Annotated in this window: 52 protein-coding genes (1 of these 52 cut by a window edge); 21 read left to right on the top strand and 31 right to left on the bottom strand. The window is 64.6% G+C overall.

Annotated elements, in window-relative coordinates:
- The 3 genes from AB7531_RS20975 to AB7531_RS20965 all read right to left on the bottom strand — a co-directional run.
- Positions 1 to 283: the 5' portion of a hypothetical protein gene (locus tag AB7531_RS20975; protein WP_175618423.1), read on the bottom strand. The gene continues 20 nt to the left of window position 1, outside the view; only the first 283 of its 303 coding nucleotides appear in the window; it begins with the start codon at positions 281 to 283; the stop codon falls past the left edge of the window.
- Positions 284 to 351: 68 nt separating this feature from the next.
- On the bottom strand, positions 352 to 540 hold the full coding sequence (locus tag AB7531_RS20970) for a hypothetical protein (protein ID WP_084795121.1): 189 nt from the start codon (positions 538 to 540) through the stop codon (positions 352 to 354).
- A complete protein-coding gene (locus AB7531_RS20965) occupies positions 537 to 935 on the bottom strand; it encodes a hypothetical protein (RefSeq protein WP_014495024.1) in 399 nt (132 codons plus the stop codon). The genes AB7531_RS20970 and AB7531_RS20965 overlap by 4 nt, the downstream gene beginning before the upstream one ends.
- 701 nt (positions 936 to 1,636) lie before the next feature.
- On the opposite strand from AB7531_RS20965, the gene AB7531_RS20960 reads away from it, so the two are divergent.
- The 3 genes from AB7531_RS20960 (at position 1,637) to AB7531_RS20950 (ending at position 5,211) form a co-directional block, all read left to right on the top strand.
- Positions 1,637 to 4,063: a PAS domain S-box protein gene (locus AB7531_RS20960; RefSeq protein WP_063983089.1), complete on the top strand. Its 2,427-nt coding sequence runs from the start codon at positions 1,637 to 1,639 to the stop codon at positions 4,061 to 4,063.
- Complete coding sequence (locus AB7531_RS20955; protein WP_063983088.1) at positions 4,060 to 4,737, top strand: response regulator transcription factor; 678 nt, start codon at positions 4,060 to 4,062, stop codon at positions 4,735 to 4,737. Before AB7531_RS20960 ends, AB7531_RS20955 begins: the two co-directional genes overlap by 4 nt.
- An 87-nt stretch (positions 4,738 to 4,824) precedes the next feature.
- Positions 4,825 to 5,211, top strand: a complete 387-nt coding sequence (locus tag AB7531_RS20950) for a response regulator transcription factor (RefSeq protein WP_063983087.1) — start codon at positions 4,825 to 4,827, stop codon at positions 5,209 to 5,211.
- 79 nt (positions 5,212 to 5,290) lie between these two features.
- Here AB7531_RS20950 and AB7531_RS20945 read toward each other — a convergent pair whose 3' ends face one another.
- The 17 genes from AB7531_RS20945 to eno form a co-directional block, all read right to left on the bottom strand.
- On the bottom strand, positions 5,291 to 6,262 hold the full coding sequence (locus AB7531_RS20945; protein WP_063983086.1) for a tripartite tricarboxylate transporter substrate binding protein BugD: 972 nt from the start codon (positions 6,260 to 6,262) through the stop codon (positions 5,291 to 5,293).
- Positions 6,263 to 6,389: 127 nt separating this feature from the next.
- On the bottom strand, positions 6,390 to 7,631 hold the full coding sequence (locus AB7531_RS20940; RefSeq protein ID WP_063983085.1) for a threonine synthase: 1,242 nt from the start codon (positions 7,629 to 7,631) through the stop codon (positions 6,390 to 6,392).
- 142 nt (positions 7,632 to 7,773) lie between these two features.
- A complete protein-coding gene (gene lpdA, locus AB7531_RS20935; protein WP_063983084.1) occupies positions 7,774 to 9,195 on the bottom strand; it encodes a dihydrolipoyl dehydrogenase in 1,422 nt (473 codons plus the stop codon).
- Between the two features lie 17 nt (positions 9,196 to 9,212).
- Positions 9,213 to 9,446 (bottom strand): hypothetical protein, encoded by a 234-nt coding sequence (locus AB7531_RS20930; RefSeq protein ID WP_063983083.1) that lies wholly within the window; start codon positions 9,444 to 9,446, stop codon positions 9,213 to 9,215.
- Between the two features lie 8 nt (positions 9,447 to 9,454).
- Positions 9,455 to 10,798, bottom strand: a complete 1,344-nt coding sequence (locus AB7531_RS20925; RefSeq protein ID WP_063983082.1) for a pyruvate dehydrogenase complex dihydrolipoamide acetyltransferase — start codon at positions 10,796 to 10,798, stop codon at positions 9,455 to 9,457.
- 57 nt (positions 10,799 to 10,855) lie between these two features.
- Positions 10,856 to 11,308, bottom strand: a complete 453-nt coding sequence (locus AB7531_RS20920) for a nucleoside deaminase (RefSeq protein ID WP_014495015.1) — start codon at positions 11,306 to 11,308, stop codon at positions 10,856 to 10,858.
- Positions 11,309 to 11,310: 2 nt separating this feature from the next.
- A complete protein-coding gene (locus AB7531_RS20915; protein WP_028149595.1) occupies positions 11,311 to 11,613 on the bottom strand; it encodes a DUF5076 domain-containing protein in 303 nt (100 codons plus the stop codon).
- Positions 11,614 to 11,616: 3 nt separating this feature from the next.
- Positions 11,617 to 13,017, bottom strand: a complete 1,401-nt coding sequence (locus tag AB7531_RS20910) for a pyruvate dehydrogenase complex E1 component subunit beta (protein ID WP_063983081.1) — start codon at positions 13,015 to 13,017, stop codon at positions 11,617 to 11,619.
- A 29-nt stretch (positions 13,018 to 13,046) separates the two neighbouring features.
- Positions 13,047 to 14,069, bottom strand: a complete 1,023-nt coding sequence (gene pdhA / locus AB7531_RS20905; protein ID WP_063983080.1) for a pyruvate dehydrogenase (acetyl-transferring) E1 component subunit alpha — start codon at positions 14,067 to 14,069, stop codon at positions 13,047 to 13,049.
- A 254-nt stretch (positions 14,070 to 14,323) separates the two neighbouring features.
- Positions 14,324 to 15,676, bottom strand: coding sequence for a glycerophosphodiester phosphodiesterase family protein (locus tag AB7531_RS20900; RefSeq protein ID WP_063983079.1), 1,353 nt, complete (start codon positions 15,674 to 15,676; stop codon positions 14,324 to 14,326).
- Positions 15,677 to 15,882: 206 nt separating this feature from the next.
- Positions 15,883 to 17,400 (bottom strand): aldehyde dehydrogenase, encoded by a 1,518-nt coding sequence (gene adh / locus AB7531_RS20895; RefSeq protein ID WP_441280049.1) that lies wholly within the window; start codon positions 17,398 to 17,400, stop codon positions 15,883 to 15,885.
- Between the two features lie 309 nt (positions 17,401 to 17,709).
- Positions 17,710 to 18,669, bottom strand: a complete 960-nt coding sequence (locus tag AB7531_RS20890) for a GAF domain-containing protein (RefSeq protein ID WP_441280048.1) — start codon at positions 18,667 to 18,669, stop codon at positions 17,710 to 17,712.
- Positions 18,670 to 18,885: 216 nt separating this feature from the next.
- Positions 18,886 to 19,203, bottom strand: coding sequence for an FtsB family cell division protein (locus tag AB7531_RS20885; protein ID WP_028149600.1), 318 nt, complete (start codon positions 19,201 to 19,203; stop codon positions 18,886 to 18,888).
- Between the two features lie 172 nt (positions 19,204 to 19,375).
- A complete protein-coding gene (locus tag AB7531_RS20880) occupies positions 19,376 to 19,927 on the bottom strand; it encodes an NADPH-dependent FMN reductase (RefSeq protein WP_063983076.1) in 552 nt (183 codons plus the stop codon).
- Positions 19,928 to 20,117: 190 nt separating this feature from the next.
- Entirely contained in the window at positions 20,118 to 21,113 is a 996-nt protein-coding gene (locus AB7531_RS20875; RefSeq protein WP_063983075.1) for an MBL fold metallo-hydrolase, read from the bottom strand.
- A gap of 110 nt (positions 21,114 to 21,223) precedes the next feature.
- Positions 21,224 to 22,363, bottom strand: coding sequence for a zinc-binding dehydrogenase (locus tag AB7531_RS20870; RefSeq protein WP_063983074.1), 1,140 nt, complete (start codon positions 22,361 to 22,363; stop codon positions 21,224 to 21,226).
- 34 nt (positions 22,364 to 22,397) lie between these two features.
- Positions 22,398 to 23,681 (bottom strand): phosphopyruvate hydratase, encoded by a 1,284-nt coding sequence (gene eno, locus AB7531_RS20865; protein WP_028149603.1) that lies wholly within the window; start codon positions 23,679 to 23,681, stop codon positions 22,398 to 22,400.
- 174 nt (positions 23,682 to 23,855) lie between these two features.
- Here eno and AB7531_RS20860 point away from each other — a divergent pair, with 174 nt between their 5' ends.
- The 3 genes from AB7531_RS20860 (at position 23,856) to AB7531_RS20850 (ending at position 26,236) form a co-directional block, all read left to right on the top strand.
- Positions 23,856 to 24,833, top strand: coding sequence for a Vgb family protein (locus tag AB7531_RS20860; protein WP_063983073.1), 978 nt, complete (start codon positions 23,856 to 23,858; stop codon positions 24,831 to 24,833).
- A gap of 112 nt (positions 24,834 to 24,945) precedes the next feature.
- Positions 24,946 to 25,422 (top strand): preQ(1) synthase, encoded by a 477-nt coding sequence (queF, locus tag AB7531_RS20855; RefSeq protein WP_041960296.1) that lies wholly within the window; start codon positions 24,946 to 24,948, stop codon positions 25,420 to 25,422.
- A 16-nt stretch (positions 25,423 to 25,438) separates the two neighbouring features.
- Positions 25,439 to 26,236 carry a substrate-binding domain-containing protein gene (locus AB7531_RS20850; protein ID WP_231142077.1) on the top strand — a complete coding sequence of 266 codons (798 nt, stop codon included), beginning with the start codon at positions 25,439 to 25,441 and terminating at the stop codon, positions 26,234 to 26,236.
- Between the two features lie 63 nt (positions 26,237 to 26,299).
- Here the strand turns inward: AB7531_RS20850 and AB7531_RS20845 are convergent, their stop codons facing one another.
- Positions 26,300 to 26,974: a GntR family transcriptional regulator gene (locus AB7531_RS20845; protein ID WP_063983072.1), complete on the bottom strand. Its 675-nt coding sequence runs from the start codon at positions 26,972 to 26,974 to the stop codon at positions 26,300 to 26,302.
- Between the two features lie 102 nt (positions 26,975 to 27,076).
- Between AB7531_RS20845 and AB7531_RS20840 the strand changes: the two genes are divergently transcribed.
- Genes AB7531_RS20840 through AB7531_RS20820 form a run of 5 tightly spaced genes read left to right on the top strand, consistent with a single transcriptional unit; the run spans position 27,077 to position 33,168 of the window.
- Complete coding sequence (locus tag AB7531_RS20840) at positions 27,077 to 28,195, top strand: ABC transporter substrate-binding protein (protein ID WP_224517275.1); 1,119 nt, start codon at positions 27,077 to 27,079, stop codon at positions 28,193 to 28,195.
- Positions 28,185 to 29,924 carry an ABC transporter permease gene (locus tag AB7531_RS20835; RefSeq protein ID WP_063983070.1) on the top strand — a complete coding sequence of 580 codons (1,740 nt, stop codon included), beginning with the start codon at positions 28,185 to 28,187 and terminating at the stop codon, positions 29,922 to 29,924. The genes AB7531_RS20840 and AB7531_RS20835 overlap by 11 nt, the downstream gene beginning before the upstream one ends.
- The gene (locus AB7531_RS20830; RefSeq protein ID WP_063983069.1) at positions 29,917 to 31,020 is read left to right on the top strand and encodes an ABC transporter ATP-binding protein; all 1,104 of its coding nucleotides are present in this window, start codon (positions 29,917 to 29,919) and stop codon (positions 31,018 to 31,020) included. The genes AB7531_RS20835 and AB7531_RS20830 overlap by 8 nt, the downstream gene beginning before the upstream one ends.
- A complete protein-coding gene (locus tag AB7531_RS20825) occupies positions 31,004 to 32,266 on the top strand; it encodes a CaiB/BaiF CoA transferase family protein (RefSeq protein WP_028156065.1) in 1,263 nt (420 codons plus the stop codon). The genes AB7531_RS20830 and AB7531_RS20825 overlap by 17 nt, the downstream gene beginning before the upstream one ends.
- The gene (locus tag AB7531_RS20820) at positions 32,263 to 33,168 is read left to right on the top strand and encodes an HpcH/HpaI aldolase/citrate lyase family protein (RefSeq protein WP_063983068.1); all 906 of its coding nucleotides are present in this window, start codon (positions 32,263 to 32,265) and stop codon (positions 33,166 to 33,168) included. The genes AB7531_RS20825 and AB7531_RS20820 overlap by 4 nt, the downstream gene beginning before the upstream one ends.
- Before the next feature lie 77 nt (positions 33,169 to 33,245).
- Here the strand turns inward: AB7531_RS20820 and AB7531_RS20815 are convergent, their stop codons facing one another.
- The 4 genes from AB7531_RS20815 to AB7531_RS20800 all read right to left on the bottom strand — a co-directional run bounded on the left by AB7531_RS20815 (position 33,246) and on the right by AB7531_RS20800 (position 37,995).
- On the bottom strand, positions 33,246 to 35,339 hold the full coding sequence (locus AB7531_RS20815; protein WP_063986345.1) for a methyl-accepting chemotaxis protein: 2,094 nt from the start codon (positions 35,337 to 35,339) through the stop codon (positions 33,246 to 33,248).
- 138 nt (positions 35,340 to 35,477) lie between these two features.
- Positions 35,478 to 36,689, bottom strand: coding sequence for an MFS transporter (locus tag AB7531_RS20810; protein ID WP_063983067.1), 1,212 nt, complete (start codon positions 36,687 to 36,689; stop codon positions 35,478 to 35,480).
- Positions 36,689 to 37,540 carry a 3-deoxy-8-phosphooctulonate synthase gene (gene kdsA / locus AB7531_RS20805; protein ID WP_063983066.1) on the bottom strand — a complete coding sequence of 284 codons (852 nt, stop codon included), beginning with the start codon at positions 37,538 to 37,540 and terminating at the stop codon, positions 36,689 to 36,691. Before kdsA ends, AB7531_RS20810 begins: the two co-directional genes overlap by 1 nt.
- A gap of 128 nt (positions 37,541 to 37,668) precedes the next feature.
- Entirely contained in the window at positions 37,669 to 37,995 is a 327-nt protein-coding gene (locus AB7531_RS20800; protein WP_063983065.1) for an NIPSNAP family protein, read from the bottom strand.
- A 184-nt stretch (positions 37,996 to 38,179) separates the two neighbouring features.
- Between AB7531_RS20800 and AB7531_RS20795 the strand changes: the two genes are divergently transcribed.
- The 3 genes from AB7531_RS20795 to AB7531_RS20785 all read left to right on the top strand — a co-directional run bounded on the left by AB7531_RS20795 (position 38,180) and on the right by AB7531_RS20785 (position 40,999).
- Positions 38,180 to 38,854, top strand: coding sequence for a response regulator transcription factor (locus tag AB7531_RS20795; RefSeq protein WP_063983064.1), 675 nt, complete (start codon positions 38,180 to 38,182; stop codon positions 38,852 to 38,854).
- On the top strand, positions 38,851 to 40,227 hold the full coding sequence (locus AB7531_RS20790; protein ID WP_063983063.1) for a sensor histidine kinase: 1,377 nt from the start codon (positions 38,851 to 38,853) through the stop codon (positions 40,225 to 40,227). The genes AB7531_RS20795 and AB7531_RS20790 overlap by 4 nt, the downstream gene beginning before the upstream one ends.
- 109 nt (positions 40,228 to 40,336) lie before the next feature.
- The gene (locus AB7531_RS20785; protein WP_063983062.1) at positions 40,337 to 40,999 is read left to right on the top strand and encodes a class I SAM-dependent methyltransferase; all 663 of its coding nucleotides are present in this window, start codon (positions 40,337 to 40,339) and stop codon (positions 40,997 to 40,999) included.
- Positions 41,000 to 41,003: 4 nt separating this feature from the next.
- Here AB7531_RS20785 and AB7531_RS20780 read toward each other — a convergent pair whose 3' ends face one another.
- The 3 genes from AB7531_RS20780 to tpiA form a co-directional block, all read right to left on the bottom strand.
- The gene (locus tag AB7531_RS20780; protein WP_014494987.1) at positions 41,004 to 42,635 is read right to left on the bottom strand and encodes a CTP synthase; all 1,632 of its coding nucleotides are present in this window, start codon (positions 42,633 to 42,635) and stop codon (positions 41,004 to 41,006) included.
- Between the two features lie 166 nt (positions 42,636 to 42,801).
- Positions 42,802 to 43,188 carry a preprotein translocase subunit SecG gene (gene secG, locus AB7531_RS20775; RefSeq protein ID WP_063983061.1) on the bottom strand — a complete coding sequence of 129 codons (387 nt, stop codon included), beginning with the start codon at positions 43,186 to 43,188 and terminating at the stop codon, positions 42,802 to 42,804.
- Between the two features lie 140 nt (positions 43,189 to 43,328).
- A complete protein-coding gene (tpiA, locus tag AB7531_RS20770; RefSeq protein ID WP_063983060.1) occupies positions 43,329 to 44,084 on the bottom strand; it encodes a triose-phosphate isomerase in 756 nt (251 codons plus the stop codon).
- 222 nt (positions 44,085 to 44,306) lie between these two features.
- On the opposite strand from tpiA, the gene AB7531_RS20765 reads away from it, so the two are divergent.
- The 4 genes from AB7531_RS20765 to moaC are packed head-to-tail and all read left to right on the top strand — an operon-like array spanning position 44,307 to position 48,579.
- Positions 44,307 to 46,205 (top strand): SurA N-terminal domain-containing protein, encoded by a 1,899-nt coding sequence (locus AB7531_RS20765; protein WP_354102445.1) that lies wholly within the window; start codon positions 44,307 to 44,309, stop codon positions 46,203 to 46,205.
- 14 nt (positions 46,206 to 46,219) lie between these two features.
- Positions 46,220 to 47,233 carry an anthranilate phosphoribosyltransferase gene (gene trpD, locus AB7531_RS20760; RefSeq protein WP_063983057.1) on the top strand — a complete coding sequence of 338 codons (1,014 nt, stop codon included), beginning with the start codon at positions 46,220 to 46,222 and terminating at the stop codon, positions 47,231 to 47,233.
- A gap of 7 nt (positions 47,234 to 47,240) precedes the next feature.
- Positions 47,241 to 48,059 carry an indole-3-glycerol phosphate synthase TrpC gene (gene trpC / locus AB7531_RS20755; RefSeq protein ID WP_231142079.1) on the top strand — a complete coding sequence of 273 codons (819 nt, stop codon included), beginning with the start codon at positions 47,241 to 47,243 and terminating at the stop codon, positions 48,057 to 48,059.
- 1 nt (position 48,060) lies between these two features.
- The gene (gene moaC / locus AB7531_RS20750; RefSeq protein ID WP_063983055.1) at positions 48,061 to 48,579 is read left to right on the top strand and encodes a cyclic pyranopterin monophosphate synthase MoaC; all 519 of its coding nucleotides are present in this window, start codon (positions 48,061 to 48,063) and stop codon (positions 48,577 to 48,579) included.
- 12 nt (positions 48,580 to 48,591) lie between these two features.
- Here moaC and AB7531_RS20745 read toward each other — a convergent pair whose 3' ends face one another.
- The gene (locus tag AB7531_RS20745) at positions 48,592 to 49,185 is read right to left on the bottom strand and encodes a CGNR zinc finger domain-containing protein (protein ID WP_063983054.1); all 594 of its coding nucleotides are present in this window, start codon (positions 49,183 to 49,185) and stop codon (positions 48,592 to 48,594) included.
- 139 nt (positions 49,186 to 49,324) lie between these two features.
- On the opposite strand from AB7531_RS20745, the gene AB7531_RS20740 reads away from it, so the two are divergent.
- Both AB7531_RS20740 and AB7531_RS20735 read left to right on the top strand, forming a co-directional pair.
- Positions 49,325 to 50,740, top strand: coding sequence for an amidase (locus AB7531_RS20740; protein ID WP_063983053.1), 1,416 nt, complete (start codon positions 49,325 to 49,327; stop codon positions 50,738 to 50,740).
- Positions 50,737 to 51,993 carry an MFS transporter gene (locus AB7531_RS20735; RefSeq protein ID WP_063983052.1) on the top strand — a complete coding sequence of 419 codons (1,257 nt, stop codon included), beginning with the start codon at positions 50,737 to 50,739 and terminating at the stop codon, positions 51,991 to 51,993. The genes AB7531_RS20740 and AB7531_RS20735 overlap by 4 nt, the downstream gene beginning before the upstream one ends.
- On the opposite strand, the gene AB7531_RS20730 is transcribed toward AB7531_RS20735, so the two are convergent.
- Positions 51,974 to 52,138, bottom strand: a complete 165-nt coding sequence (locus AB7531_RS20730; RefSeq protein WP_028149628.1) for a Flp family type IVb pilin — start codon at positions 52,136 to 52,138, stop codon at positions 51,974 to 51,976. The two genes, AB7531_RS20735 and AB7531_RS20730, sit on opposite strands and share 20 nt — an antisense overlap.
- Positions 52,139 to 52,450: 312 nt before the next feature.
- Here AB7531_RS20730 and AB7531_RS20725 point away from each other — a divergent pair, with 312 nt between their 5' ends.
- A complete protein-coding gene (locus AB7531_RS20725; RefSeq protein ID WP_063986344.1) occupies positions 52,451 to 55,183 on the top strand; it encodes a bifunctional diguanylate cyclase/phosphodiesterase in 2,733 nt (910 codons plus the stop codon).
- Positions 55,184 to 55,273: 90 nt separating this feature from the next.
- Here AB7531_RS20725 and AB7531_RS20720 read toward each other — a convergent pair whose 3' ends face one another.
- On the bottom strand, positions 55,274 to 56,611 hold the full coding sequence (locus AB7531_RS20720) for a S41 family peptidase (RefSeq protein ID WP_028149630.1): 1,338 nt from the start codon (positions 56,609 to 56,611) through the stop codon (positions 55,274 to 55,276).
- Between the last annotated feature and the right edge of the window lie 186 nt (positions 56,612 to 56,797).

The following is a 56,797-nucleotide window of genomic DNA, read 5'->3' as shown; positions in this document are numbered from 1 at the left end:
AAGGTTCGTGCGCGCGCAGAAATGCTTCCGTCAGCGCGCCCGAGAGCGCGCCGAATTGCATCATCCAGCTCCAGCTCGAAATGGCCGCCAACACCGTGACCATCTCGAGCGAACTGCGGTAAGGCCAGAGCGCTTCCATGCTCGTCTGCTGATATCTGCGGTAGCAATCATACTCGCAGTACTGCCGTTGCGTGGACACATGCCGGACGTAGCTCGAGCCCAGCGGCCGGGCGCACGCGCTGCAAGTGACGCCATGGCGCGGTTGGTCCTGGTTGACGAGCATGAATTTCAACGTCCTGTCCTCCCCTGCCAGCAGTCGCATCGGCCGATGCGCTTCGCCCACCCGTCAGCTCAAGACGCCGCTTGCGCTCGCCTCTCGATCAACGGCGCCGCTTCGTGATGGAGCGCGTAACACTCGTAGCCGCAATAGGGCAGCAGCGTCTTCGCGTCGCGCAGATAACCGCCACTGATCTCCTCGCAGCACCATAGACAGAACGTCTTGCGGAAAGGGGTCCTGCCGTTCACCAATATGAATCTCACGTGGCACCTCCCAACGCGAAGCAGTAGACCGTGTCGACCAGAGAGGCGGACGGCGGCGGCGCGCAAAGATGGTTGCGGCCGTCGGGATTGTCCCTGTTTCGCTCGACCTTCTGGGATGGAATGAGGATGTACTTCCCGTCTTCCCGGCGCCGCGCGTAGATCCGGCCGTCGACGTATCGCACCTCGGTCGGGTAGCAATCCGCACTGTTGCAGCAGCTGAGCACAGGATTATCGGGCATGTGCCAGCTGGAATAGAACTTCTCGTGCAGGAGCTGATCCTGGAGCGGATGATGACGATGTGCACCATCCTGTCCGAGCTCGTCGGCCTTCACCCCCGTTACCAACGGAAGCGGCAGCGCGATCATCAAGAGGAGCTTGCAAGCACGGTTCAGCACGCAGCCTCCGGTTCAGAATTGCCGAATGGAGCCGATCGAAGGGCTAATCCTCATGCCGCCTGAAATCGAAACAACCATCGGCGGTCGCGTTCGCGGCGCGCCCTGAAGCGATCGAGACATTTTCTGGAGCACAGCGGCGCTCGCCACGAATAATATCGGATCAGGCCAAACTTGCCGCTACAGACAGCGCAGGCCTTTGCAGCAGGGCCACGCTCGGAGTGTTCAGGCGTATCGCACATCATGCTCTCCTCCCGGCTCTCATGGTCGTGGCTTCGCGCGTACGCTGACGCCCGGCCATCCACGCTCGTTAGTGAAATGCGGCCTCTCAATCGCGACCAGCCAATCGTGCGGCAAGTCGGGCAATGGACGCGGAGCTATCGGCAGCACATCGAGCTAATCGCCGGCTTGTGGCCTTGCACATCGCGTCCCTTCGATGGTTGTGAGACTAATCCGCATGCAACGGACGACTCAATTGTACGGAGGTAAATGTGCGCTATGACTTGGGATGCGCGAGCTATACGTAGGTTTGTCCCGTAGTTTTCCGGGCCTTCGCCGCACCTTCGCAACGAGACGGCGCAAGGCCGGCAGGCTGCACGGCTGCCGCGAGTTTCGGCGCGGAGTCTACTTTGGTCGGAGGGAATTGCTCCCCTGATTGCAAAGTGCTCTACTTGCTTCGACCCCTGCGAGCCGGGACGCCCGCGATGATGCCTGGCCAAATCGCGAAATTTGGTAATTCGGCCGCACAATTGCTGCTCGGCGGCCTCGCGGCGCTTCGATCTTTCGGCACCGGCGAGAAGGACAGTTCCGCGGACGGTGATGACTCGCGACAGGACATCGTCGATCTATGCGACGCCGTAAAGCAGTGGCGCGAGGTGTTCGAGCATAATCCGGTCATGTATTTCATGGTCGATCCGGCCGGGACGGTGCTCAACGTGAACACGTTTGGCGCCGCACAATTGGGTTACACGGCGACCGAGTTGACCGGCCAATCCGTGCTGAACGTCTTTTTCGAGGAAGACCGCGACTTCGTCCGTCAATGCGTAGGGTTGTGCCTGGAAACCGTGGACCAGTCGCACACCTGGGAGATTCGCAAGATCCGCAAGGACGGCTCGGTTCTCTGGGTCCGTGAAAACGCCAAGGCGATGCTGCGCGGCGACGGCACGCCGGTCGTGCTGGTCGCCTGCGAAAACATCACCCAGCGCAAGGAGGCGGAGGATGCGCTGCGGCAGAGCGAGGCCTACCTCGCCCAGGCTCAGGAACTGAGCCGCACCGGCAGCTTCGGCTTGAGCCCCACGACCGACGAGATCTTCTGGTCGAGGGAAACGTTTCGCATTTTCCAATGTGACCCGGCCATGCAGCCGAACCTGGGCTTCGTGTTTCAGCGCATCCATCCGGAGGACCGCGATGCGGTCCGCAAGACCCTTGATCGAGCTTTCCGCGAGGCGGAGGATTTCGACCATGAATATCGCCTGTTGATGCCGGATGGATCCATCAAATATCTCCATTCCGTGGCACGCGCGGTGAGACGTGCATCCGGGCGCATCGAGTTCGCCGGCGCTGTCACCGATGTCACGATTGCAAAGGAAACAGAGAAGAGGCTGCGCCGCAGTGAGGCCTATCTGGCCGAAGCCCAGCGCCTCAGCCATACGAGCAGCTGGGCCTGGGACGTGCGTCGTCAGGAGTTTGCCTACCGATCGGCTGAGCTCTACCGCCTGTTCGGATTTGAGCCGGACCAGATCGATGTCCCGGCGCGGGCTTTCCAGCAACGGATCCTCTCCGATGACTTTCGACGAATTGCCGACGTGGAACGTCGCGCAATCCATCAGGGGGAGCCCTTCGAAATCGACTTTCGGATTGCGCGTCCGGACGGTTCGATACGACGTGTCCATACGGAGGGACATCCTGTGAAAGGCGGCGATGGCGATGTGATGGAAATCATCGGCACGCACGTGGACGTCACCGAGCAGTTCGCCGCAAAAGAAGCACTGCAAAAGGCCTTTGACGAGCTCAAGCAATCCGAGCAGCGCTTCCGCGACTATGCCGAAACCGCATCGGACTGGTTTTGGGAGACCGGACCGGATCACCGCATCACCCGGATATCGGAACACGCCGACACGGCCAGTCCGGTGCCGACGGGCTTGATCGGGCTGACCCGTTGGGACATTCCGCCCGACGCCGAGTTCGAGCCCGAGAAATGGGAGCAGCATCGCGCGGCGCTCGATGCCCACCTTCCGTTCCGCGACCTGGTTTACCGCAGCAGGGATCGCAACGGATCTCAGATTTACGTGCGCACCAGCGGCAAGCCCTTCCATGACGAGAATGGTAACTTCCTCGGCTATCGGGGCGTCAGCAGCGATGTGACGGCGGCGATCCGCACCGAGCAGGCCGAAGATGCCCTGCGCAAAGCGCAAGCCGAGCTCGCTCATGTCACGCGCATCACGACGCTCGGCGAGCTCACCGCCTCGATTGCCCACGAAATCAACCAGCCTCTCGCCGCCGTCATTTCCAATGCCGACGCCTGTATCGGTTGGCTCGGCCGCGACCCGGCCGATCTGGATGCTGCGCGCCGTTCCGTGGAATGGATCGTCGAGGACGCCAATCGGGCCAGCGAGGTGATCCGCCGGATCCGGGCGCTCGCGAAAAAGACCGAGATCGAGATGGTTCCAGTCGACATCAATCAGGTCGTGAGGGAGGTGATGGCCCTCGTTCGGCGCGAGCTCGCTACCCATGCCGTGTCGGTGCGGATGGAGTTGTCGTCCGGCCTGCCCAGCATTTGCGGCGATCGGATCCAGCTCCAGCAGGTGCTGATCAACCTCGTCATGAACGGGATCGAAGCCATGCAAGCCAATGTCGAGCTCCCGCGCGAGCTGGCAATTCGCTCCAGTCGGGACGGCGACGAGCACCTGCTCCTTACCGTGACGGATCGCGGTGTCGGCCTTGACAGCGACGTGACAGACCGCATGTTCATGCCGTTCTTCACCACAAAGTCGAGCGGCCTGGGGATGGGACTATCGATCTGCCGATCGATCATCGAGGCTCACGCGGGCCGGCTTTCGGCATTTCCAAATGAGGGGAGCGGTGCAACATTCCAGATTGCCCTGCCCTTCCCACACGAGGCCGCGTCGTGACCGACCACGCCAAGCCAACGCAGGCGCAGGCACAGGCGGGGGCCGATGATCCGATCGTCCTTATCGTCGATGACGATCCGTCGATGCGGCGTGCGCTCACCAATCTCTTCCAATCGGTCGGCCTCAGGGTGGAGGCCTTCGGCTCGGCGGCGGAGGTCATGGAAGCCAAGCCGCCGGGGGTCCCCAGTTGCCTTGTGCTCGACATCCGCCTGCCCGGCTCGAGCGGCTTCGACCTCCAGGCGGACCTCGTGAAGGCCGACATTCGCACGCCTATCATCTTCATCACCGGTCACGGCGATATCCCCATGACCGTCCGGGCCATGAAGAGTGGCGCCATCGATTTTCTGACCAAGCCGGTGCGCGACCAGGACATGCTGGACGCGGTCCAGGCTGCGATCGAACGCGATCGCAAGCGGCGCGATGCCGAGAAGTCGGTGTCGAGCGTGCGGACTCGCTTCGAAGGCCTGACGCCGCGTCAGCGCGACATTCTCGCCCTGGTTGCGTCCGGCCTGATGAACAAGCAAGTCGCTGCCGAGCTTGGATTGGCTGAGATTACCGTCAAGATCTATCGCGGGCAGATCATGCGGAAAATGGGTGCGAAGTCATTGGCCGATCTCGTCAGAATGACCGAGGTGCTCGGAATTCCACGCCCGGGGGGAAAGGTGCAAACCTAAGTATGCTTTCCAAGGTCGCTCCAGGGGCCCATTTTCCGATGGGCGGCTGCGCCGCGCGCGGCCGCTCCCCGATCAGGAGCGATCATCTTGTCAGTCCCTTCGGTCATTTCCGTCATTGACGATGATCCATCCGTCCGCCTTGCGACCAACAATCTGCTGACGTCGCGGGGATACACCGTCTACATCTTTGGCTCCGCTCTCGAATTTCTCCAGTCGCCCGAACTGAGGACGACGTCCTGCGTGATAGCGGATGTGCAGATGTCGGTCATGAGCGGCGTTGATCTCCTGATGCATATGCGCGGCCTTGGTCACCGCACGCCGTTCATCTTCATGACGGCCTTTCCCGACGATGCCGTGCGCGACCGCGCGCTGAAAGCTGGCGCCATCTGCTTTCTCGCGAAGCCGTTTTCCACGCCGGTTCTGATCAAATGTCTGGAGGCGGCCCTGTCGAAGCACAGCGAAGCCAAAACGTAACGCGGCGCCGCGTGAACCTGATTGTTCCACGGGGTGCGGCCACTTGACGTTGTGGCCGCGTCCGAAGAGGCAATCCGCCTCAATCCACCTTGATGTCGGCGGCCTTGATAATCGGCCACCATTTTGCGATTTCCGCCTTCTGGCGGGCGCCGAGCGCTTCGGGCGTGAGCTGATCCTTGGGCGTCATCTCGAGGCCCTGGCTTTCGAGCTGCTTCTTCACGGCGGGATCGTTCAGCGCTTCCACGGCGGCCGCATTGAGCTTGGTGACGATCTCCTTCGGCGTGCCCTTCGGCACCCACAGGCCCGACCACAACGTCATGTTGAAGCCTTTCAGCCCCGCCTCGGCTGCCGTCGGAATGTCCGGCGCCGACGAGAGCCGCTTGTCGTCGGTGATGGCATAGGCGCGGATCGTGCCGGCGCGGACCTGGTTGATGGAGTTGGAGGTCTGATCGATGATGACGTCGATCTGGCCGGCGATGAGATCGTTCAGCGCGGGCGCCGTGCCGCGATACGGCACGTATTGCAGCTTGATACCGCTGACGCTCTCGAAATAGACACCCGCGATATGGCTGCCGGAGCCTGCGCCGGCGGTGCCGGCGGTCGGCGGCGACGGCCGTGACTTCAGCCACTCGATGAGCTCCTTCAGCGAGGTCGCGGGCACCGCGTTCTTGCTGACGACGATCATCGGATTGCTCGGCAGCAGCACCACCGGCTCGAGATCGGCGACGAGGTCGTATTTGAGCTTGTAGACGGCGCCGTTGGCAACATGGGTGCCGAGATGGCCGAAGGAGATCGTGTAGCCGTCCGGCGCCGATTGCACGGCGCGCCCGACGCCGATCGAGCCGCCCGCGCCGGTGACATTCTCGATCACCAGCGGCTGGCCGAGCGTCACACGCATTCGCTCGGCGAGCACGCGCGCCATCGCATCCGACGGGCCGCCGGCGGCGAAGGGAACGATGACGGTGATGGGATGCGAAGGATAGTCATCGGCGCGGGCGACGCCGGTGAGAGCGAGAATACCGAGCAGCCCGGCCCAGATGGCCTTCTTCATTGTCTTCTCCCCAGCGATGTCTTTGTTGTTTTTTGTGCCCTCCCGCGTACGGGAAGAGGGATCGGTCGTGAAGAGACGAAATGACGCGCCAGAGCGCGATCATCGCGCTCCGGCGGTCTTGCCGTGCCTAGAACTGCGTGTAGTCGATCGGCTTGTGGCGATCGAGCGTACGGGTGACCGGCGGCAGCGGGTATTTCAGGCCCGTCGCGCAGTTGAACAGCATCACGCGGTCGGTCTTGCTGACGCGACCGTCGGCGAGGCTGTCCTTGTAGGCGGCGTAGGTGGCGGCGCCCTCGGGGCATAGCAGCAGCCCCTCCTCGCGTGCGACTTCGTTCAGCGCCGCCGAGATCTTGTCGTCGTCGACCGCGATGGCAAAACCCTTGCTCTCGCGCACGGCCCGCAGGATCAGGAAGTCGCCGATCGCCTGCGGCACGCGGATGCCCGACGCAATCGTGTGGGCATCCTCCCAGCGCGTCGCATGCTCGGTGCCGGCGTCATAGGCCCGCACCATCGGCGCGCAGCCCGACGCCTGCACCGCGACCATGCGTGGTCGCTTGGAGCCGATGAACCCGATCTTCTCCAGCTCGTCGAAAGCCTTCCACATGCCGATCAGGCCGGTGCCGCCACCGGTCGGATAGAAGATCACGTCGGGCACGTCCCAGCCGAGCTGCTCGGCGAGCTCCAGGCCCATCGTCTTCTTGCCCTCGATGCGGTACGGCTCCTTCAGCGTGGACGTGTCGAACCAGCCGACTTTTGCCTTGCCTTCGCCGACGATCTTGCCGCAATCGTCGATATAACCGTTGACGCGATAGACGGTCGCGCCCTGGAGCTCGATTTCGCTGACGTTCACCTCCGGCGTGTCCGCCGGGCAGAAGATCGTGGTCTTGATGCCGCAGGAGGTCGCGTAGGCCGCGAGCGCCGCGCCGGCATTGCCGTTGGTCGGCATCGCCATGTGCTTGATGCCGAGCGCCTTGCCCATCGACACCGCCATCACGAGGCCGCGCGCCTTGAACGAGCCGGTCGGCAGGCGTCCCTCGTCCTTGACGATGATCTCGCCGCCGCCAAGCTTGGTGCCGAGCTTCGGTAGCCGGATCAGCGGCGTCGTGACCTCGCCGAGCGAGACGATGTCCTTGCATTTGCGCACGGGCAAGAGCTCGCGGTAGCGCCACATGTCGCCAAGACGCTGGGCAAGCGCGTCCTTGGTCAGCGCCTTCTTCACGCCCGCGAGGTCGTAGCGCACCAAAAGCGGCTTGCCGGCCTTGGAGAGATTGTGGACCTGGTCGGCGGCATAGTGGTCGCCCTCCATCGCGCATTCGAGATGGGTGACGAAGGTCGGGCGTTCGATGGTCAGGTTGTCGTTGTCGTGCATGGGTTGGTTTCCTTCTTATTTTGCAAACGGCTCTCTGCTCGTCATTACGAGCGCAGCGAAGCAATCCAGAATCTTTCCGCAGAGGCCGTCTGGATTGCTTCGCCGCGCTCGCAATGACGGCGGCGGGCGGCGATGGCGCCCATCAAATATTCAAAACCCTTCCATACGCATCGAGCACGGCTTCCTTCATCATCTCTGACAGGGTCGGATGCGGGAACACCGTGTGCATCAGCTCTTCTTCGGTCGTCTCCAGGTTCATCGCGACGACGTAGCCCTGGATCAGCTCGGTGACTTCAGCACCGACCATATGGGCGCCGAGGAGCTGACCGGTCTTCTTGTCGAAGATCACCTTGACCAGGCCCTGGTCCTCGCCCAACGCAATCGCCTTGCCGTTGCCGACGAACGGGAAACGGCCGACGCGGATCTCTCGGCCGCTTTCCTTGGCCTTGGCTTCGGTGAGGCCGACGGAGGCCACCTGCGGCTGGCAATAGGTACAGCCCGGGATCAGGTTCTTGTCCATGGGATGCGGATGCAGGCCCTTGATGGCCTCGACGCAGATCACGCCTTCATGCTCGGCCTTGTGCGCCAGCATCGGGGGACCGGCGACGTCGCCGATGGCGTAGATGCCGGGGACGTTGGTCTTGCCGTAGCCGTCGATGACGATACAGCCGCGGTCAGTCTTCACACCGAGCTTTTCCAGGCCGAGATTCTCGATATTGCCGACGACGCCGACCGCCGAGATCACCCGCTCGAACTCGGTGGTGACGGGCTTGCCCTTGCCGTCGTCGATGGTCGCGACGACGCTGTCGCCCTTCTTCTCCAGCTTCGTGACCTTGGTCGAGGACATGATCTTGATGCCCTGCTTTTCCAGACGCTTGCGGGCAAGGCCGGCGATCTCGGCGTCCTCGACGGGCAGGATCTGCGGCAGCACCTCGACCACGGTGACCTCGGAGCCCATGGTGTGGAAGAACGAGGCGAACTCGATGCCGATCGCGCCGGAGCCGACGACCAGCAGCGACTTCGGCATCTTCTCCGGGACCATCGCCTCGAAATAGGTCCAGATCAGCTTCTTGTCGGGCTCAAGGCCGGGCAGCACGCGCGGCCGCGCACCGGTGGCAACGATGATGTGCTTGGCCTGATAGCTCCCCTCGCCCAGCGCGCCCTTCGGGCCCTCGACGTCGGACTTCTTCACGGTGACCTTGCCGGGCGCGTCGATCGAGGCGTCGCCCCAGATCACGCTGACCTTGTTCTTCTTCATCAGGAAGCCGACGCCGTCGTTCAGCCGCTTCGAGACGCCGCGCGAACGCTGCACCACCGCCTTCGGGTCGAACGAGACCTTTTCCGCCGACAGGCCGTAATCCTTGGCGTGCTGCATGTAGTGGTAGATCTCGGCGGAGCGCAGCAGCGCCTTGGTCGGGATGCAGCCCCAGTTCAGGCAGATGCCGCCAAGATAGGACTTCTCGACGATCGCGACCTTGAAGCCGAGCTGGGCAGCGCGGATCGCGGTGACATAGCCGCCGGGGCCGGAGCCGATGATGATGACGTCGAAGGATGTATCGGCCATGGCGGCTCCCGTTCAACTCAAGCGGTCGTTGCGCCGCGGGCGCGGCGATTGCGGATGTAGGTTCTGATCAGCCATTCCGAGAGAATGGCGGCCGCCATGACGGCGAAGATGGTGAGCGCGATCGGCGCCCAGATGTTGCGCGACAGCGCCTCGCCGGCGAAGAAGGCGGAGTCAACGATGTCGCGGCCGAGCGGGCTGAGCGTGAGGATCAGCGAGACCAGCATCGAGATCCAGGGCCAGCGCGTCCTCATGCGCCATCTCAGACCATCATCATGACGGGATTTTCGATCAGCTGCTTGAACGCGCCGATCAGCTCGGCGCCAAGCGCGCCGTCGATGGCGCGGTGATCGCAGGACAAGGTCACGCTCATCATGTGCGCGATCTCGATCTTGCCGCCGCGGACGACGGGCCGCTCCTCGCTGGTGCCGACCGCGAGAATGGTCGCATGCGGCGGGTTGATCACGGCGGTGAAGTGGCTGATGCCGAACATGCCGAGGTTGGAGACCGCGGTGGTGCCGCCCTGGTATTCCTCGGGCTTCAGCTTGCGCGAGCGGGCGCGCGCGGCAAAATCCTTCATCTCGTTGGAGATGGTGGACAGCGTCTTGGTCTCTGCCTTGCGGATGATCGGCGTGATCAGGCCACCGGGCATCGCCACGGCGACACCGACGTCGGAATGGTGGTGCTTGACCATGCCGCTTTCGGTCCAGCTGACATTGCAGTTCGGGATTCTCTGGAGCGCAACGGCCATCGCCTTGATGACGAAGTCGTTGACCGAGATCTTGTAGAGCGGCTTCTTCTCCTTGTCCTTGGGAGCAGCCGCATTGATCTCCTCGCGCGCGGCGAGCAGCTTGCCGATGTCGCAGTCGATGGTGAGGTAGAAGTGCGGGACGTTCTGGATCGACGCAGTCAGGCGCTGCGCGATCGTGCGGCGCATGCCGTCATGCGGCACGATCTCGTAGGAGCCGGGCTCGAACAGCGACAGGATCTGCTTGTCCGACATGGTCGGCGCGATCGAGGGCGCCCCAGACGGCGCAGCGGCAGGCGCCTTCAGACCCTTGCCGGACTTGGCCTGCTCGACGTCACGCGCGACCACGCGGCCGTGCGGGCCGGTGCCCGTCACCATCGACACGTCGATGCCTGCATCCTTGGCGAGACGGCGCGCGAGCGGCGACGAGAACACGCGGCCGCCGTGGCCGTTGCTCTGCACGGCTGGAGCTGCGGCCTGCGGCGCCGGTGCGGCGGCAGGCGGCGCAGCCTTGGGCGCGGCTGCGGGAGCCGGCGCGGCGGTGGGCGCTTCAGCAGCTTTCGGAGGTGCGGCCGAGGCACTGGGTTTGGCGGCACCAGCCGCCTTCACGTCCTCGCCCTCGCCGGCCAGCACGGCGATCACGTCGTTGACCGGGACGTCCTGCGTGCCCTCGGGCACGAGGATCTTGGCGATCGTGCCTTCGTCGATCGCCTCGACCTCCATGGTCGCCTTGTCGGTCTCGATCTCGGCGATGACATCGCCGGATTTGACCTTGTCGCCTTCCTTCTTCAGCCACTTGGCGAGGTTGCCCTTCTCCATTGTCGGCGAGAGAGCGGGCATCAGGATGTTGATGGGCATGCTGACCTCAAGAAGAACTTTGCAATACGTCGTCTCCGACAGCGAAGACGACCAGGTTTAGTTGCCGATGTCGCCCTGCCACAGGCGCTCGTTGGCAGGGATGGAACGCCAATTCTTCATCATGGTGATGGAGCGGTCGTCGGCAAGGTCGATCCAGGGGATGCCGAACTTGTCGAGGATGTCCTTGGAGCCCGGGAAGGTGACGGATTCTCCGATCACCACCAGCTTCACCTTGAACAGAGCGAGTGCGCCGGCGCACATCGAGCATGGCGACAGCGTGGTGTACATGACGGTGTCGTGGAACGAGATCACGCCGGCCTCGCGCAGGCAGCTCATCTCGCCGTGGAGGATGACGTTCTTTTCCTGCACACGGTTGTTGTGGCCGCGGGCGATGATCTCATTGCCGCGCGTCAGCACGGCGCCGATCGGCAGGCCGCCCTGCGCGATCGAGGCCTCCGCCTCGCGGATCGCCTCCAGCATGAAATCGAAATGATGGGCTTCGATCGCCACGATCAGTGCCCCTTCCCGCGCGGTGTCGTCGTGCCCGTATCGGTTGGCCGTTCAATCTCCGCCTGGAACATCTCGAGGATCCGGCTCAGCGCATCCTCCTCGGTGTATTCGCTCTCGCGCGCATAGGCGCGCGCCGCGTGACGGGCGAGATCGACGAGCAGGAGGCCCCACATGTCGGGCTCCTCGAAGGCGCGCTGGAACGCCATCGACAGCCCGCCGTCCAGCACGAATACGCGCAGGATCTCGACCGCATCGTCGCGGGCGAGGACGTCGGGTGGCAATGGCTGCTCCTTCGGGCCCGCCATGATCTACCTGTAGCAGACGGCTTTGGCGGCCTCGACCACTTCGGCTGCCGACGGCAGCGCGAGCTTCTCCAGGTTCGCGGCATAGGGCATCGGCACGTCCTTGCCGGAGACGCGCGCGACCGGCGCATCGAGATAGTCGAAGGCGTTCTCCATGATGCGCGCGGCGATCTCGGCGCCGACGCCGCTCTGCGCCCAGCCCTCTTCCACCGTGACCGCACGGCCAGTCTTCTTGACCGAGTTGACGATGGTCTCGGTATCCATCGGCCGCAGCGTGCGCAGGTCGATCACCTCGGCCTCGATACCGTCCTTGGCAAGTTCGTCGGCGGCCTTCAGCGCATAGGTCATGCCGTTCGACCAGGAGATGATGGTGACGTGGCTGCCCGAACGCACGATGCGCGCCTTGCCGATCGGGATCACGAAGTCATCGAGCTTCGGCACTTCGCCGGTATGGCCGTAAAGCACCTCGTTCTCGAGGAAGATCACCGGATTGGGATCGCGGATCGCGGCCTTGAGCAGGCCCTTGTAGTCCGCTGCGGAGAACGGCGCGACCACCTTGAGACCCGGGACGTTGGAATACCAGGACGAATAGTCCTGGCTGTGCTGGGCGGCGACACGCGCGGCGGCGCCGTTGGGCCCGCGGAACACGATCGAGCAGCCCATCTGGCCGCCGGACATGTAGAGCGTCTTGGCCGCTGAGTTGATGATCTGGTCGATCGCCTGCATGGCGAAGTTGAAGGTCATGAACTCGACGATCGGCTTCAGCCCGGTCATGGCAGCGCCGACGCCGATGCCAGCAAAGCCGTGTTCGGTGATCGGCGTGTCGATGACGCGCTTGGCGCCAAACTCATGGAGCAGGCCCTGCGTCACCTTGTAGGCGCCCTGGTATTCGGCGACCTCTTCGCCCATCACGAAGACGTCGGCGTCGCGGCGCATTTCTTCGGCCATGGCGTCGCGCAACGCTTCGCGGATGGTCTGCGTCACCATCGCGGTGCCGGCGGGCACTTCCGGATCGGGCTCGGCAACGGCCTGAGGGGCAGCCGCAGCCTTCGGCGCCGAGATCATCGGCTTGCCTTCGCCGACCGGCGAGCGGGATTCGGCGACTTCCTGCGCGACGCTCGGCACGGGCGCGGCCGGCGCCTTGGCGAGATCGGCGGCCGTCTCGCCATCGGCGAGGATGGTCGCGATCGGCGTGTTCACCGCGACGTCGGCGGTGCCCTCGGGGATCAGGATCTTGCCGAGCGTACCTTCATCGGTCGCCTCGACCTCCATGGTCGCCTTGTCGGTCTCGATCTCGGCGATGACGTCGCCGGACTTGATCGTCTCGCCCTCTTTCTTCAGCCACTTGGCAAGGTTGCCCTTCTCCATCGTGGGCGACAACGCGGGCATCAGCACTTGAATTGGCATATCGACTCCAAAAGAAAGCTTGCGCGCGTTCAGCGATAAATGTCGGTCCAGAGCTCGGCGGCATCCGGCTCGGGATCATGCTGGGCGAAGTCGGCGGACGCATTGACGATGTCGCGGACCTCGGCGTCGATCGCCTTGAGATCGGCCTCGCTCACCTTGGCCGCGAGCAGGCGGTTGCGCACCTGCTCGATCGGGTCCTGGTCGTGGCGGACTTTTTCGACCTCTTCGCGCGTTCTGTACTTGGCGGGGTCGGACATCGAGTGGCCGCGATAGCGGTAGGTCTGCATCTCCAGAATGAAGGGGCCCTTGCCGGCACGGCACCAGGCCGCCGCCTCCTCGCCCGCGGCCTTCACGGCGCGGACGTCCATGCCGTCGACCTGCATGCCGGGGATGTTGAAGGACGCGCCGCGCTTGGAGAAATCCTGCTGCGCCGAAGCACGCGACACCGAGGTGCCCATGGCGTAGCGGTTGTTCTCGATGACGTAGATCACCGGCAGCTTCCAGAGCTCCGCCATGTTGAAGCTCTCATAGACCTGGCCCTGGTTGGCCGCGCCGTCGCCGAAATAGGTGACGCTGACATTGTCGTTACCACGATAGTGGTTGGCGAAGGCCAGACCCGTGCCGAGCGAGACCTGGGCGCCGACGATGCCGTGGCCGCCGTAGAAGTGCTTCTCCTTGCTGAACATGTGCATGGAGCCGCCCTTGCCCTTGGAATAGCCGCCGCGCCGGCCGGTGAGCTCGGCCATGACGCCGTTGGCCTCCATGCCGGTGGCAAGCATATGACCGTGATCGCGATAGCCGGTGATGACCTGATCGCCCTGCTTCAGGGCCATCTGCATGCCGACCACCACGGCCTCCTGGCCGATATAGAGGTGGCAGAAGCCGCCGATCGCGCCCATGCCGTAGAGCTGGCCGGCCTTTTCCTCGAACCGCCGGATCAGGAGCATGTCGCGGAGCGCTTTGAGCTCCTGCTCTCTGGTGAATTCCGGGGGCGAACCGCCGTCGGTCTTGTCCTGTGGAGTGCTTGCGGCGGCTTTCTTGGGTGCGGCCATGGGAATTCCGGGTCAGAGAAAACTTCAGCCCTCTCTAACCCAAGTCAAACGCCCTTGGAAAGGACCGCGGCGGCATGGCGCGACTTTCATTATGCCGCACTGCAACGTGGCCGAAACTTTGCAAAACCTTTGGCGCCGATCGGGCAACTTTAGCTCACCGGTCAGCGAAGGGAACGTGAGCAGCCAACGCAGAGAAATCGGACGCGCTGTTTTGTATCCGAGATCCCGCGCGCGTCCGATTCGCCGTGCCAGCCTTACCAGCCCAACTCGCGCAAATACGCCGCGCGGGCGGCAACGCCGGTATACGTGAAGTCGCTGAAGACCCCATCGACGCCGAGCCGGTAGAATTTGAGATATTCAAGGCTCGGGTCGCCGCGATAGTCGGCGGCAAGATACTTCTTCTCGTTCCGAAACGTGAAGACATGGACGAAAAGACCGAGCTTGTGCGCGTCCGCGACAAGGCTGGTCGCGTCCTGCGTCGAAGCCTCCGGCGTCGATCCCTTGTAGGGCGTGCCATCGGCGTTGCTGTCCTTCCACGGCGCGATCTTGAGCGGAACGATATAGGCCTTCCACGGACCGATGCCCTCGGCATAGGTCTTGATCTCGGCAAGCCCCTCGGGCGTCAGCATCGCATCGTACAAGCGCGCATCGCCCGCAACCGTCCAGTCGAACGGGCGCGAATTCGTGATGTTGTTGAGGAGAACCTTGCCGGTTTTGAAGTCGATTCCGTTGCCGTCGACGAGTTGGACCTGCCGCGTCTGGAGGCCGTGGCTGCGCATATATTTCAGGCTGCCGGGTTCGAAGCTCTGGACCAGGATGGGAGCGTCCTTGGTGTTGAGGCCGTTATCCCCGATGATCTTGATCAGGGCATCCTCGAGCGGACGACTGCCGGCCGCGCCGCAGCCATTGGCGATCGCCTGGGCATTGTTCCAGGTCGGGTTCTTGGTTTCGGGATAGACGAGGATGGACCGCCCGGTCTCCTTGCTCTTGACCTTGGCGATGTCGATGACGTCCTGGAAGCTGATGATCGGGAGCTTGCCGTTGAAGACTTTCGGCCGCTCGTTGGCCGCGTCATAGGTGGTGCCGCCGATCCATTGCTTCAGCTCGGCCATGGTGAAGTCGCTGATCGACCAATCGTTGGTATGATCCTCGCCGTCCACGATCAGCGACTTCAGCACCGACTTGGGATCGGCCTGGTCGCTGAGATCCGTCAGGTAGTCGGCAGGCACGCCGGTGGCCGACGGGGCCTTGACGCGCACACCGGGCACGGTGCGCTTGCGGGCAGCGACGGCCGCATTGGTCTTCGCCACCTCGGCAATGTTGGTGTTGTCGCTCAGCCAGGGGTTATGACGCACGACCAGAACGCAATCCTTGGTCAGGTGCAAATCCTCTTCGAGCGCATCGGTCCCGAGCGCCGCGGCGAGGTCGTACGACGCCTCGGTCTCTTCAGGTACCAGGCCCGGCAGGCCGCGATGGCCAAGGACCAGTGGCGCCTTTCCATCGACGGTCAGAAAGGGCTTGGCGCCAGTTGGCGCCGGGCCGGACTGTGCGAAGGCCATCGACAGCGGCAGCACCGCCGCGCCGAACAGCATCGCTGCGACACCCATTGTCCGTCCTGAACGACTGTTCCGCATCACCAAGCCTCCGTCTTTGCCCGGCATCGCTTCGAATGCCGCGGGCGCCGAACCGAATACGGTCGGCGCTGTCGTATTGTCTCAAGACTCTGACAGACGGATGACGGCGGAGAGGGCGGCGCAAGGTTGCACCGCCCTCTCCTACCCCATCAGATCTTGCCCAATCAGATCTTGCCCGATCAGAAGAAACCAAGCTTCTTCGGGCTGTAGCTGACCAGGAGATTCTTGGTCTGCTGGTAGTGATCGAGCATCATCTTGTGGGTCTCGCGACCGACGCCCGACTGCTTGTAGCCGCCGAACGCGGCATGCGCAGGATACGCATGGTAGCAGTTGGTCCAGACCCGTCCGGCCTGGATGGCCCGGCCGAAGCGGTAGCAGCGGTTGGCATCGCGACTCCAGCCGCCGGCTCCCAAGCCATAGAGCGTGTCGTTGGCGATCGCGAGCGCTTCGTCATCGGTCTTGAAGGTCGTGACCGAGACGACGGGACCAAAGATCTCCTCCTGGAAGATTCGCATCTTGTTGTGGCCCTCGAACACCGTTGGCTGGACGTAGAAGCCGCCGGACAGATCGCCGCCGAGCTCGGCACGACCGCCGCCGGCCAGCACCTTGGCACCCTCCTGCTTGCCGATGTCGATATAGGAGAGGATCTTGGCGAGCTGCTCGCTAGATGCCTGCGCGCCGATCATGGTGTCGGCCGCACGCGGGTCGCCCTGCTTGATCGCGGCGACGCGCTTCAGCGCCCGCTCCATGAAGCGGTCGTAGATGTCGGCGTGGACAATCGCCCGGCTCGGACAGGTGCAGACCTCGCCTTGGTTCAGCGCGAACATCACAAAACCTTCGATCGCCTTGTCGAAGAAGTCGTCGTCCTCGGCGGTGACGTCGTTGAAGAAGATGTTCGGCGACTTGCCGCCGAGCTCCAGCGTGACCGGGATCAGGTTCTGGCTGGCATATTGCATGATCAGCCGGCCCGTCGTGGTCTCGCCGGTGAAGGCGATTTTCGCGATCCGCGGGCTGGACGCGAGCGGCTTGCCGGCTTCGAGGCCAAAGCCATTGACGATGTTGAGGACGCCGGGCGGCAGGAGATCGCCGATGATCTCGGCCCAGACCATGATCGAGGCCGGGGTCTGCTCGGCGGGCTTGAGCACGACGCAATTACCGGCGGCGAGCGCCGGCGCGAGCTTCCAGCACGCCATCAGCAGCGGGAAGTTCCAGGGGATGATCTGGCCAACCACACCGAGCGGTTCGTGGAAATGATAGGCGATGGTGTCGTGGTCGATCTCGCCGATCGAGCCTTCCTGTGCGCGCACCACGCCGGCGAAATAGCGGAAATGATCGATCGCGAGCGGCAGGTCGGCGGCGCGGGTCTCGCGGATCGGCTTACCATTGTCCCAGGTCTCGGCAACCGCAAGGCGCTCCAGATTCTCTTCCATCCGGTCAGCGATCCGGTTCAGGATCGCGGCGCGCTCGGCGACGCTGGTGCGTCCCCAGGCGCCCTTGGCGGCGTGCGCCGCATCGAGGGCGGCCTCGACGTCCTGCGCATCGGAACGCGCGATCTTGCAGACGATCTGGCCGTTCACCGGCGAGGCGTTGTCAAAATACTTGCCGGAGATTGGCGCAACGAATTTGCCGCCGATGAAATTGTCATAGCGTTCGGCGAAGGGAACCTGGGTGACGCCGAGGAATTCCACCTTGTTCATTGATCACTCCCGATGTTTGCTGTTTGCGCAATTCGTCGCGTGTTCACGACTTGCGCCGACGATGTCGCGGGAGCGTTTTCCTGTCAGCCCGGGCGTGAACGATGGCCGGGGTAACCTGTCGCAGTTCTGCGACAGGTTACGCAGCTGCCCCCACACACTCAGCCCTCATCCTGAGGAGCGCGCTCTTGCGCGCGTCTCGAAGGATGGCCGCGGGCACAGCCGGGCCTGCATGGTTCGAGACGGCCGCTTCGCGGCCTCCTCACCATGAGGGTTGAGTTGCTGGGCGCGGGAGAAAAATAGAGCCGCAGCTCAGTGCTTCAGCTCGAACCGCTTGAGCTTCCTGTGCAGCGTGGCACGACTGATGCCGAGGGCCTTGGCGGCGGCCGAAACATTGCCGTCCGCGCGCAGCAGCGCCCGCTGCAACACCGCGCGCTGGCCGCCGGCAAGATGGTCATGCGCGGGTTCGCCGCCGAGCAGATCGGCCGCGGGCACCGGCTGCAAGGGACGGCCGGGCGCGATCCCGAGCCCCGCCCGCGCGGAGCGGGTCGCGCCGATCACGAGATCGTCGGCATCGACCGCGACCAGGCCGCCGGCCTGGCCGTCCGCGCCTTGCGTCAGCACGATGCGGGCATGGGCGAAGGCGCGGCGACACAGATCAGCCTCGATGCGCCTCGCCGCCTCACCTGCCGCGAGCGCGATCAGATTGGAAAACGCATCGGTCCGGTCGGCGCGGCAGGAGGAGACATCGAGCACGCCCGCAAACGCCGCTTCATGGTCGTAGATCGGAACGGCGGTGCAGCTCAAAAGCGTGTTGCGTGTGAAGAAATGCTGGTCGCGGTCGATCGTCAGCGGGCGCTGCTCGACGACGCAGGTGCCGATGCCGTTGGTGCCTTCATGCTCCTCGCTCCAGAGCGCGCCGGTCCACAGGCCCCAGGATTGGAACGTCGCATCGTCCACCGCCGTGCCGCGGCGGTCGACCGGCACGCCCGCGCCGTCGGCGAGCAGCACGCAGCAGCCGCTCGCGCCGACCGCCTGATAGAGCCGGTCCATCGCGCCTTGCGCGGCGGCGAGCAGCGGCGCGACGCGCTCGCGCGCCTGCCGCAACTCGACATCACTCAGCCGCATCGGCGCGCTGCGGCCGGCGGGATCGAGATGATGCAATCGGGACGAACGGCGCCATGAGGCCACCAGCGCGGAGCGCGCGGCCTGGCCTGACGCAATGGCGGCCTCGACGCGGGCCGCGTGATGCCGGGACATTGGCCCATTCATCACTGTTTCCTCCGGGTGGCAGTCTAGGCTGCGCCGGCACGGCCCGGTTGATCTGCGTCAACTCAGGCAGACGGCGGCAGAAGCCATGGAGCCGTTGCTGCGTTGCCGTCAAGGCGGCAGCCCGGTTCCAAGCCTAAGACTTTCGGTAGAATTGCTACACGGCCGTCGGATTTCGGCAGCGGCTTTCGATGCCGGTTTCGAATGCTGCGGAAAGCGCTACTTCGCCGGGATCATCCGAACGAGATCGTGCGGGTTGACATAGTCGAGCTGATAGCGCGCCCGCTCGTCCAGCATGTCAGGGTCGATCCGCGATGTCCGCAGCAGCGACACGCGCTGCTCGCTCTTCGCGCGCTCGCGCTTGAGCTGGGCCAGCTCGCTCGTCAGCGCTATGATCTCCTGGTCGAGCTCCTGGCGGGCGTTGAGACCGTATTTGCCGGTGTAGGCGTTGACGCCGAAATAGCCGACGATAGCTGCCGCCATCGCGTAGAGGGCAAGGCCGGTCAGGATCGATTTCAGGCGCGCGCGGGAGACCATCTTGGGAAGATGCGGCAGGTTGGTTAAGGGAGTGCTAATCGCTTCCCCCTACGTGTTCCAATCCCTGCCCCCAGCCGTCATGCCCGGCCTTGTGCCGGGCATCCACGTTCTTCGTCACCACGAGCTAAGACGTGGATGGCCGGGACAAGCCCGGCCATGACGAAGAAAGATCTCAGCCGTGGTGCTTGGCCACGTGTGCAGCAAACGCGTCGACATAGGCCTGGAGGACGGGCTTCAGAGATTCCTTGGTCAGGTTCCCCTCCGCATCGAAGGCATCGCCGACCGCGTTCAGATAGGTCTCCGGCTGTTGCAGGATCGGGCCGGCAATGCCCGGCAGGATGTTCTGCAGCGTCTTGGCGGCGCTGACGCCGCCGAGCGGGCCCGGCGAGTTCGAGATGATGCCGACCGGCTTGCCGTTGAACGAGCTCTTGCCATAGGGGCGCGAAGCGACGTCGATGGCGTTCTTGAGTACGCCCGGGATGGCGCGGTTGTATTCGGGGGTGACGAAGATCACGCCGTCCGACTTCTGCAGCTTCTCGCGGAAGGACAGCCAGTCCGCGGGCGGCGCGCCCTCGAGGTCCTGGTTGAAGAACGAGATGCCTGCCAGCGTGATGACCTCGAGCTTGAGCGAGGCCGGCGCGAGCTTTGCGAGCGCGTTGGCGACCTTCAGCGAGAAGCTGTCCTTGCGCAGGCTGCCGGCGATCACGACGATGTTGTAGGCCATGGATTGTCCTTGAGGGCTTGAGCGGAAGTTCCGGGGCGGCACTTAAGCGATCCCGGCCGATGGATGCAAGTGCATGAACCGGTCCCGTTTGGAAACGCTGAGTTTCTCGAAAGCAGATGGTCGCTACGATCCAAAAACAATCAGGCCGCCCGAAGGCGGCCTGACGTTTCTCGCAAACCCCTGGCTCGGTTCAGATCGTCGGATTCCAGGCCGACGGGATCAGGCGGTATTTCGCGCCGTCCTTCTCGACATGCCCCACCGAGGGGAAGGTGAAGTGGAAGCCGATCACGGTCGCCTTCTCGGCTGCCGCCATGTCGTAGAATTTGTGGCGGGTGGCCTGCGCCAGCGCGGCATCGTTGTCGAACGCCACGTGCCAATCCGGATTGCGCAGGAAGAACTCCGGAATGTTGGTGACGTCAGATTGGATCAGCACCTTCCTGTCGCCAGAGGCCACCGCGAACGAGGTATGCCCCGGCGTATGGCCGGGCGTCGCGATCGAGGTGATGCCCGGGGCGACCTCCTTGCCCCACTCGTATTTCGTGACTTTGGATTCGAGGCCGGCAAAGGTCTTCTTCACGTTGGCGAAGTAGTTCTTCGTCATGTCGTTCGGAGCCTTGGCCGCATTCTCGTCGCTCGCCCAGAACTCCCAATCCTTCGCCGGCACCATGATCTCCGCATTCGGGAACGCGAGCGCGCCGTCGGCGAGACGAATGCCGTTGGTGTGATCAGGATGGAGATGCGACAGCAGCACGACGTCGATGTGCTTCGGGTCGACGCCGGCAGCGGCGAGGTTCTGCAGCGTACGGCCGACCGCGCCCTTGCTCGGCTCGAGATTGGCAACGCCGTTGCCGGTGTCGATTAGGACCAGCTTGGAGCCGGTGTTGATGAGCTGCGGATTGAACGGCACCGTGACCATGCCCTTCGGCATGTACGCCGCCTCGCCCGCGGCCAGCGCTTCCTCCTTCGGCAGGTTGACCACGAACTTGTCCGGCATCGGGAAGGTGCGCGCCCCGTCGTTGATCGAGGTGCACTCGTAGCTGCCGACCTTGTAGCGATAGAAGCCGGGCGCCTGCGCCCCGCTTGGCGGCACCGAGGCACTGGCAGTGGTCGGTCCAAGTCCGGTTACGGCCGCCGCGCCCATAGCGACAGCGCCCGCGAGCAGGTCGCGGCGATTCAGATCAGTCATGGAAGTGTCCCCTTCTTTGCTTGCGGTTGCCCCGCTTTCAATTGCGGCGCAAATGTTCCCGCGCTTCGCTCAGAAGGCAAGTCCTTCTTTGGATGGTGTGCCGTGGCACATCACGAAGATTTATTTGGGTTGATGAGGAATTTTTCGCCGGTGGCCCGTTTGGCGTAGACCGCGATGTTGGCGGGATCGAGCGCCTCCTGAAGCGACACCACCTTGGTGTAGTGGCTGGCGAAGGTCGTCTTCAATTCGTCGACGACGCGCTGGCGCAGCCTGGCTCCGTCCGCCTGCCCGATCTTCATCAGGAACGGAAACAGCAGCCAGCCGCCGACGCCCCAGGCCATGCCGAAGCCGCGCGGCAGCTCGATCGGGCGGATGTCGAGCGCGCCGTAGACGTAGACCTGCTTGTGCACGTTGGAGCCATAGCGGCTGTATTCCTTGGCGGTCTTGTTGATCGCCGCTTCCATACAGTTGAGGATGTCGCCGGCCAGCTTGCCGCCGCCGATGGCATCGAAGGCGATGGTGGCGCCGGTCTCGACCAGTGCATTGGTGAGATCGCCGAGGAAGCTCGGTGCGGTGGAATCGACGACGTATTTGGCGCCGATCTTGTGCAGGATGTCGGCCTGCTCCTTGCTGCGCACGATGTTGACCAGCGGAATACCGTCCTTGATGCAGATCTTGTTCAGCATCTGGCCGAGATTGGAGGCGGCTGCAGTGTGCACCAGCGCCTTGTGCCCCTCGCGCCGCATGGTCTCGGTCATGCCGAGCGCCGTGAGCGGATTGACGAAGCAGGAGGCGCCTTCGGCCGGCATGGTGCCCGCCGGCAGCGGCAGGCACTCGCGCACTTTCAGCGTGCGGTACTGCGCGTACATCGCTCCGCCGATCATCGCGACGGTCTTGCCCATCAATGCTTTCGCGGCATCGGACGAGCCGGTCTTGATGACGACGCCCGCGCCTTCGTTACCAACCGGCATGGCTTCGTCGAGCCGGCCGGCCATCGCCCGCATCGCGCCCTCCGGCACCTTCGCGGTGATGACGGGAGCGTCCTTGGTGCCGGACGCCTTCGCCGTGCTCATATCGGCCGCGCCGACGAGAAGGCCGAGGTCGGACGGGTTGATCGGCGCCGCCTCGACGCGGACGACGACCTCGTCCGCCGCGGGCTCGGGAGTCGGCACGTCGACGAGCGAGATTTCCAGTTCACCGCTCTTCTTGATCAGCGAACGCAGTTGCAGTCCGGTCTTGCCGTCGCTCATGTCGATCCTCCCCTGTCCTAGCTGGAGCGCCGGCTTATGCCAGCGCCTTCAATGCCGCCTTGCCGCCGTAGAGCGCCTGCTTGCCGAGCTGTTGCTCGATGCGCAGGAGCTGATTGTATTTGGCGGTGCGGTCCGAACGCGCAAGGGAGCCGGTCTTGATCTGCCCGCAATTGGTGGCGACCGCGAGGTCGGCGATGGTGGAATCCTCGGTCTCGCCGGAGCGGTGCGACATCACCGAGGTATAGCCGGCCTTGTGCGCCATCTCGACGGCGGCGAGCGTCTCGGTCAGCGTACCGATCTGGTTGACCTTGATCAGGATCGAATTGGCGCGGCCGGCCTTGATGCCTTCGGCCAGGCGCTTGACGTTGGTGACGAAGAGATCGTCGCCGACCAACTGGCACTTCTTGCCGATGAGGTCGGTGAGCTCCTTCCAGCCGTCCATGTCGTCTTCCGACATGCCGTCCTCGATGGTCACGATCGGATAGCGCGACACCAGGTCTGCGAGGTACTTGGCCTGCTCGGAGATCGAGCGGGTCTTGCCCTCGCCTTCATAGACGTATTTGCCGTCCTTGAAGAACTCGGTCGAGGCGCAGTCGAGGCCGATCACGATGTCGGTTCCGGCCTTGTAGCCGGCCTTGCCGATCGCGTTCATGACGAATTCGAGCGCGGCGTCCGCCGACGGCAGGTTCGGGGCGAAACCGCCCTCGTCGCCGACATTGGTGTTGTGGCCGGCCTTCTTCAATTCCGACTTCAGGGTGTGGAACACCTCCGCGCCGTAGCGCAGGCCCTCGGCGAAGGACGACGCGCCCACGGGGAGGATCATGAACTCCTGGAAGTCGATCGGATTGTCGGCATGCACGCCGCCATTGATGATGTTCATCATCGGCACCGGCAAGAGACGCGCCGAGGTGCCGCCGACGTAACGATAGAGCGGCATGTCGAGCGAGTTTGCGGCAGCCTTGGCGCATGCAAGCGAGACGCCGAGGATGGCATTTGCGCCCAGCCGGCTCTTGTTCGGCGTGCCGTCGAGGTCGATCATGATCTGGTCGATCTGGGCCTGCTGCTCGACATCGAGGCCGCTCAGGGCCTCGAAGATCTCGCCATTGACGGCGCCGACGGCCTTGGTGACGCCTTTGCCGAGATAGCGGGCCTTGTCGCCATCGCGCAGTTCCACCGCCTCATGGGCGCCGGTGGAGGCGCCGGACGGCACCGCGGCACGGCCGAGCGCACCATCTTCCAGCACGACGTCGACCTCGACGGTGGGATTGCCACGGCTGTCGAGAATTTCGCGGCCGATGATGTCGATGATGGCGGTCATGATGTGCACTTCCGTTCGTTAGGGCTGATCGGTGCCGGGGGTCTTACACGGGCCGCAAGCAAATGTGAACGCTTGGACGGCGTGCTTCGACTGACGCGTGAGCGGGCTCGGACTATCCTTGAAGTCGCCTGCTCTGCGCGTCCAACCTCAATCTGAAACAGTCGGGGTAACGCCATGAACCGCCGCCAGTTTCTTGCCTCGAGCGCTGCCCTCCTCGCCGTTCGCCCAAGTTTTGCGCAGGAGGGCCTGTTCCGGACGAAATATTTCCCCATCAGCGCCGGCATCGGCCTGCACGACCTCGCCCCCGCTCGCGACGGCACAGTCTGGTTCACGGCGCAGGGCAAGGGCATGCTGGGCAGGCTCGACCCCCGGGATGGCAGTTTCAAGACAGTCAGCCTCGGCCAGGGCGCCGCACCGCACGGCGTGACGATCGACCCCGACGGTGCCCCCTGGATCACCGAGGGCGGCCAGAACGCGATCGCCCGGGTCGATCCCGGCGATCTCAAGGTCACGCTGTTCCGCCTGCCCGAAAAGTTCGCCTCCGCAAATCTCAACACCGGCGTGTTCGACAAGGACGGTACCTACTGGTTCACCGGCCAGTCCGGCTATTACGGCCGGCTCAAGCCGGGATCGGGCGAGATGGACGTGTTCAGGGCGCCCAGGGGTGTTGGCCCCTACGGCATCGCGGTGACGCCCAGGGGTGAGGTCTGGTACGCCTCGCTGGCCGGCAGCTACATCGCGAAGATTGATCTTGCGACCGGCAATGCTGCCATCGTCGAGCCGCCGACGCCGAGCCAGGGGTCGCGGCGGGTCTGGTCAGATTCGCAAAGCCGGATCTGGGTCAGCGAGTGGAACAGCGGTCACGTCTCGGTGCACGATCCCGCCAACGGCTCCTGGAAAACCTGGAAGCTGCCGGGCGATCGCCCTCGCACCTATGCCGTCTATGTCGACGACAAGGACAAGGTCTGGCTGACCGATTTCTCCGCCAATGCCATCGTCCGCTTCGATCCCGCGACGGAGCGGTTCAACGTTTTCGCCAGCGACAAGGCCAATGCCAATGTGCGCCAGCTCGACGGCCGCCCGGGCGAGCTCTGGGGCTGCGAGTCCGGCAACGACCGGATCGTCATGATCCAGACGATCGCGGCCGGTTGACGACGGCGACATTTGCGTCCATCCCGGCACCCTCTGGAGCGCGATCTTATCGCGCTCCGGTTTTTTAGTTGAGCATGATCTTTCGGAAAACCGGTGCCCACTTTTCCGGATCATGCTCGAACAGGATGTGACGACGATGGCGAAGAAATCCCTCCAGCTCGGCCGTGCGGTCGAATGGCCGCACACACCGGAAGAAGCCCAGCTCGACCGCGTGCCCAATCCGCAAAAGGGCACGGACTATCTGGTGCGCTTCACCGTGCCGGAATTCACCTCGCTTTGTCCGGTCACGGGACAACCGGATTTCGCGCATCTGATGATCGACTACGCGCCCGGCCCCTGGCTGCTGGAGTCGAAGTCGCTCAAGCTCTATATCGCGAGCTTCCGCAATCACGGCGCGTTCCACGAGGACTGCACCGTCATGATCGGCAAGCGCATCGCGAGCGAGATCAAGCCGAAGTTCTTGCGCATCGGCGGCTACTGGTATCCGCGCGGCGGCATCCCGATCGACGTGTTCTGGCAGACCGGCCGCGTGCCGAAGGGATTGTGGGTGCCAGAGCAAGGCGTCGCGCCGTATCGCGGACGGGGTTAGTTGGAGACGAATGACGATGACATCGATATCAGCAACATTCCGCAACATTGCCTTCGGCGTTCTAACCGTCCTGTGGCTGACCGGCGCGGCCGAAGCTGCCGAGGTCCATGTGATGATCTCGGGCGGATTGACGGCTGCCTACAAGGCGCTCGTGCCGGAATTCGAGAAGGCCACCGGCAACAAAGTGCTGACGGAATATGGGCCGTCGATGGGGACGACCACCAATGCGATCCCGGTCCGGCTGGAGCGCGGCGAACCCGCGGATGTCCTGATCATGGTGGGCTATGCCCTCACCGACCTCGCCGGCAAGGGCAAGGTCGTGGCCGGCAGCCAGGTCGACCTCACCAGATCGCCGATCGGCGTTGCCGTGAAATCGGGTGCGCCGAAGCCGGACATCGGCTCGGTGGAGGCGGTCAAGCGCGCGCTGCTGGCGGCGAAGACGATCGCCTATTCCGACAGCGCCAGCGGCGTCTACGTCTCGACCGAGATGTTCGACAAGCTCGGCATCGCCGACGTCATGAAGGACAAGGCACGAAAGATTCCGGCAACGCCGGTCGGCGAGATCGTCGCACACGGCGAGGCCGAGCTCGGCTTCCAGCAGATCAGCGAGCTGAAGCCCGTGAAGGGCATCGATATCGTGGGACCGCTGCCGAACGAATTGCAGAAGATCACGATCTTCTCGGCCGGGATCGCGGCCGGTTCGAAGGAGCCCGAAGCCGGCCGTGCCTTGATCAAGTTCCTCGCCTCCCCCGCCGCCCGCGACGTGATCATCGCAAGCGGCATGGAGCCGATCCCGGCTGGGGGCGCGAATTGAGGCAGGCCTACTCCGTGCGCTACTCCTGATACGCCCTCAACAGATTGGCTTCGCCACTCTTAGTCAATCGGAGGCTGCCGAGGTCTTCTTGACCGGACCGAGATCGCGCGCCGGATAGTTGGCGCCGGATTCGACGATGTGTCGTCGCACTGCTGCAACGAGCGCGGCGAGATCGCGAGACTCGATCGCATCGACGATCTCGACATGGTGTGCAGCACTTCTCTGCAGCTCGGCGTTCGAAGGCCACAAAGCAATCGGCCCTGGTCTGGCGCGATTTCTGATTTCCACGATGAGGCTGGCGAGCGATTGGTTCGTTGCATGGCGATAGATCTCATCGTGAAAGGCTGCGTTGGTATTTGCCTGATCCGCCTTGCTGCCGCGCGCCACAGCATCTTCGAAGATTTGCTGAGCCTGCTTGATCTTCTTGAGTTCGTCGGGGCCGATATTCGGTAGCGCCTGCCTTGCCGCTTCAACTTCGAGCAGCGTGCGGATCGCCAATATCTCGCGAACGACGTTCAAGTCGGGTTGCGCAACCCGGTATCCGCGATTTTCGACATGCGTCACCATCCCGCTTGCGGCAAGCTGGGTCAGCGCACTCCGGACGTCAAACCGTTTGGCAGCGAAGGCTTCTTCCAGGTCGATCTGGCGCAACCATTCGCCTGGCCGGTAATCGCCTTGCAGGATGGCGGCACCGATTTCAGCCGCCAACAGCCTCTTCTGCTCCTTCCGTACTTTCATGGCTGCTTCCCTTTTTGGAGCGCTTGACTTGCCAATACTATTGCGCACAAATTGGCGCCAATAAATGTGCATAACAAATCGCGGCGGCCGGAGGAACAGTAGATGTCGGGCATCGATCGTAGAAGCTTAATGGTGATGTCGGTTCTCGGCGCCACGATGGGGCTCCGGGGCACGGCCCAGGCGGCGCCGAACGGGTATCCCGAGAATTATCAGAAGATCATCGACGACGCTCATAACGAGGGCAGCCTCCTCATTTACTCGATTATGTCGCCAGAAAACTGGCGTCCCGTGATCGAGGGCTTCAACAAGCTCTACCCGAAGATCAAGGTCGAAACCCTGGATCTCCCCGCCTCCCGCGAGAGCTTCGAGCGATATCTGGCCGAGCGGAGCACCAACAGTCGCACCTGCGACCTCATCGCGACGGCCGATCCGGGCGGATGGATCGATTTCCAGGAGCGCGGTGAAGTCCTCGACTACGTATCGCCTGAAGCGAAGGCCTGGCCGGATTGGTCAAAGCCGTTTCCCGGCGTCTACACCGTCTCGTCCGACCCCATGGCGCTGATCTGGAACAACACGCTGGTGGCCGACGGCAAGCGTCCCAAGACACTTGCCGAGTTCGTCGAGCTTGCGGTCGCAAACGAGAAGACCTGGCGCAACCGCATCACCAGCTACGGCGTGCATCAAACGACTTTCGGCTACGGCATCAGCTACGCGTTCGTGAAGAAGCACGGCGAAAAGGCCTGGGACTGGTTCGCCCAACTTGCAAAGCTTTCGCCCCGATTCGAGCGTTCCGGCGGCCCAATGACCGAGAAGGTCACCTCCGGCGAATACACCATGGGCTTCTTCGTTTCGGCCATCACCTTCTGGCCGCGCCTGAACGATCCGGCGCGGGCAAAGATCCTCGGCTGGAGCTTCATCGGAGACGGTCAGCCGGTCGTGCTGCGTGGCATCGCGATTCCGAAGGGATCGAAGAACGTCAACGCAGCAAAACTGATGCTCGACTACGTCGTCTCGGAGGACGGTCAGCGCGCATTCGGACGGGGCGGCCTGACGCCGGCACGCCCCGGTGTGAAGCCGGGCGACGGAATCCGCCACACCTACTCGTCGATCGTGGAAGCCGTCGGCGAGCAGAACATCTGCTACATCGGCTACGATCGGGACGCGGTGCGGGACTACGACAGCTTCCTCGCGCGCTGGAAAAAGACCTTCAATGTCGCTTGACGCAAGCAGCGCGCTGGGGTCGTCGGTCGCGGACGCCTTGCCGAAGCCGCTGCCCGGCCGCGATACCGTCATCCAGTACGGCATGGCGCTGCTGACAATTGTCCTGATCGCAGCGCCTCTCCTTCCCGTTCTCTATCAATCTTTCCTGGATCGTGCGCTCTACGATTCCGGCCAGCAACTGACGCTGGGCAATTTCGGGCGCCTGCTTCGCACCGACGGCTTCGCGCTCGTCATCTGGAACACGTTCGTGTTCGCCACCCTCACCACCGTGATTTCGCAGACGCTGGGCACGCTGGCGGCGGTGCTGTTCGGCCGCACCGACATGCCGTTTGCGCGGTTGTTTGGCGAGCTCTTCCTGTGGCCGATCTATCTCTCGGCGCTGGTACTGTCGTTCGGCTGGTACACGATCTACGGACCGGCCGGCTACCTCACGCTTCTGGTTCAGTCGATCTTCGACGGCGCGCCATGGAATCTCTACTCCCTGCCGGGCATGGCGATGATCGCGGGCGTCTCGCAAGCACCGGTCGCCTACATCTACTGCATGTCGTCGGCCTCGATCACCGATCCGACTTTGGAGGAAGCCGCGCGCGTGACCGGCGCCGGCACTTTGAGGACCTTGTGGCGGATCACGCTGCCGCTCCTCATGCCGGCGATCGCCTATAGTGCCGTGCTGAACTTCACTGTGGGACTGGAGCTCCTCGCGATTCCGCTGGTGTTCGGCGATCCCGCCGGCATCACTGTGCTGACCACGTTCCTCTACAACAACGGCGTGGCGTCGGCCCGCCCCGATCACGGGCTGGTGGCAACGGCTGCCGCGCTGATGCTTGCCGTCGTCTGCGTGTTGGTGTGGCTACAAGGACGCCTGCTCGGCAATACAAGGCGCTTCGTCACGCTCGGCGGCAAGGCCACGCGACCGCGCCCTTTCCGCCTGAACAACCTGCGCTGGCCGCTTTGCATCGTCTCGGCGATCTACATCACCGCAACTGTCGTGATGCCGATCGGCGCGCTGCTGCTGCGCGCCTTCACGAGCCTGCTGTCGCCGATGGTGCCGATCAGCGAGGTGCTGACGCTCGGCAACTTCGCCAACATGCTCGAATACCCGGTCTACCCGCGTTCGATCTGGAACTCGCTGATCGTCAGTTCGGTCGGTGGCGTCGTCGCCACTGCGATGGTCGCCCTGATCGCCATCATCGTGCTGCGGTCCGACTTCCGCTGGCGTGGCGCGCTGCACTATATCGCGCTGTTTCCCCGCGCCGTGCCAGGCGTCGTCGCCGGCATCGGCTTCTTCTATGCGTTTGCGCTCGTGCCCGGCCTGGGCGGCCTCCGAAACACGATCTGGATTCTGGTTGCCGCCTTCACGATGCACTTCATTCCTGTGGGGCTCGGTGCGGTTGCTCCGATGTTGTTGCAGATGAGCCCGGATTTCGATCGCGCCGCCCGTACGCAGGGCGCGGACTGGTGGACGACGAGCCGGCGCATCGTTTTGCCTTTATTGCGGCCGGCACTGGTTGCCTGCTTCATCATCCTCTTCATCACGTTCTTCAAGGAATACACGACAGCGATCTTCCTGTTCGCACCCGGCAGCGAAGTGATCGGGACCACGCTGCTCCAGGCATGGACGCAGGGCGAGGTCGGTCTGGTGTCCGCGCTGGCGACCATCCAGATCCTGGTGATCGGCGTCTGTGTCACGGCGGCGCGCGCTTTTCTCGGAGTGAAGCTTTATGGCTGAGTTGCTGATTGAGAACCTGCATAAGCGGTACGGACCGGTCAAAGCGATCGACGACGTCAACATCCACGTTGCCGATGGCGAGTTCGTCACGCTGCTGGGGCCGTCGGGGTGCGGCAAATCAACAACGCTCGGCGCCATTGCCGGACTGGATCAACCGACGAGCGGACGCATCCGCGTCGGCAACAAGACCTATTTCGACGGAGAAAAGGGAATCTTCCTGCCGCCGGAAGCGCGCCATTGCGGGCTCGTGTTCCAGAGCTACGCTTTGTGGCCGCACATGACGGTCTATGACAACGTCGTGTTTCCGCTCAAGCTGCGCAAGGTATCGACCGCCGACTGCAGGCGCCGCGTCGAGGAGAGTCTCGCTCTCGTCGAGATGGAGCGCTTTCAGGACCGCTATCCGCATCAGCTCTCGGGCGGCCAGCAGCAGCGTGTCGCGCTCGCGCGAACGTTGGTCTACCAGCCCGAAATCCTCCTGCTCGACGAGCCCCTGTCGAATCTCGACGCAAAGCTGCGCGACCGCGCCCGGACCTGGCTCGCCGAACTGCGCACGCGTCTCGGCCTGACGACGATCTACGTGACGCACGACCAGGTCGAAGCGCTGGCACTGTCCGACCGCATCGTGGTCATGAATGGCGGCCGCATCAGCCAGATCGGCTCGCCCCAAGAGATCTACACGCGGCCGGCAGACAGTTTCGTCGCCGACTTCATCGGAACGACCAATTTCCTCAACGGCGACGTGGTCGGGGCGCCCGACGGCGATGGACAGACACTGGTCAGTCTCGCCGATGGTCAGCGCGTTCTGATCAAGTCCGACAAACGTCCATCCCTCGGCGACAAGGTCACGTTTGCCTATCGCCCCGAGCAGATGCGCCTGGCGGCGGCCAACGATCAGGCGATCGGAGGTTCGATCGTCGAAGCCGACGTGGTCAGCCATTCCTATGTTGGCGGCCGATGGCAAATCGGATTGAGCGTCGGCGGAAATCAGATCCGCATCGAAACCCAGGAGGCAACGACTGACCGCCAGTTGCGCCTGTGGCTGCCTGTCACCGGCGGCATCCTGTTTACAGAACGGAACCATGGCAAATCCCACTGACGCCACCTCTCCCGAAAGCGGACTGCATCAGGCCGATTACACCCCCGGTGTCCGCGGCCCGCTGACAGGGCTCCGCGTCATCGACCTCTCGAGGCTGGTCGCAGGCAATCTGCTCACCCAGCATCTCGCCGACTTCGGCGCCGACGTCATTAAGGTCGAGCCGCGCGAAGGCGATACGCTGCGCGGCTGGCGCACCAAGGGTGTCGAAACCAACTGGAAGATCCATTCGCGCAACAAGCGCAGCATCTGCCTGGAATTCCGTCACGACGAAGCGGTGCCGCTGATCCGCAAGATGATTCCCGGCGCCGCGATGCTGGTCGAGAGTTTCCGTCCCGGCACACTCGAGCAGATGGGGCTCTCGCCGGAGGAACTGCTGCGGCTAGAGCCCAAGCTCGTGATCGTTCGCATATCGGGATGGGGGCAGACCGGCCCCTACCATCGCCGGCCCGGCTTTGGGACGCTGGTGGAGGGCTTCTCCGGCTTCGCCGAGATGAACGGCTTCCCCGATCGTGAGCCGGTATTGCCGCCTATGTATCTGGCCGATGCCCTGTCCGGTCTCACCGGAGCGTTCGCTGCGATGGCGGCGCTGCGGGAAGTCGAGATCAACGGCGGAAAGGGACAGGTGATCGATCTGCCGCTGCTCGATCCGATCGTCAACTCGCTCGGGCCTCAGGCGGCAAATTACCGTTTGACCGGCGTGGTCAAGCCGCGCAGCGGGAGCCGCTCGAGCGGCTCGGTACCGCGCAATGTCTACCGCACGCTCGATGGCGGCTGGGTTTGCCTGTCGGCATCCACGCAAGGCATGGCGATGCGGGTGCTGCGTTCGATCGGCCGCCCGGAGCTCTGCGAGGATCCAAAGTTCAAGACCAACGAGCAGAGGCTCGTCCATGTCGCCGAACTCGACAAGATCATCGGCGATTTCATCGCGACACGAACGGTCGACGACAACGTCGCCTTCTTCGAGGCGGCCGAGGTCACGATCGGTCCGGTCAACGACACCGTCCGTTTGATGAACGATCGCCACGTGCAGGCCCGGGGACTGCTGGCCGACTATCCCGACGAGGACATGGGAACGTTCCCGATGCACGCCGTCCCGGTGCGCTTGTCCGAGACGCCCGGAAGCATCCGGACGCCTGCGCCACGCCTCGGTCAGCACAGCCGCACCATCCTGGCCGAAGCCGGCCTCAGCCCTGACGACATCGATGCCGCCCTCGCCTCGGGCGTTGTGAAGGAAACCAGCACATGACAGTTGAACGAAAATTCCCGGTCTGGCGCTCTGCGCTGTTCGTACCCGCGAACGTCGAGCGGTTCGTGGTCAAGGCCGTCGAGCGCGGCGCGGACGCGCTGATCATCGATCTCGAGGACAGCGTGCCGCTGGCTGAGAAGGCCAACGCTCGAAAGCTGATCCCGGGCATCGTGAAGCGCTTTCGCGACACCGGAAGTTCGGATGTCATGGTGCGGATCAACCAGCCGCTCGAATTGGCGGTGCCCGATCTGGAAGCGGCTGTCATCGCCGGCGTGGACGCGATCAAGATCACCAAGGTCGAAGGCGCTGAGCATCTGCGTCTGCTCGACGAGATGGTGACCAGACTGGAGATCGAGCGCGGATTGCCCATCGGCAAGATCTGGTTCGTCGGCCTGATCGAGGCGCCCGGTCCACTCGCCAGGGCCCATGACATCGCGCGATCGATCCCGCGGCTGGCCGGCATTTCACTGGGGGCGGAAGACTACGCGACGGCCATCGGCGCAAAGCCGACGGAAGAGACCTTGCTGATGCCGAAGCAGCAGATCGTGCAGGCAGCACGCGCCGCCGGCATCTTGCCGCTCGGCACTATTGGCTCGGTCGCCGATTTCTCCGACCTGGAAGGATACACAAGGATCGTGAGGCGCTCGGCGGACTTCGGCTTCGTGGGCTCTGCCTGTATCCATCCGTCGCTGGTGCCGATCCTCAACGAGGGTTTCAGCCCCTCCGCCAAGGAGGTGGCGGATGCCGAGCGCGTCGTTGCACTCAACAAGCAAGCGGCTGCCGAGGGCCGCGCCTCCTTCGCCATCGACGGCAAGATGATCGATATCCCGATCGTTCAGCGGGCAGAAGCGCTCCTCGAACGCGCGCAAGCGATCGCCGCCCGGGCGCATCGCCCTCGTTGATTGTGTTAGCCCCAGCGCGGCGCGCAGCGCTGCGTCTGGGGACCGAGAACTAATCGATAGAGTGTGCGCGGCGGCCCTTACGCCACCGCCCTCACCTTGCTGATGAAGCCGTCGACCTCCGACGTCAGCGAGGTCGACTGGCTCGACAGGTTGGCGGCGGCCTTCAGCACGCCGGACGCGGCGCGGCCGGTCTCGTTCGCGGCTGACGACACGGTTGCGATGTTGCGGGTGACGGTCGAGGTCGCTTCCGCCGTGTGCTGCACGGTGTTTGCGATCTCGGCGGTGGCCTTGTTCTGCTCCTCGATGGCGGCGGCGATGACGCGGTTGATGCTCGAGACCTCCTCGATGGTCTTGACGATGCCGTCGATCGCCGAGACCGCCTTCTGCGTCGCCCCCTGGATCTCCGTGATATGGGCGCTGATCTCTTCGGTCGCCTTCGCCGTCTGGGAGGCCAGGTTCTTCACCTCGCTCGCCACCACCGCAAAACCCCTGCCGGACTCGCCGGCTCGGGCTGCCTCGATCGTTGCGTTCAGCGCCAGCAGATTGGTCTGGCCGGCGATCGAGGTGATGAGGCCGATGACCTCGCCGATGCGATCGGCGCCGTCGGCAAGCGCGCGCATGGTGCTGTCGGTTTCCTTGACGGTGACGACCGCCTGTTCGGTGGCGCGCTTCGCCTGCTCGACCTGGCGGTTGATCTCGCGGATCGAGGCGTTGAGCTCCTCGGCTGCGGCCGCCACGGTCTGCACGCCGCCGCCGACCTGATCGGCAAGGGTCGAGGCCGAGCCGGCCTGGGTCTGGGCCTCGGCCGCCGTGCCCGACATCGAGCGCGCAGTCGTCTCCAGCTCGCCCGAGGCGCTCGACAGCGTCTGTACCATCTGGCCGATGCGGCTCTCGAATTGCCGCACGAGGCCGGACAATTCGGATGCACGCTTCTCCTTGTCGGCGCGCTCGGCGGCCTGGTCGCCGGACAGGCGCTCGGCGTTGATCATGGCCTCCTTGAACACCTGGAGCGCCGCGGCCATGCGGCCGATCTCGTCGTTGCGGCCGAGGCCCGGTACCTCGCCGGCGAAATCATGCGCCGCGAAACGGGTCATGACACCGGTGATCGCGGTCAGCGGCCGGGTGACGCGGTTGCGCATCAGCATCAGCCCGCCGATCGTCAGCGCCAGCGAGGCCGGCACCAGCAGGCCGAACAGGATCAGGCTGAAGCGGGCGCGCGAGGCGCCGTCTTCGGCCCGCGAGATCATGTTGGCGAGCGCGGTTTGCGTGACGATGACGACATTGTTGGCGCCGACAAGCTGACGATCGCGGTAGTCGATGCCTGCGACGCCGGCGGGCTCGCCGGCGAGCAGCTTGGTCGCAATGGCATTGCGCTCTTCGCTGAGCGCGCCTGAAATTTCCGGCTCGGCGTTACGGATCGCCTGCAACAGCTCGGGCGAGGCCACATTCGGGCTGAGATCGCGCACGACCACCCAGGACTGCTGGATGCGGCCGCGCAGATCGGCAAAGGTTACGCCATCGGCGGCGGTCCAGGTCTTGTTGGCGAGGATCGAGGAGAACTGAACGAGAATGGTCTGACCTGCGTTGGCGCGGGCCTGCCAGGAGGCCTGCTTGGCGATCAGGAGGCGATCGACCACGGGGTCGATCAGCGTCATCGCGTTGTCGACATGGGCGGCGACGTCGCCGATCGCGTCCATATAGGCGTCGCTGATCTTGGCCCAGCTCGGTTGCAGGTTCGCGTCGCGCGCCGCCTTCTCCTGCTTCAGGGCAGCGACCGCGCGCGGCCGCAGCTCCTCGAGCTGCGCCCAGATGCCGCGGAGCTTGTCGAGCTTTTCGGCAAGACCGGGCGCCTCAGCGGAGGCGAGGCTCTGCAAGGCCTGCGCGTAATTCTTCTGCACCGTGGCTCGCTGCTCGGCGAGACTGCTCATGACGCTGTCGGGCGCGGGGGCAGCCGACGCCAGATAGCTCAGCGTGTCACCGCGCTCCAGGCGGAAAATCACGAGCGTATTGGTTAGGTCGCGGCTGGCGACCGCGAGCGAGACGATGCGGTTGCTGTCCGAATAGCGGGTGACCGCGAGCTTCAGCGCATAGGCACAGATGACGACGAGGACGAGACCGAGAGACCCAACCACCGCCCCGAGGATGCGGGCGACCGAACGCTGCTTTTGCATCGACTGATCCATATTGCCGCCAAGACGCGGTTCGCGGGCAATCTACGGAGCGAACGATGAGATTTGATTTAAGATTGAACGGCTTTGGCTACCAATCTCTTCCGGGAAAATACGGAAACCGGTAGTTCGATACTCCCCTCAGACCCGTGCGTCCGAGGGTGCCCGCTGCTTGAGCAGCCGGGCGCAGACGAGACCAAGCGCCACCATGATCGCGGCGCTCGTGAGCAGGGTCGAGACCTTGCCACCGTGCTGGAGGCCAAGCCCATAGGCGATCGGGCCAACGGTCTGCCCCATGAAGAAGAAGAACGAATGCAGCGACATCGCCGTCGCCCGCGCCCCGATCGACAGCTCGCTGGCAAACACCTGCAGGCAGCCGTGGATCATGTAGAACCCCCAGCCCATCGCCAGCATGCTGGCGAATTGCAGCTTCCATCCGGGACCGAAGGCGAGCACGCCGAGCTGCAGTCCGACGAGGCCTGCACCCGCAATCATCATGCCCCTGACGCCGAGCCACGGCAGGAAGCGTGAGACCGTGAAAGTGTAGAACAGTCCGCCGATCGCAAAGCCCGCGATCACGATGCCCGCGATCGACGGCGACTTCTCGCCGAGATCGAACAGCAGCGCGGCGATGAACGGAAACAGGCCGAATACGCAGCAGCCCTCGACGAAGACCGCCGAGTAGCAGTAGCGCGTGTTGGGGTTGGCGAAGATGGTCCGGTAGCCCTGCCGCAAGGCCTTCAGATCCGTCTTCGGCGGCGCCGTCAGCGCGGCACCGCGAAAGCCCGCGGCCACCGCAACGGCCGCGATCAGGCCGAGCGCGCCGAGCATCATGAGCACACCGCGCCAGCCGATGAGTTCACCGATGATGCCGGAGGCGGTCGCGCCGAGCAGATTGCCGGTCATCGAACCCGCAAGCGTGCGGCCGATCGCGACCTGCCGCTTGGCGGGTGCAACGAGGTCGGCGGTCAGGCCGAGTGCGACCGGAAACACGCCACCGGAGGCGATACCGGCGAGGATGCGGCTCGCGAACAGGCCCGAGAAGGTGGTCGCGACCGCGCCAAGAATGCAGGAGACGCCAAGCAGCGCCAGGCACAGCGTCATCAACCGCGCCTTGCCGAACAGATCGGCAGCCGCTCCGATCACCGGCTGAACCAGCGCGTAGATCAAGGCGTAGCCGGCCGCGATGCTGGCGGCCGTCGTGATACTGATCGAAAAATCCTCCGCGACATGCGGCAGGACGGGATCGAGCGCGCGCGTGGACAACGCCGCCGAGAAGCTCGCGAGCGCGATGATATTGATCGCGGGCGGAAACTTCTGGTCGGACGACGGCCCAGTCGCAGGCGGGGACATCAGCGCGTTGTGCTTTTCGTCACCGCGTCGAATGCCATCAGCGTGCGGATCAGCCCTTCGAACTCGCGCAGCGGCACCATGTTGGGCCCGTCCGAGGGCGCGCGGTCAGGGTCGGGATGGGTCTCGATGAAGACGCCGGCAACGCCGACCGCGACGGCTGCGCGCGCCAGCACCGGCACGAATTCACGCTCGCCGCCCGAGGACGTCCCCTTCCCGCCCGGCTGCTGCACCGAATGGGTGGCGTCGAAGATCACGGGCGCGCCGGTGGTGCGCGCCAGGATCGGCAGCGCGCGCATGTCGGAGACCAGCGTGTTGTAGCCGAACGAGGCGCCGCGCTCGGTAACGAGCACGTTGGGATTGTTTGCGGTCGTGATCTTGGTCACGACATTCGCCATGTCCCAGGGCGCGAGGAATTGCCCCTTCTTGACGTTGACGACCTTGCCCGTCGCGGCGGCGGCCAGCAGCAGATCGGTCTGCCGGCACAGGAAGGCCGGGATCTGGAGGATGTCCACGGCTTGCGCCACCTCGGCGCACTGCGCGGCGTCATGCACGTCGGTCAGGACCGGCAAGCCGAGGGAGGCGCGGATCTCGGCGAAGATCGGCAGCGACTGTGCGAGCCCGAGACCGCGCGCTGCCGACGCGCTGGTGCGGTTGGCCTTGTCGAACGAGGTCTTGTAGACGAGCCCGATCTTCAGCCGCGCGGCGATCTCCCTCAGCGCAGAGGCCACCTCCAGCGCATGCTGGCGGCTTTCGAGCTGGCACGGCCCGGCAATGATCGAGATCGGCAGATCGTTGCCGAACCTGACTGTGCCAATGGTGACGACCGGCGCCGCTGAATTCGAAGAGCTCAAGGCCAATGTCCCTCGTTTCGGCGCGACCATAGCCGCCATCAGGGTCGGATCAACCCCATTCGCCCCGGGCCACCCGAATATCAGGGTTGCGCCGGGGTTCCGTGCGAGGCCCTTGCGCCGGCGGCCCCTTACTTCACCGCCGAGAAGGCGGTCGGCGTCAGGAGCTGGCTGACGATGTTGCCGACGATCTGGCCGTCCGCTTCGCTCTCGGCACGCGCCTTCATCCAGTCCGGGTCGGTCATGAACTTGCCCCACTTCGCTTCGCGGTCGGCGAGCGAATCCCACGCCAGGAAATAGGTCAGCTCCTGGTTGGATTCGCCGATCAGCGTGGTGAAGAACCCGGCCTGCTTGATGCCGTGCTTCTCCCAGAGCTTCAGCGTGACCGTCTCGAACCGCTTCAGGAGCGCCGGCAGGCGGCCGGGCACGCAACGGTAGATGCGCATTTCATAGATCATTCTGGTTCCTCCCTGATGACGTCGGGGGTTATAACGGCTGGCCGTGACGGTGTCTTCGGCCCCGCCCGATACCGCCCGCGGCGTCTGGCGCATGGCTTGCCGGCCCCGATCGCACCCGGTTCCCGTAATGCTGCCGCAATGATACTGCCGCTACAACGCTTCGGTTGAGGCTCAGGTGCGGATCATGCGGATTTTGCTCGTCGAGGATGAAGCGGAGATGGCCGGGGCGCTGGCCTCGGCGCTCAAGCGGTACGACATGATCGTCGATCACGTGCCAACGCTTGCCGAGGCCGAAGAGGCCATTTCCGCCGACGTGCACGCCGCCGTGCTGCTCGATCGCCAGCTGCCCGACGGCGACGGTCTTGCCCTGATTCCGAAACTGAGAGCGCGCGCCGACGGTGTGCCGATCATCGTGTTGACGGCACGCGGCGAGCTCGCCGATCGCGTCGCCGGGCTCGACAGCGGGGCGGATGATTATCTGGCAAAACCATTCGCGGTGGAGGAATTGCTGGCGCGCCTGCGCGCGGTGTTGCGCCGGCCCGCCGGGGTTCAGCCCGACATCATTCGCGCCGGCCGCCTCGCCTTCGACTTCGGCCATCGCGAGGCGAGCGTCGACGGGGCTCCGCTCGAACTGCCGCGGCGGGAGCTCCTTGTGCTCGAAGCCCTGGTCCGCCGCATGGGCCGGACCGTGCTGCGATCGGCGCTGGAGGAAGCGGTCTACAGTTTCGACGACGAGATCCAGTCGAACGCACTCGATACGCATGTCTCGCGGCTGCGCCGCAAGCTTGCCGAAGCCGACGCGCACGTGGAGATCCACGGCATCCGCGGCGTCGGCTATCTCCTGAAGAAACTGCCGTGAGCAGGCACGCCGACCCATATTGCCTGCGCTCTCGGCTGAGCTGGCGCCTGCTTTCGCTCCAGGCCGCGCTGTTCGTCGCTTTGGTCGTCGTCATCATCGGCGCGCTGTGCGCTACGGGCTTCGTGCTGGTCCAACGGGACGAAGATCGCGTGATCGACGTCGTGCAGAGCGCGCTCGCGCGCGACGCGGCCGGCGGCCTGACGCTGCGGCCGACGGCTGAGCTGAAAGCGTTGCGCGAGGAGATCCCCGACCTCTGGTTGCTGGTTCGCGACAGGCAGGGGCATTCGCTCAGTGAAGGCCCCGTGCCGGCTGAATTCGCGGGGATCGGCGGCGCCCTCGACCAGATCAGCCAGGCGCGGCTCGGCTGGCAGCTCTTCGAGGACGACCCACGCAAGCCGGCGGCGCGGTTGAAACGCATCGACACGGCCGCCGGCAACGTGCAGGTCATCACGGCGACGCAGGGCAAGCTCAGCGGCGCCAAGGCGGTGTTCACGACGTCGCTCGTGTTGCTGGGCATCGCGCTCCCCGGCCTGCTGTTGATGGGGACCGCGACGTTCATCGCGACGCCGATGGTCGTGCAGCGCGCTTTCAGAGGATTGGACGCGACCGCAGACCAGGCCCGGCGGATCGATATCCATCAGCGCGGCGCGCGGCTGTCGGTGGAGCAGATTCCGCTCGAGGTGGTGCCGCTCGTGGCCGCGGTCAATGACGCTCTCGCGCGGCTCGATCAGGGTTACGCCCGCCACAAGCGCTTCGTTGCCGACGCCGCGCACGAGCTGCGTACGCCGATCGCGATCCTGAACACGCGCCTGGAGTCATTGCCGTCGGGACCGGACAAGACCCGCCTGATCGAGGATGCGGCGCGGCTCGCGACGCTTGCAGAGCAATTGCTGGATATCCAGCGGCTCGACCGTTGCGGGCATCCATTCGTGCCGGTCGACCTGGTCTCCGTCGCGCAAGGCGTTGCCGCCGACCTCGCACCACTGGCGATCGCGGCTGGCTATGAGCTGTCGTTCGACGCGCCGGCGGCGCGGATCGACGTGCTCGGCGATGCGGCCGCGCTCGAACGCGCGCTGACCAACCTCGTGCAGAATGCCATCCAGCACGGCCCTCGCCGCGGCACGATCGTCATTCGCGTCAGCCGTCCCGCCAGCATCGAGGTCACCGACGAGGGCGCGGGCATTCCGGCCGATCAGCGCGAGCTGATCTTCGAGCCGTTCTACCGGCTCACGCCGCTCGATCGCGGCGCCGGCCTCGGCCTCAACATGGTGCACGAGATCATGCTCCTGCATGGCGGTCACGTTTCGGTCCTGGACGGACCGAACGGCGGTGCGTGCTTCAGGATAACGCTGCCGCCCCTGCAACAGAGCTGATTCAATTCGTCTCTGCGTCTCAAGCGCAATGCTGTCGCAATGCGCTCAGGCGACTCTTCGACCGCCTCACCTCTGATTTGCGAGGCGCAATCGAAATGCCGGAGTGCGCATGCCCAACGATTTCCTCTCATTCTTCCTGTCCTGGATGTCGGCCCCGCGGCGGGTCGGCGCGATCGCGCCTTCGGGCGCTGCCCTAGCCGATCTCATCACCCGCGAGATCACCGCAACGACCGGCCCGATCCTCGAGCTCGGCCCCGGCACCGGCGCTTTCACCTACAAGCTTCTGAAACGCGGCGTGCGCCAGCAGGACCTCACGCTGATCGAATACGGTTCGGACTTCACGAAGCTCCTGCAAATACGTTTTCCCGGCGCGCGCGTGTTGTGGATGGATGCAGGACGGCTCACGACGGAGCGGCTCTATGACGGTGCGCCGGTCGGCGCCGTGGTCAGCGGCCTGCCGCTGCTCAATATGTCGACGCGCAAGGTCGTCTCCATCATCGGCGGTGCGTTTCGTTACGTCCGCCCGGGAGGCGCGTTCTATCAGTTCACCTACGGGATGAGCTGCCCGGTGCCGCGGCCGGTGCTCGACCGGCTCGGCTTGCGGGCAAAGCTGGTGGATCGCGCCTTGCTGAACGTGCCGCCGGCCGCCGTCTACAAGCTGACGCGACGGCCGCAGATGAAGATCGTCACGGAAACGCTTGCGCCTGATGCCTCAATGCCGGTCGCGCCGGCGCCGATGCACCTCGTGCGCGACTACACCGGCGCGCCCTGAGGCATCACACCAGACGCGACTGCACCATCGCCGCCTGAATGAACGAGGCGAAGAGAGGATGAGGCTCAAAAGGCCGCGACTTCAGCTCGGGGTGGAACTGGACGCCGATGAACCAGGGATGATCCTCGTACTCGACGATCTCCGGCAGCACGCCGTCGGGCGAGAGGCCGGAGAATTTCAGTCCGTGCTGCTCGAGGCGGTCCTTGTAGGCGGTGTTGACCTCGTAGCGGTGGCGGTGGCGCTCGGAAATCTCGGTCGCGCCGCCATAGACCTGCGAGACGCGGCTGCCACGGTTGAGCGCCGCGGGATAGGCGCCCAGACGCATCGTGCCGCCGAGATCGCCGGCCTTGGAGCGCTTCTCGAGCTCGTTGCCGCGCAGCCATTCGGTCATCAGACCGACCAGCGGCTCTTTGGTCGGGCCGAACTCGGTGGAGTTGGCGTCCTCGATGCCGACGAGGTTTCGTGCGGCTTCGATCACCGCCATCTGCATGCCGAAGCAGATGCCGAAATACGGCACGTCGCGCTCACGCGCGAACTGCGCCGCGCGGATCTTGCCCTCGGCACCGCGCTGGCCGAAGCCGCCCGGCACCAGAATGCCGTTGACGTGTTCGAGGAACGGCGCGGGATCTTCCTTCTCGAAGATCTCGCTCTCGATCCAGTCGAGATTGACCTTCACCTTGTTGGCGATGCCGCCATGCGAGAGCGCCTCGATCAGCGACTTATACGCATCCTTCATGCCGGTATATTTGCCGACGATGGCGATGGTGACGTTGCCTTCGGGATTGCGGACGCGCTCGTTGATCTGCTGCCAGCTTCGCAGCTCCGGCGGAATCCGCGAGCCGATGCCGAAGGCGGCGAGCACTTCGTCGTCCAGGCCCGCGTTGTGATAGGCCTCGGGCACGGCGTAGATGTTGTCGACGTCGCGCGCCTCGATCACGGCGCTTTCGCGCACGTTGCAGAACAGCCCCAGCTTGCGCCGCTCTTCCTTCGGGATCTCGCGGTCGGTGCGGCAGAGCAGGATGTCCGGCTGGATGCCGATCGAGCGCAGCTCCTTCACCGAGTGCTGTGTCGGTTTGGTCTTCAGCTCGCCCGCGCTCGGGATGTAAGGCAGCAGCGTCAGATGGATGTAGACGGCATGATCGCGCGGCAGCTCGTTCTTAAGCTGACGAATCGCCTCGAAGAAAGGCAGGCCCTCGATGTCGCCGACGGTGCCGCCGATCTCGACCAGCACGAAGTCGTAATCGTCATTGCCGGAGAGGACGAATTCCTTGATGGCGTTGGTGACGTGCGGAACGACCTGGATGGTCGCGCCGAGATAATCGCCGCGCCGCTCCTTGGAGATGATGTCCTGGTAGATGCGCCCGGTGGTGATATTGTCCTGCTTGGTCGCAGGCCGGCCGGTGAAGCGCTCGTAGTGACCGAGATCGAGATCGGTCTCCGCGCCGTCATCGGTCACGAACACTTCGCCGTGTTGATACGGCGACATCGTTCCGGGATCGAGGTTGAGATAGGGGTCGAGCTTGCGGAGGCGGACCTTGTAGCCCCGGGCTTGCAACAGGGCACCGAGTGCCGCTGAAGCCAGACCTTTGCCGAGCGAAGAGACCACGCCGCCGGTGATGAATATGTACCGCGCCATGGGACTTAACCTCTAATCCCTCGAATTCGATTCGCCAAAGCGATTCGTATTCCGCCCCAAATAATTTGCGGGCCTGTGGGTGAGCCAAAACTAAGAGTGGTGACAGAGCCTTGATGGGGATTTTTGATGCAGGACGGTAGAAGCCGCCCTGCATGGCCCCCCTGCTTTATTGCGAGCGCGGCACCTGCGGGCCGGCTGGCGCCTGGTTCTGCTGCTGTTCGTCGGCCTTCTTCAGCGAATCCAGGATGCCGCCCGAGGTCGGCGGCGCGATCGGGGCGCCTCCGGCCGGCTGGGTCTGGGACGCCGGCGCGCCGATGATCGACGAAGGCGCCCGGTTGTAGCCGGCATGCCAGGACAGGAACAGGCTGGTGAGGAAGAAGCCCCCAGCCAGGATCGCGGTGGTCCGCGTCAAAAGGTTCGCGGTGCCGCGGCTGGACATGAAGCCCGCGCCCCCGCCCATTCCGAGGCCGCCGCCTTCCGACTTCTGGAGCAGGACGGCGCCGATCATGACGGCGACGATCATGAGGTGAATGACGATGACAACAGTCTGCATAGTGTCCTTCCGTCACAAGCCGACAGCGCCGAGACGGCGGCCGATCGCGCTTCGCGGGTTTTCCTGAAGTTGCGCGGTGTTACACGATCAGAAGAGGCATTGCCACCCCCCGATCGGCCACGGCCGCGCTTTGAGATTAGCTAGGGGCAGCCCTTCGCAATCGCAAGGAAATCGGCCGCCTTCAGGCTGGCGCCGCCGACCAGCGCGCCGTTGACGTTTTTCACGGACATCAGCTCGGCCGCGTTCGACGGCTTGACCGAGCCGCCATAGAGGATCCGCATCCTGGCCCCGTCCGCCCTGAACCGGGAGGTCAGGAGTTCCCGGATAAAGCCATGAATCTGCTCGACATCCTGGGCCGTCGGGGTCAGGCCGGTGCCGATCGCCCAGACCGGCTCATAGGCCAACACCAGGTTGGCGGCGGTCGAGCCGTCCGGCAGCGAGCCGTCGAGCTGGCCGCGCAGGATGTCCAGGGTCTGGCCGGCATCGCGCTGGCCTTGCGTCTCACCGATGCAGACGATCGCGGTGACGCCAGCGCGCCATGCGGCCTCGGCCTTCTGCCGGATCAGGGCATCGCCCTCGCCGTGGTCGGCGCGACGCTCGGAATGGCCGACGATGATGGCGGTCGCACCGGTATCGGCCAGCATTTCGGCAGCAATATCGCCGGTATGGGCGCCGGAGGCCTTGGGGTGGCAATCCTGCGCCCCCACCGCGACCTTGCTGCCGCGCGCCTTGTCGGCGAAGGCCGCGATCAGGGTCGCCGGCGGGCAGACCAGCAAATCGGCCTTGGCGGCCACCTCTGCCGCGCCTTTGAGCATGGCGTCGAATTCGGCAGCCGAGCCCTTGAGGCCGTTCATTTTCCAATTGCCGGCGATCAGCGGTCGGATGGCGTCGGTCATGTCAATTTCCAGCAAAATGAAGTTTGTGCATGCGCTAGCAGAGCTGTCGCGGCAGTTCCAGAGAGCTAAGGCTTTTAACCGCAGCGTCGAGGGACCGCGTGGCCTGAGGTTGCGGGGGGAAAGCCGCCACTTTATGATGATTGATCAATTTGGTGACGCGCTTTTGCGGAATCTGCATTAAGACGCGCTCCCGTTCCCCTCCTGCCAAACAAGTTGGACCAAATGCTTCGAGGAATGCGCAAGGCCTCATCAAACTGGCTCGGCAAGACCATTATGGCCGTGGTGATGGGCGTGTTGATCATCAGTTTCGGCGTTTGGGGCATCGCCGACATCTTCAAGGGCTTCGGGCAGTCCACGGTGGCCAAGGTCGGCAGCACCGAGATTTCGTTGAACGAGTTCCGGCAGACCTATACCGACCGCTTGCAACAGATCAGCCGCCAGTTCGGCCGGCCGCTGACGCCTGACCAGGCGCGTGCCTTCGGCCTCGACCGCCAGGTGCTCCAGCAGACGATCGCGGAAGCCGCCCTCGACGAAGAAGCCCGCCGGCTCGGGCTCGGCCAGTCCGACGAGCAGATCCGCCAGGTCATCATGAACGACCCCAACTTCAAGGGCGTCGGCGGCAGCTTCGATCCGAACCGCTTCCAGGCCGTGATCCGCAATTTCGGCTATACTGAGCAGCGCTACGTCTCCGAGCAGCGCAAGGTGTCGCTGCGCCGGCAGATCACCGGCACGATCAGCGCCGGCCTCGAACCGCCGAAGGCCATGATCGACGTGCTGACGCGCTTTCAGAACGAGCAGCGTGCGATCGAATTCGTCAGGCTCGACGCCGCGCAGGCCGGCACCATCGACGCTCCCTCGCCCGAAGCCCTCGCCGCGTATTTCGAGGATCACAAGGTCCAGTTCCGCGCGCCCGAATATCGCAAGATTTCCTTCGTCGTGGTCTCTCCGGAAGAGATCGGCAAATGGAGTGAGGTCTCCGACGAGGACGCCAAGAAAGTGTTCGACCAGCGCAAGGACCGGCTCGGCACGCCGGAGAAGCGCCAGATCCACCAGATCGTATTCCCCAACGCCGTCGAGGCGCAGGCCGCACGTGAGCGTCTCGCCGGCGGAATGTCGTTCGAGGACCTCGGCAAGGAGCGCGGGCTGAGCAGCTCCGATGTCGACCTCGGGCTCGTGACCAGATCGTCGCTCGACCCCGCGGTCGGCGATGCCGCCTTCGCGCTTCCCGCGGGCGAGATCAGCCAGCCGATCCAGGGCCGTCTCGGCACCTCCATCGTCAAGGTCGACAAGATCGAACCGGGCAGTGAAGCGAACTACGCCAGCCTCGCCGGCGACATCAAGCGCGAGATCGCCACCGAGCGCGCCCGCGTCAAGGTCAACGATCTCCGCGACAAGATGGAAGACGAGCGCGGCGGCGGCGCCAGCGTGATCGACGCGGCGCAGAAGCTCGGCCTCACGGCCGTGACCATCGACGCCGTCGACCGCTCCGGCCGTGCCCCGAACGGCCAGCCAGTCACCAGCATCCCGCAGGGCCTCGACGTGGTGTCGCAGGCCTTCAACACCGATGTCGGCGTCGACAACGACGCGATCTCGTTCAAGGGCGGCTATGTCTGGTACGACGTGCTCGCCATCACGCCCTCGCGCGACCGCAATCTCGACGAGGTGCGCGACCAGGTCGAGGCGCGCTGGCGCCAGGACCAGATCGCCGCCAAGCTGAAGACCAAGGCGACCGAGATGGTGCAGAAGCTCGAACAGGGCGGCAAGCTCGCTGACGAGGCCGCCGCGATCAACGCCAAGGTCGAGACCGCCTCCGGCTTCAAGCGCGACGACTCGCCCGCCGGCGTGCCCGCCAACGTCGTTGCGGCCGCCTTCCGCACCGCCAAGGACGGGGTCGGACAGACCGCCGTGAGCGGCGGCAGCGAGGTAATCGTCTTCCGCGTCACCGACATCGTCGAACCCGCGGTCGACGCCGCGTCCGACGCGGTGAAGAAGCTGAAGGACAGCCTCGACCGCGCGTTGACCGACGAGCAGGTCGCCTCCTACGTCAACAAGCTTGAAACCGACATCGGGACCACCATTAATCAGGCCGCCTTCGCGCAGGTGACCGGCGCGAACCAGTGAGTTGAAAGCACGCGATGGACGACCTGAAATCGATCATTGGAAAAGTGGCGACCGGCGCCAGCCTGTCGCGTGACGAAGCGGCTTCCGCCTTCGACGCCATGATGTCCGGCGAGGCCACGCCCTCGCAGATGGGTGGCCTGTTGATGGCGCTGCGGGTGCGCGGCGAGACCGTGGACGAAATCACCGGCGCGGTCTCGGCGATGCGCTCCAAGATGCTCACGGTCGACGCGCCCGCGGACGCCGTCGACATCGTCGGCACCGGTGGTGACGGCTCCGGCTCGGTCAACGTCTCGACCTGCGCGTCCTTCATCGTCTCGGGCACCGGCCTGCCGGTGGCCAAGCACGGCAACCGTGCGCTGTCGTCGCGCTCGGGCGCCGCCGACGTGCTGGCGTCGCTCGGCGTGAAGATCGACCTCAGGCCCGAGCAGGTCGGCCGCTGTGTGCGCGAATGCGGCATCGGCTTCATGTTCGCACCTGCCCATCATCCGGCGATGAAGAACGTCGGCCCGACCCGGGTCGAGCTTGCGACACGTACGATCTTCAATCTGCTCGGCCCCTTGTCGAACCCGGCCGGCGTCAAGCGCCAGATGGTCGGCGTGTTCTCGCGGCAATGGGTGCAGCCGCTGGCGCAGGTGCTGAAAAACCTCGGCTCGGAATCCGCCTGGGTGGTGCATGGCTCCGACGGCCTCGACGAGATCACCCTCACGGGCCCGACCTTCGTCTCCGCGCTCCACAATGGCGAGATCCGGAATTTCGAGGTGACGCCGGAGGACGCCGGCCTGCCGCGCTGCGATCCCGGTGCGCTCAGGGGCGGCGACGCCGACGCCAATGCGATCGCCTTGCAAAGCGTGCTCGACGGCAAGCCGAGCCCCTATCGAGACGTCGCGCTGATCAACGCCGCCGCCGCGCTGGTCGTGGCCGGCCGCGCCAAGGACCTCAAGGAGGGCGTTGCGATCGGTGCGAAGTCGCTCGACAGCGGCGCCGCGAGCGCGCGGCTGAAGCATTTGATCGCGATCTCGAACGGCTGAACCTGACATGTCTGACATCCTGACCAAGATCGAAGCCTACAAGCGCGAAGAGATCGCAGCCGCCAAGCGCGCGCAGCCGCTCTCGGAAGTCGAGGCCAAAGCCAAGGCGCAGGGAGCCCCACGCGGCTTCGTGCGCGCGATCAAGGCCAAGCACGCCAATGGCGACTACGCGCTGATTGCCGAGGTCAAGAAAGCCTCGCCGTCGAAGGGGCTGATCCGCGCCGATTTCGATCCGCCGCTGCTCGCCAAGGCCTATGAGGCCGGCGGTGCGGTCTGTCTGTCGGTCCTGACCGACACGCCCTCGTTCCAGGGCCATCTCGATTTCATGGTGGCGGCGCGCGCGGCAACGTCGCTCCCGGTGCTGCGCAAGGATTTCATGTTCGACACCTATCAGGTGATTGAAGCGCGTGCGCATGGCGCCGACTGCATCCTGATCATCATGGCCGCGCTCGACGATGCCACCGCCAAGGATCTCGAGGACGCCGCCCTCGCCTACGGCATGGACGTACTGATCGAAATCCACGACCGCGCCGAGCTCGACCGTGCGCTGAAGCTGCGTTCGCCGATGATCGGCGTCAACAACCGCAATTTGCGCACCTTTGAGACCACGCTCGCGACCAGCGAGACGCTGGCGCCGCTGATCCCAGCGGAACGGCTGATGGTCGGCGAGAGCGGCATCTTCACGCCCGCCGATCTCGCCCGGCTCGAGCGCGTCGGCATGTCGACCTTCCTGGTCGGCGAGAGCCTGATGCGGCAGGCCGACGTGACCGCCGCCACGCGCACGCTGCTCGCGCGTGAGACTGCGCGCGCGACGAGTACGCGCTGACATGGCGCGCAAGCCCGCCAAGGCCAGGCAATCCAAGACGAAAGCCGGCCCTGCCCTCACCCATATCGGCGCCTCCGGCGAGGCGCGGATGGTGGACGTGTCGGACAAGCCCGCGACCGAGCGGCTCGCGGTCGCCGAAGGCCACGTCATCATGACCAAGGCGACGCTTGATCTCATCGTCTCGGGCAACGCCAAGAAAGGCGACGTGCTCGGCACCGCGCGCATCGCCGGCATCATGGCCGCCAAACGCACCTCGGAGCTGATCCCGCTCTGTCATCCCCTCGCGCTGTCGAAGGTCACGGTCGACATCGAGCCCGACGCGAAACTGCCAGGCTGCCTCGTCCGCGCCAGCGTGAAGGTGACGGGCCCGACCGGCGTCGAGATGGAGGCGCTCACGGCGGTGTCGGTCGCCTGCCTCACCATCTACGACATGATCAAGGCGGTCGAACGCGGCGTGCGCATCGAGGGCATCCATCTGGTCGAGAAGCTCGGCGGCAAGTCGGGCCACTACCGCACCTGAACGCCGCGTGATCTATTTCGCCTCGCGCTGCCGCTCGCGATAGGCGCGCGTCTTCATCCGGTTGCCGCACAGCGTCGACATGCACCACCGCCGCGTCGATGGTTTCGAGCGGTCGAAGAACACCCGGCGGCATTCCTCCGACGCGCACATCTTCAGCCGGTCCAGCGTTCCCACAAGCGTTGCGTCATGAAGCTCGATCGCGATGGCCGAGAGGCCTGCGAGCGCATCCTCGCGCGCTGCCGACAGCATCGCGCCACGGCCTGCGCGCGCCTCCACCCGCAACGGAAACGGCGCGAGCGCCTCATTGAGCGTGCCGAGAACGCTCCTGTTCCGGGGCCGCTCGGCGGGCTCACATTGCAGATAGGCGCGCAAGGCGCCGCGCAGTCGTAGCGCGGTCTCAAACATCGCGGGCGTGACACGCCCGCCCTCGGCGCCAAGGCCGCGTTCCCGCATCCAGTCCGCAAGTTCCTTCGGCCCGCCAAGCTCATCGCTCTCCGGGTGCTCCACGCCGAAATGCATGAAGTGGCGAACATCGAGCGTGTTGGCGAAATCGTAGACGTTCGCCAGCGTGTCGGGAACCTGGAATTTGCGAGACTCTTTCGACATCGGGACACCAAAGATTTGAACACCAGTAAAACAGATTTACTGGTTGACAGCAAGCGACACCTGTATCCTAATTATACTAGTGTCGAATCCTTCGGGATCGAGCGCCCATTGCGATCACCAGAACGGAGACCCCGAACCGATGGCCGACGCCCTGCACTATCTCGAACTCACCGCGCTCGCAGCACGCCTCAAGGCGCGCGACATCTCCGCGCTGGACGTGACGCGCGCGCAACTCGACCGTATCGACGCCATGGACCGGGATCTCGGCAGCTACGTTCACGTGATGGCAGAAACGGCCATCGCCGAGGCAAAAGCCGCGGACGCCGAAATCGCACAGGGTCGGTATCGGGGGCCGCTGCATGGCGTGCCGATTGCGCTCAAGGACCTGTTCTGGACCAAGGGCATTCCGACGGCGGCCGGCACCATGCTTCATTGCGACTTTCGTCCCCACGAAGACGCAACCGTCGTGCGCCGGCTCAAGGACGCGGGCGCCGTGATACTCGGCAAGCTGCAACTCACCGAGGGCGCCTATTCCGATCACCATCCGTTGGTGACGCCGCCGAAGAATCCGTGGAATGCGAGTTACTGGCCGGGCATTTCGTCCAGTGGCTCGGCGGTCGCAACCGCTGCCGGGCTTTGCTTCGGCTCGCTCGGCTCCGACACCGGCGGTTCGATCCGCTGGCCGTGCGCCGCCAACGGGCTGACCGGATTGAAGCCGAGCTGGGGTCGCGTCAGCCGACACGGCGCCTTCGAGCTGGCCGCGACGCTCGACCATGTCGGACCGATCGGCCGCAGCGCGGCCGATGCGGGCGCACTGCTCGGCGTCCTTGCCGGACACGACCCCAACGACCCGACCTCGGTATTCGATCCGGTGCCCGACTATCTGGCCGCGGCCGCACAGGACGTGCGGGGCTTGCGGATCGGCGTCGATGCCGCCTGGAACAGCGACGACGTGGACGTTACGACACAGCACGTGCTGGCAGACGCCATCGATGCGTTCCGCGCGCTAGGCGCCGGCATCGTCGATGTCAGATTTCCCGACGTCATGCAGGCGATTGCCGACTGGACACCGAATTGTGCGGTAGAAGCTGCGGTCGCGCACGAGGCGACCTATCCTGCCCGCAAGAACGAGTATGGCCCGATGCTCGCCTCGCTGATCGAGGCCGGTCGCGCGCTCTCCGCTCTCGATTATCAGAAGATCCTGCTGCGGCGGCTGGCGCTGCGCGGCCGCGTCACCGCGCTGTTCGAGACCATTGATCTACTGCTGATCCCGGTACACCCGTTCCCGCCGGTGACGCTCGCCATGACCCAGACGCTCGGCGAGCAGCCGGATCTGATCGCGAAGCTGCAGCGATACACCTGCCCGTTCGACGTGACCGGTCATCCCACGATCGCGCTACCGGGTGGTGCATCAGCAGACGGACTGCCGATCGCGTTCCAGCTCGTCGCCGCTCATCTCGACGAGGCCATGCTCGTGCGCGCCGGCGCGGCGTTCCAGCGTGCCACGTCCTGGCATCGTCGCCATCCTTCCCTCAGCTCGCGGAGGCAGCATTGACCGTTCAATCCACGCTCGCTCAGCGAAGCATTTTCCATGGCTGGTTCGTCGTCGCGGCGGCATTTGCCGTCATGTTCGTCGGCTTCGGCTCCGCCTACACGTTCAGCGCATTTCTGGAGCCGCTCCAGCACGATTTCGGCGCCTCGCGCGGTTCGATCTCGCTCGTGTTTTCCATTGCGGGCTTTCTGTACTTCGCGCTCGGACTCGTCAGCGGTCCCCTCGCCGACCGGTTCGGCTCGCGTCCGCTGGCCATCGCCGGCATGATCCTGATCGCGGTCGGACTTGCGGCCGCGAGCGCCGCACGTTCCCTTGTCGAGGTCTATCTCGCCTACGGGCTGGGCGTCGGCCTCGGCCTCGGCTGCGCCTATGTTCCCGCGATCGGCGCGGTGCAACGCTGGTTCGTCAAGCGCCGCGGCTTTGCCTCCGGGCTCGCGGTGAGCGGCATCGGGCTCGGTACGCTGGCGATGCCGCCGCTCGCCTCATTGTTGATCGCATCGGTGGGCTGGCGCGGCGCCTATCTGGTGCTGGGCGCGATCGCCCTGGTGCTGGGCGGCGGAGCGTCGCTGCTGATCGAGAACGATCCGAAGCACCGCGGCCTCGGACCCGACGGCGATCCGCCTCGCGAGGCCGCGGGCGCAGGCAATGCTGGCGGCGCTTCGGTGCGCGAGGCCGTCCGGTCGACGCGGTTTGTCGCCCTCTACGCATCGTGTCTGGTCTGCTCGTTCGGCGCCTTCGTCCCGTTCGTCCATCTCGTGCCATACGCGCGCGACCACGGGGTCACGGCGTCCTCTGCGGTGCTGCTGCTCGGCGTGATCGGGGCCGGCAGCACCGCAGGCCGCTTCTTTCTCGGCGCGCTCGCCGACCGGATGGGCCGCGACCGCTCGCTCATCATGGTCCTGGTCGGAATGGCGTTGGCGATGGCGATCTGGGCCATCGCCGCCGATGTCTGGACCCTCGCCGCTTTTGCCTTCGTCTACGGCGTGTTCTACGGCGGCTGGGTCGCGGTGCTGCCCGCTGTCGTCATGGACTATTTTGGCGGACGCAATGTCAGCGGAATCATCGGTATTCTCTACACCAGCGTGGCGTTCGGCACACTGGTTGGCCCGAGTGCGGCCGGTTTCGCCTATGACGTCAACCACAGCTATACGTTGCCGATCCTGATCAGCGCCGCCGCGAACGTCGTCGCGGCGCTGATCGTGGTGACGATATTGGCGCGCGGCGGAGCCCACGCGATCAGCGCAGCGAAGAGCTGATCGACCCGAATTTGGCGTTAAGCTTGGAGCCCATGCCGTTCACGACGGAAATGATGGCCAGCGCGATGCCGGCGGCAATCAGGCCGTATTCGATCGCGGTCGCACCACGCTCGTCGGCCAGGAAGTTCTTCAAGGTGTTTGTCATCGTTCGTGTCCTCTCTGTGTCGTCGGCAGGCATGTTCGCAAATCACGTGCCAATGCCGACTCGAGGATCGCCAACATCTTAGATGGTTAAGCCTTGGTTGACCGTGGCACGACCGGTAGGAATTGACCGGCATCGCGAGAGCGTCCGGCAATTCCTGCACGTCTTGCGTCGCGCGCATCGATTGCTTTTGTACGCGGCCGTTCATGTCGCATTAACCGCGCTTCCTAACTTCGCCTCCATATCGTTTCCGTAAACCAACGGATGTTCTCGGGATCAAGAAGCGATCCTGACGTGTGCGCGGCAACGATCGACATGATGACGAAATACGGCAGTCGCCTCTTTGACCAGGTCTTCGTGCGCAGCGGACCGATCCGCTGGCTGGTGGTGGGCGGCACGTTGCTGATCGCGGCCATCGCCATTGGCTCGGTCCTGATGGCGCAGAATTTCCGAGAGCGCGCGCTGCGCAACAGCGGGCGCGAGCTGGAAAACACCGTCCTTCTGCTCGCTCATCATTTCGATCAGCAGTTGCAGGATTTCGCGGTCATCCAGAAGGATTTCGTCGACCACGTCCGCGCGACCGGCATCGCAAGCGCCGAGGACTATCGCAAACGCCTCTCCGGCCAGGACGTCCACCGGATGCTGCGCTCGAAGATCGAGGCGCTGCCCTACATGGGCGGCGTCAACATCATCGATGCCGAAGGCAATCTCATCAACTCCTCGACGGCGTGGCCGGCCCCCAAAGTGAACGTCGCCGATCGCGCCTATTTTCGTACTTTCAAATACGATCCTTACTCGCCGAACGTGCTGATCGAGCCGGTGCACAGCCGCGTCTCCGGCGCCTGGACCATCCTGATCGTGCGCAAGATCGTGGGACCGAACGGCGAGTTCATGGGCGTGGTCGGACGCGGCATCGAACCGGCCAATTTCGAGAAGTTCTTCGCCTCCGTCGTGCTCGGCGAAGGCGCCACGATCTCGATGCTGCATCGCGACGGCACGCTGCTCGCTCGCTATCCCCATTCCAGCGAGCAGATGGGCAGGAATTTCAAGACCGGCCCGTTCGAGCAGCAGAGGATCTTCGGGCTCGATCACTTCGCCGGCCGCATCATGAGCCCCGTCGACGGAGAAGACCGTCTGATCTCCTCGCGTGCCCTGCCCCACTTCCCGATCCTGATGATGGCCACCACAACGCGCGCGGCGGCGCTGACGGACTGGCGCGAGCAGATCGGCATCCTGATCTCGGTTGCCGGCGCCTCCGCGCTCGCCATCGCGGGCGTGCTGATCGCGATCGTGCGCAAGCTGCTGGAGCAGCACCGCGCCTCTCGCGAGCGGCTGACGCTGGAGAAGCAGCGCCTCGACCGCGCCGTCAACAACATGACGCAGGGCCTGCTGCTGTTCGATGCCGAGCGGCGGCTGGTGATCTGCAACCAGCGCTACATCGAGATGTACGGCCTGTCAGCCGAGGTGGTGAAGCCCGGCTCCAGCTTCCACGACATCATCGCCCACCGCAAGGCGACCGGCTCGTTCAGTGGCGACATCGGCGACTATGTCGTCCGTGTGCTGCGCGACATCCATGTGCGTAACTCCATGGTGGTCGACACCTCCGACGGGCGCTCGATCCACATCCTCAACGAGCCGCTCGCTGACGGCGGCTGGGTGGCGACCCACGAAGACGTCACCGAGCGCCGGCGGACCGAGGAGCGCATCACCCACCTCGCCCATTACGACGCGCTGACCGACCTGCCCAACCGCACCATGTTCCACGAGCATCTGCGCGCGGAGCTCGCCGCCATCGCCGGTGGCGAAGAGATCGCGGTGCATTACATCGACATCGACGAGTTCAAGGGCGTCAACGACGCGCTCGGCCATCTCGTCGGTGACGAGCTGTTGAAATCGATCGCGACGAGCCTCAGCCGCTGCGCAGGCCCGGCGGACTTCGTGGCGCGGCTCGGCGGCGACGAATTCGCCATCGTACAGAGCGCGGTGACGTCGCTGGAGGAGGTCAACGAACTCGTCGCGCGGGTCTTCCAGGCCATCCGCGCGCCGTTCGACTGCATGGGCCATCATCTCACCACGGACGCCAGTATCGGCATCGCGCTGGCGCCACGACACGGCACCGCGCTGGACCAGATCCTGAAGAATGCGGACATGGCGATGTATGCCGCCAAGGCCGCCGGACGCCGCACCTATCGCTTCTTCGAGCCGGAGATGGACGCCAAGGTCCGCGAGCGGAGGCAGCTCGAGATCGATCTGCGCCACGCCATCGCCCAAGGTGGGCTCGAAGGCGGGCTCGAGGTCTACTACCAGCCCTGCCTTGCCCTGAAGGACGACCGCATCACCGGCTGCGAGGCGCTGGTGCGCTGGCGCCATCCCGAGCGCGGCATGGTCTCGCCCGTCGAGTTCATTCCGATCGCCGAAGACACCGGCCTGATCAACGAGATCGGCGAATGGGTGCTGGCCACGGCCTGCCGCGATGCCGCCAACTGGCCCGACGACATCCGCCTCGCCGTCAACGTCTCGCCGGTGCAGTTCAAGAGCGGCACGCTGGCGCTGAAGATCATGGCGGCCCTTGCCGCCTCCAATTTGCCGGCGAGCCGGCTCGAGCTCGAGATCACCGAGGCCGTGCTGATCCGCGACGACGACACCGCGCTTGCGATCCTGCATCAGCTCCGCGCCATCGGCGTGCGCATCGCACTCGACGATTTCGGCACCGGCTACTCCTCGCTGAGCTATCTGCACCGCTTCCCGTTCGACAAGATCAAGATCGACCGCTGCTTCGTCAGCGACATCGCCGGTCCCGACGGCTCCGCCAGCATCGTGCAGGCCGTCGTTAACCTGGCTGCCGCCCGCCGCATGACCACCACGGCCGAGGGTGTCGAGACCGAGGAGCAGCAGCGCCTGCTCCGTGCGCTCGGCTGCTCGGAGATGCAGGGCTACCTGTTCAGTGCCGCAAAACCGGCCGACAAGGTGCTGGAGCTGTTCGCGCTGCACCGCAGCCGCCTCGCCCAGCGCGGCGGCGAGGAAAGCCGGCACCGCGAGGCCAGCTAGGGCGGTCTTCCCAACAATTGGAAGCGTCACCGCACGAATTCGCCCGGGAGCGGTCATCCGCTCCCGGGCGATATCTGGACGTCGTAAGGCTTAGTTCGGTACCGCCGCCTTCGGCGCAGGCTTGGCGGCGACCGCATTCGCGGTCACGCCGTGCAGGAAGTCGTAGGCCGCATGCAGGGCCTTGTCGTCCTTCTCTTCCGGCGGGACGTAGGACTGCGATCCGGTCTGCTCGGTGCCGTCGGCGGCCTGCAGATGGCCGCGCATCTGGGACTCCGCCATGGTGTCCATGCGGCCCTTCAGCTCGGGCGGAACATCCTGGAGGATCTCGATGTCGGGCGCGATGCCCTGGGCCTGGATCGAGCGGCCCGACGGCGTGTAGTACCGCGCCGTGGTCAGCGCCAGCGCGCCATTGCCGGCGCCGAGCGGAATGATGGTCTGCACCGAGCCCTTGCCGAACGAGCGCGTGCCGATGATCGTGGCACGCTTGTGGTCATGCAGCGCGCCGGCGACGATCTCCGAGGCCGAAGCCGAGCCGCCATTGACCAGAATCACCAGCGGCTTGCCCTTGGTGAGGTCGCCGCCATGCGCGGTGAAGCGCTGGGTCTCTTCGGGATTGCGGCCGCGGGTCGAGACGACCTCGCCGCGCTGAAGGAAGGCGCTCGACACCGAGACGGCCTGGTCGAGCAAGCCGCCCGGATTGTTACGCAGGTCCATCACGTAGCCGACCAGCTTCTCCGGCGGGACCTCCTTGGAGATCGACGCGATCGCCTTCTTCAGGCCGTCGGTGGTCTGCTCGTTGAACGAGGTGACGCGGATATAACCGATGTCGCCGTTCTCGACGTGGAAGCGCACCGGACGCACATGGATGATCTCGCGCTTGATCGCGACGTCGAGCGGGGCGTCGGCGCCCTTGCGCACGATGGTGAGCTTGGTCTGGGTATCGACCGGCCCCTTCATCTTGTTGACGGCCTGCTCGAGCGTCATGCCCTGCACGGCATCGCCGTCGATCTTGCTGATGAGGTCGCCGGACATGATCCCGGCCTTGGACGCCGGCGTGTCGTCGATCGGCGAGACGACCTTGACCAGGCCGTCCTCCATCGTGACCTCGATGCCGAGCCCGCCGAACTCGCCGGAGGTGGTCTCCTGCATCTCGGTCCAGGCCTTGTCGTTCATGTAGCGTGAATGCGGATCGAGCGAGGTCACCATGCCGGTGATCGCACCTTCGATCAGCTTGGAATTGTCGGGCTTCTCGACATAGCTCGCCTTCACCCGTTCGAACACTTCGCCGAACAGATTGAGACGGGAATAGGCATCATCCGCGCTCGCTGCCGCCCGTGCCGCCCATACTCCACCGTGCGGGCTGGCGACCAGAAGGGTTAGACACGCTCCCGTGAGTGCGCCCAGGGGGAACAGCAGGTTTTTCCGCATGGATAGGCTGGCCTTCTTGCTGGAGCTTTGCTTTGGGCTTGTGAGGCGCCATGCAAATGGCGATCCAGCCCGCTGTTCACAATACCATTCTGGTTTCTTCAAGGCCGGGACGCCACGCCGGCGGGTACATCGTAAAAATCCCTTCGCCCGGGCCTAAACTTTTGGCAACGTTCCGAGACCGTTTCG

Origin of the sequence: Bradyrhizobium sp. 63_E2_N1_3 (assembly GCF_052076005.1) — a bacterium.
Lineage (GTDB): Bacteria > Pseudomonadota > Alphaproteobacteria > Rhizobiales > Xanthobacteraceae > Bradyrhizobium > Bradyrhizobium barranii.
This window is presented reverse-complemented; position numbering and strand designations above follow the sequence as displayed.

Bases quoted from the DNA above. Each gene is read 5' to 3' on its own strand.
- AB7531_RS20845 (WP_063983072.1), bottom strand. From the start codon at position 26,974: ATGAAAGTACGGAAGGAGCAGAAGAGGCTGTTGGCGGCTGAAATCGGT.
- AB7531_RS20780 (WP_014494987.1), bottom strand. From the start codon at position 42,635: ATGGCGCGGTACATATTCATCACCGGCGGCGTGGTCTCTTCGCTCGGC.
- AB7531_RS20825 (WP_028156065.1), top strand. From the start codon at position 31,004: ATGGCAAATCCCACTGACGCCACCTCTCCCGAAAGCGGACTGCATCAG.
- lpdA (WP_063983084.1), bottom strand. From the start codon at position 9,195: ATGGCCGATACATCCTTCGACGTCATCATCATCGGCTCCGGCCCCGGC.
- AB7531_RS20930 (WP_063983083.1), bottom strand. From the start codon at position 9,446: ATGAGGACGCGCTGGCCCTGGATCTCGATGCTGGTCTCGCTGATCCTC.
- moaC (WP_063983055.1), top strand. From the start codon at position 48,061: ATGGCGCGCAAGCCCGCCAAGGCCAGGCAATCCAAGACGAAAGCCGGC.
- AB7531_RS20850 (WP_231142077.1), top strand. From the start codon at position 25,439: ATGACATCGATATCAGCAACATTCCGCAACATTGCCTTCGGCGTTCTA.
- AB7531_RS20885 (WP_028149600.1), bottom strand. From the start codon at position 19,203: ATGGTCTCCCGCGCGCGCCTGAAATCGATCCTGACCGGCCTTGCCCTC.
- eno (WP_028149603.1), bottom strand. From the start codon at position 23,681: ATGACCGCCATCATCGACATCATCGGCCGCGAAATTCTCGACAGCCGT.
- AB7531_RS20830 (WP_063983069.1), top strand. From the start codon at position 29,917: ATGGCTGAGTTGCTGATTGAGAACCTGCATAAGCGGTACGGACCGGTC.
- AB7531_RS20960 (WP_063983089.1), top strand. From the start codon at position 1,637: ATGATGCCTGGCCAAATCGCGAAATTTGGTAATTCGGCCGCACAATTG.
- trpD (WP_063983057.1), top strand. From the start codon at position 46,220: ATGGACGACCTGAAATCGATCATTGGAAAAGTGGCGACCGGCGCCAGC.
- AB7531_RS20800 (WP_063983065.1), bottom strand. From the start codon at position 37,995: ATGATCTATGAAATGCGCATCTACCGTTGCGTGCCCGGCCGCCTGCCG.
- AB7531_RS20810 (WP_063983067.1), bottom strand. From the start codon at position 36,689: ATGTCCCCGCCTGCGACTGGGCCGTCGTCCGACCAGAAGTTTCCGCCC.
- AB7531_RS20910 (WP_063983081.1), bottom strand. From the start codon at position 13,017: ATGCCAATTCAAGTGCTGATGCCCGCGTTGTCGCCCACGATGGAGAAG.
- AB7531_RS20890 (WP_441280048.1), bottom strand. From the start codon at position 18,669: ATGAATGGGCCAATGTCCCGGCATCACGCGGCCCGCGTCGAGGCCGCC.
- AB7531_RS20875 (WP_063983075.1), bottom strand. From the start codon at position 21,113: ATGACTGATCTGAATCGCCGCGACCTGCTCGCGGGCGCTGTCGCTATG.
- AB7531_RS20785 (WP_063983062.1), top strand. From the start codon at position 40,337: ATGCCCAACGATTTCCTCTCATTCTTCCTGTCCTGGATGTCGGCCCCG.
- AB7531_RS20720 (WP_028149630.1), bottom strand. From the start codon at position 56,611: ATGCGGAAAAACCTGCTGTTCCCCCTGGGCGCACTCACGGGAGCGTGT.
- queF (WP_041960296.1), top strand. From the start codon at position 24,946: ATGCTCGAACAGGATGTGACGACGATGGCGAAGAAATCCCTCCAGCTC.
- adh (WP_441280049.1), bottom strand. From the start codon at position 17,400: ATGAACAAGGTGGAATTCCTCGGCGTCACCCAGGTTCCCTTCGCCGAA.
- AB7531_RS20860 (WP_063983073.1), top strand. From the start codon at position 23,856: ATGAACCGCCGCCAGTTTCTTGCCTCGAGCGCTGCCCTCCTCGCCGTT.
- AB7531_RS20740 (WP_063983053.1), top strand. From the start codon at position 49,325: ATGGCCGACGCCCTGCACTATCTCGAACTCACCGCGCTCGCAGCACGC.
- AB7531_RS20765 (WP_354102445.1), top strand. From the start codon at position 44,307: ATGCTTCGAGGAATGCGCAAGGCCTCATCAAACTGGCTCGGCAAGACC.
- AB7531_RS20880 (WP_063983076.1), bottom strand. From the start codon at position 19,927: ATGGCCTACAACATCGTCGTGATCGCCGGCAGCCTGCGCAAGGACAGC.
- AB7531_RS20870 (WP_063983074.1), bottom strand. From the start codon at position 22,363: ATGAGCGACGGCAAGACCGGACTGCAACTGCGTTCGCTGATCAAGAAG.
- AB7531_RS20840 (WP_224517275.1), top strand. From the start codon at position 27,077: ATGTCGGGCATCGATCGTAGAAGCTTAATGGTGATGTCGGTTCTCGGC.
- AB7531_RS20725 (WP_063986344.1), top strand. From the start codon at position 52,451: ATGATGACGAAATACGGCAGTCGCCTCTTTGACCAGGTCTTCGTGCGC.
- AB7531_RS20915 (WP_028149595.1), bottom strand. From the start codon at position 11,613: ATGGCGGGCCCGAAGGAGCAGCCATTGCCACCCGACGTCCTCGCCCGC.
- AB7531_RS20795 (WP_063983064.1), top strand. From the start codon at position 38,180: ATGCGGATTTTGCTCGTCGAGGATGAAGCGGAGATGGCCGGGGCGCTG.
- AB7531_RS20940 (WP_063983085.1), bottom strand. From the start codon at position 7,631: ATGCACGACAACGACAACCTGACCATCGAACGCCCGACCTTCGTCACC.
- AB7531_RS20815 (WP_063986345.1), bottom strand. From the start codon at position 35,339: ATGCAAAAGCAGCGTTCGGTCGCCCGCATCCTCGGGGCGGTGGTTGGG.
- AB7531_RS20900 (WP_063983079.1), bottom strand. From the start codon at position 15,676: ATGGGTGTCGCAGCGATGCTGTTCGGCGCGGCGGTGCTGCCGCTGTCG.
- secG (WP_063983061.1), bottom strand. From the start codon at position 43,188: ATGCAGACTGTTGTCATCGTCATTCACCTCATGATCGTCGCCGTCATG.
- tpiA (WP_063983060.1), bottom strand. From the start codon at position 44,084: ATGACCGACGCCATCCGACCGCTGATCGCCGGCAATTGGAAAATGAAC.
- AB7531_RS20730 (WP_028149628.1), bottom strand. From the start codon at position 52,138: ATGACAAACACCTTGAAGAACTTCCTGGCCGACGAGCGTGGTGCGACC.
- trpC (WP_231142079.1), top strand. From the start codon at position 47,241: ATGTCTGACATCCTGACCAAGATCGAAGCCTACAAGCGCGAAGAGATC.
- AB7531_RS20945 (WP_063983086.1), bottom strand. From the start codon at position 6,262: ATGAAGAAGGCCATCTGGGCCGGGCTGCTCGGTATTCTCGCTCTCACC.
- AB7531_RS20820 (WP_063983068.1), top strand. From the start codon at position 32,263: ATGACAGTTGAACGAAAATTCCCGGTCTGGCGCTCTGCGCTGTTCGTA.
- AB7531_RS20835 (WP_063983070.1), top strand. From the start codon at position 28,185: ATGTCGCTTGACGCAAGCAGCGCGCTGGGGTCGTCGGTCGCGGACGCC.
- pdhA (WP_063983080.1), bottom strand. From the start codon at position 14,069: ATGGCCGCACCCAAGAAAGCCGCCGCAAGCACTCCACAGGACAAGACC.
- AB7531_RS20745 (WP_063983054.1), bottom strand. From the start codon at position 49,185: ATGTCGAAAGAGTCTCGCAAATTCCAGGTTCCCGACACGCTGGCGAAC.
- AB7531_RS20925 (WP_063983082.1), bottom strand. From the start codon at position 10,798: ATGCCCATCAACATCCTGATGCCCGCTCTCTCGCCGACAATGGAGAAG.